The sequence below is a fragment of the Bdellovibrionales bacterium genome (assembly GCA_041662785.1).
Taxonomy (GTDB): Bacteria; Pseudomonadota; Alphaproteobacteria; order UBA9219; family UBA9219; genus UBA8914.
In genome coordinates this window covers 345,145-402,698 of sequence record JBAZRW010000001.1, presented here as the reverse complement: position 1 = coordinate 402,698, position 57,554 = coordinate 345,145, and the positions used below count along the sequence as shown (strand labels likewise).

Here is a 57,554-nt window from a genome sequence, read left to right as displayed (position 1 = left end):
CCTTGGTATGGGCCAGCGTGCGTTGATCGTCGCCCCGCCCCGCACGGGCAAAACCGTGATGCTGCAAAACATTGCTCACGCGATTACTAAAAATAATCCAAATGTTTATCTGATTGTCTTGCTTATCGACGAACGCCCCGAAGAAGTCACGGATATGGCGCGCTCGGTTCAGGGCGAAGTCATCAGCTCGACCTTTGACGAACCGGCCTCGCGCCACGTTCAGGTGGCCGAAATGGTCATCGAAAAGGCCAAACGCCTTGTCGAGCACAAGCGCGATGTCGTGATTTTGTTGGACAGCATCACGCGCCTTGCGCGGGCGTACAACACCGTTGTGCCCTCATCCGGTAAGGTTCTGACGGGCGGCGTTGATGCTAATGCCTTGCAGCGCCCTAAACGCTTCTTTGGTGCGGCGCGTAACATTGAAGGCGGTGGCTCGCTCACCATTATCGCGACGGCGCTTATAGACACGGGCAGTCGCATGGACGAAGTCATTTTTGAAGAATTCAAGGGCACGGGCAATTCGGAAATTATTCTGGATCGCAAGCTGTCGGATCGTCGCTCGTTCCCCGCCATCGACATCACCAAGTCGGGCACGCGCAAGGAAGAGCTGCTGGTCGACAAGGCCACGATGTCCAAGATGTGGGTGCTTCGCCGCGTGCTGATGCCCATGGGCACGACCGACGCGATGGAGTTCCTTTTGGACAAGCTGAAGTACAGCAAGACCAACGCGGACTTCTTTGAATCGATGAACCAAAACACGAACGATATCGCCAAGCCCCGGCGCGGTTCTTCGGAATAAGGGTTTTATAAACCCCGCGCCTTAAGCTTACCGCCTAGCTGGATTGCGGTGATGTTTGTGGCAAGGCCTGTCGTGTCGTCGGTTTCAATAAAGCAACCGCACAGGGTCGCTTCGCCTTCGGCGGCGGTCAAGCGCTCGCCCGGCGTCTTGCGCATAAAGCGCCACAGCGCCGCTTCTTTTTTCATCCCGATCACACTGTCAAAGTCGCCGCACATACCCGCATCGGTTTGATAGGCGGTTCCTTGGGGCAGGATTTGCTCATCCGCCGTGGGGATGTGCGTGTGCGTGCCAATAACGGCTGAGGCGCGGCCATCCAGAAAATGCGCCAGCGCCATTTTTTCCGATGACGCCTCGGCATGAAAATCCACAAAAAGGGCCTGCACCTGATGGCCAAGGCGATAGTGACTGGCAAGTTTTTCAGCCGCAAGAAAGGGATCGTCTAGCGTTGGCGTCATATGCAAATGGCCCATGATATTGGCAATGGCGATTTTGCGCCCATCGGGGAGCGCGTGAACATAAACGCCCTTTCCCACCGTGCCTTCGGGATAATTGAGGGGGCGCAAAAGCCGAGGCTCTTGCGCCAGGGAAAGGAAAACTTCTTTTTGGTTGAACGCGTGATTGCCTGTCGTCAGGCACGTTGCGCCAAGGGCGAAAAAGTCCTGCGCGATTTTAAGGGTGACCCCATGACCCGCCGCCGCGTTCTCGGCATTGATGATGATCACATCGGGCTTGAGCTTTGTTTTGAGCGAAGCCCAATGCGCGGCAACCCCATCGCGGCCCGACCGACCCATCACATCGCCTAAAAAAAGAATACGCATGGCTTGCTAGCTTTCTGATTTAGTTTATACGAACCGCCCTATGAAAGGATTCATAAGAAAAAAAGGAAACCGGATCCCCGCTTTCGCGGGGATGACGGCGGGTTTTGTTACAAAAGACCGGAGGAAAGAAAAAGAAAGCGCACCCTATTATCCAATCCTAACCATTTCTCTTCCTCGTCATCCCCGCGAAAGCGGGGATCCCGTTTGTGCTTCCTCTTTGCCACGAGTCCCCTCATTGGCCGTTTGGCATTAGCCTTTCTTTTATTCCTTTTTCCAAAGAAAATCACGCAAAAGGGACTTGCCTAAAACAAAAAAGTCTCCCACTCTTGTTAACGTGTGACCCCCCTTCCCTTTTCTAGGAGACTTTCATGCTTAAAATGACATGCGTTAAGACGGCCTCGATGAAAAACAGCGCGGTGGCGGTGTTGGTGGGACAAGGCGGAAAATTGGGCGCTCAGGGCTTGCTTGTGGATCAAAAAATGGGTGGCGCGGTCAAACGCGCCCTTAAAACCTTTTCGTCTTTTAAAGGAGAGGCAGGGCAAACCCTGACCCTTCTTGCGCCACCTAAGGGCGGGCCTGCGCTTGTGGTTTTGGTCGGCGTGGGGGAGGCCAGCAAGGCCGACGCGCTGGCTTATGAAAACGCGGGCGGTGAGGCCTATGCTGCCTTGGCCAAGGAAAAAACAGGAGAAGGCGCGGCAGGGGGCCTTTTGCTGATCGATGTTTTTAAGGGCGCTCTTTTGGGTGAGGAAGAGGTCGCCACGTCTATGGCGCTTGGGGCGCAGCTTCGCGCTTATCATTTCGATAAATACCATACAAAAAAGAAGGACCGCACGGCTAAGCTTAAAGCGCTGACGCTGGTTGTGAAAAACGAGGTGGCGGCGAAAAAGCTATTGGCCGAAAAAATGAAGATTGTGACAGGCGTGACCTTGGCGCGTGACCTTGTCTCTGAGCCTGCAAACACCCTAGATCCCGCCGCCATGGCGCAGGCTGCCGTGGCGCTGAAAGAGCTGGGCGTTGAGGTCGAGATTCTGGATAAAGCCCAGATGGAAAAGCTGGGCATGGGGGCCTTGCTGGGCGTTGCGCAGGGCAGCGAAAAGCCACCCTTTCTTGTCGCGATGAGCTGGAAGGGCGACGCCGCCGCCAAAGACAAACGCCCCCTCGCCTTTGTGGGCAAGGGTGTGACGTTTGATACGGGCGGGATTTCGCTTAAGCCCGGTGCGGGCATGGGCGCGATGAAGTATGACATGGCGGGCGCGGCAGCAGTGATCGGCGCGATGAAGGCTTTGGCCCTGCGCAAGGCAAAAGCCAACGTGGTTGGCGTTGTGGGGCTTGTTGAAAATATGCCTTCGGGAAAAGCCATGCGCCCCGGTGATGTGGTGAAAAGCGCGTCGGGGCAAACCATCGAAGTTTTGAACACCGATGCAGAAGGCCGCCTTGTTCTGGCCGACGCGCTTTGGTATGCGCAGGATCACTACAAGCCGCGCGCGATCATCGATTTGGCAACGCTAACGGGCGCGATCAAGACCGCGTTGGGTGAGCGCTATGCGGGCCTGTTCGCCAATGATGACGCGATGGCGGCGCAGCTTTTGGCGGCGGGCGAGGCGACGGGGGAATGGCTTTGGCGGATGCCGATGCACGACAGCTTTGATAAGCTCCTGAAATCACCCATTGCCGATATAAAAAACATTGCGGAATCGCCCTTGGCGGGAAGCGTTACCGCCGCGCAGTTTCTGGGACGCTTTGTGAACAAGGGAACGCCGTGGGCGCATCTGGATATCGCCGGTAAGGCGTGGCAGAGCGAGGGGGAGTCCCTTTGTCCCAAGGGAGCCAGTGGCTTTGGCGTGCGCCTTTTGGATCGCTTTGTGACCGAAACGTGCGAGAAATGACTGACGTTCGCTTTTATCATCTCACGCGCCAGTCGGCCCAGCAGGCGCTCCCCGACCTTTTGGAAAAAACGCTGGCGCGGGGCTGGCGGGCTGTTGTGAAGCTGCCCGACGAAGCGCAGGTTGCGGCTATGGATGCGCATTTGTGGCAGCATCGCGCCGATAGCTTTCTGCCCCATGGCTCGGTCAAGGATGGCCGCGCCGAAGAGCAGCCCCTATGGCTGACAACGCTAGACGAAAACCCGAACGAGGCGAGCGTCCTTTTTGTCATCGGGGCCGAGGCCGCGCCGAAGGCAGACGGCTTTGATCTGGTTTGCGATGTTTTTGACGGGCAAGAGGATGCCGCTGTAGCCGCTGCACGGGCGCGGTGGGCGGCGTATAAAGGGCAAGGCCACGCGCTGACCTATTGGCAGCAGGGCGAGCGCGGCTGGCAGAAAAAAGATAATGGATCCACGGAATGACAGGCGGAAAAGCCAAAGAGAAAAGCATCCTTGATGCCATAACCCACCAGCCGGTTGTCACGGGCGGGGTGTGGGCGCTTGGGAATTTCGATGGCGTTCACCTTGGACACAGGGCCGTTATCGCGGCGGCGGTTCAGGAAGGGAAAAGGCTTGCCCTGCCCGTTCATGCGCTGACGTTTGATCCGCATCCCCATGCCTTTTTTCAAAAAGACAAACGCCCCTTTTTATTGACCCCACCGGAAGCCAAGCGCCACTTGCTTTTAGAGGCGGGGGCGGACGACGTCGCCACCCTTCCCTTCACGCCCGCCTTTGCGGCGCTGACGCCGGAGGCGTTTATTCAGGACGTGCTTATCGGCGCGTGTCAGGCGGCGCATGTTGTTGTCGGTTTTGATTTTGTCTTTGGGCGCGGGCGTGGCGGCGATGGCCGCGCCCTTCGGCAAAAGCTGGAGCCTTTGGGTGTGGGCGTGACCAGCGCGCCACCCAAGCGCGACGAGGGCGGCGAGATTATTTCGTCCTCGCGCATTCGTGCCGCCGTGCGTAAGGGCGACGTGGCCTCTGCCGCCAAGCTTTTGGGAAGGCCCTTTACCCTTAGCGGGGTTGTTCTGGCGGGAGAGGGGCGAGGCCGGACGCTGGGCTTTCCTACGGCGAATATCGCGCTTGGCGCGTTGGCTCAGCCCCTACAGGGCGTTTATGCCATTAAGGCGCGCTCGCAGGAGGGCGGGGGAGAGACGTTTTGTGGCGTCGCTAACTTTGGCGTTCGGCCTACCTTTGGGGAAGCGCCCGCCCTTCTCGAAGTTCATTTGTTTGACTTTAACGGGGATATTTACGGGCAGGTGTGGGAGGTCGAGCTTCATCGCTTTTTGCGCCCCGAAATGACGTTTGACGGCCTTGCCGCGCTTCAGGCGCAAATCCAAAAAGACGTTGAGGCGGCGCGGCAGACTTTTTAACACGACCCCCACGGCCCCTTTGATTTTTGAATCATTTTATCTGACGTAGGCTATAGTCAAACCGAATAATTTCCATAATATCCCGCGTCATTGCGAGCGACCAACGGGAGCGTGGCAACCTGTCGCGCCGAAGCTGCGAAGCAGCGTAGGGGGATCCATCTCCTGTCGTTTCCACCCCTGATTTGGTTGTTCATTAAGGAGATGGATCGCCACGGTCCCCCAGCCTTCGCTGGGGCCCCTCGCGATGACGGCGAGAGAAGTCCTGAAATTAAATGGATCCGCTATACAAACAGAAATTGGCGTGCCGGACAGGATGAAGCTGGGCAGTGGGAAGTCAATCCGCGACTTTCTCCAAAACTTGTGACGGCAGTAGAATATTCCTGAATCAGGCCGTGCTTTTAGTTGCTGGTGAGTCTTCGGTATATTTATCCCAAGGCTTTCGCCTCCAGCCTAAGAAGTCTTTGTTCCGCATCAGTTCTGCGTGATTGCAAAAGGGCCTTTAGGGAAGGGGTTTGCACTTCGTTAACAGCGGCCAGAGCAAGATCAATAACCTGCATGATAAATTTTTCCGATTTCCGTGTTTCTGCATCGTTTTTACCACAATCAGCGGGAAAAATGTGTTCGGCCACTCTTCGGGCAGAATGGTTGTGGCTTAACAAAAACCGTGAAGAAACTTCCAATTCGGAGACTATAGCTTTTGTGTAAAGCCTACTAAAAAAATCTGGCAGGAGGCCAACCTTCATTAGCTTTTCAATAGCTGTCCGTTTCGTGTCTGCAACCAGTTTTGCCCCTGCAAATTTAAAGAAGTTTTTCCTATCTTTAGCATCATGGTATACCACAGCTCCCATGTCTTTATATGATGACGTTTCGTTCATTAACCGGGTGTTAAACAAAGGATTCTGGTCAAGCTGGAAGCTAACGAAAAGCAATGCGATTTGTTCTTTTGTCATTGTATTTACTTGAATTGTAATCCCTCTTGTCATGATAATTCCCCCAATATAGCTGTTTGTTCTATATGTCTTTGTCGCGGTCCATAATAACATATTTTTATGAAAGCAATTCATCTTTTTCATGATAAGAATCAATAAGCACCCATGTTTCCGCCCGCCCGTCGTTGCAGTTTGAGCGCCACGTCCGACGCTTCCCCCTTTTCACGAAAACAATAGTGGACTCTCCGCAAGGGCTGGTATTCCGGCTTACGCCGGAATGACGGCGGGATCATCGGGGTTTCATAAAAAAGAAGAGGCTTATGCGTAGGACGGCGTAGACACGGCCCGCGCAAAAAGAACCTTTATTGTTTTCATGGGCTTGCATTAACCATAACGGCTTGCTTTACCTCTTCGTAACGAAAAGCCAAAGCTTTTTTAATTTATCTGGGGGTATAGTGAGCCCATGTATCTTGGTCTTGATCTCGGCACTTCCAACAGTGTGATTGCGGGCGCGTCCGAAGGAGCTGCGCAAATCTTTCGTCCTGCCGATGGTGGGGACGCGCTCCCTTCCGTTATTTACATCGATAAGCGCGGCCACCGTCTTTATGGCCGCCGCGCCTATGACCAAGCCATGCTCGCGCCCGAAAATGTCGCGGCGGGCTATAAGCGCCTGATGGGAACGGCAACGCCCATCACGGTGGCGGGACAAACACTGACGCCTGAAGAATGCACCGCCGAGATCATTCGCCAATTGATTGGGCAGGCCAGCACAGATTTGGGAGAGGACACGTTTGATGGCGTTGTCATCGCGGTTCCCGCCTCGTTCAATCAAATGCAGTCCGAAGCCACGCTTCGCGCCGCTAAAATGGCAGGTCTAGAGCAGGTGGATTTAATCCAAGAGCCGGTCGCGGCGGCTATGGCCTCCATGGTGGAGGCCAAGCGTTCTGGCAAGTTTTTGGTCTATGATTTGGGCGGCGGCACGTTTGATGTCGCGCTGGTTGAGGCGACACAGGGACAGGTTAAAATCCTAGCGCAGCAGGGCGTGAACATGCTGGGCGGTCGCGACTTTGATCGCATGATCGTGCATGAAATCGTGCGTCCTTGGCTTTTGGCCAACTTTGATTTGCCCGATAATTTTTTGCGCGATCCGGCTTATCGTCGCTTGGCTCAAATCGCCCAGCTTGCGGCAGAGCGCGCCAAAATCGACCTGTCGTTGCTAGAGGAAGCGTCCATTTTTGCCTCGGATGACGAAGTGCGCCTGCTGGATCAAAGCGAGTGCGAAATCTTTTTGGACGCGCCCATCACGCGCGCGCAATTTGAAGAAATTCTCCACAAGCCCGTTCAGCACACCCTTGATTTAATCGTAACGCTTCTTGCGGAAAACGAGGTTGAGGCCAACCAAATTGATCGCATCGTTTTTGTTGGCGGGCCCAGTCGCATTCCCTATATTCGTCGGCAGGTCACCGAGACGCTGGGCATCGTGGCGGATCTGAAAACGGATCCCATGACAGCGGTTGCCGAGGGCGCGGCCTATTATTGCGAAAGCCGCTCCTTTCCGGCGGCACAGGATGCCCTTTCATGGGAAAACAGCACACCAAAAGAAACGGAAGCGCATGCCGTTATGGAAGAGGCTCCTGACCTCTCCTTTGATTATGAGGCGCGCACGCCGGACGATAAAGCGGCTATCACCGTTCATTCTGCCCAAGACAAAGGCGCTCGCCGGATCCGCTTGATGACGGAAGGCTGGGATTCTGGCATGATTCCCCTTTCGGCAGGGCTAACCATCGAAGCGCCCTTGCAGAAGGTGGGCGAAAATGTTTTTGACGTGCACGTCATGGATGAAAGCGGCGCGCAGTTCGAAGATCATGCCGAGCGGCTAAAAATTACACGTCTTGTGGCCTCCCCCGCCGCTGTGCCCGCCGCGCACAGTATTGCTGTGAAAGTGCGTCAATCAGCCGAGGCCGAGGAAAACAACTTCCTTATGCTTGTGAACAAGGGCGACCCCCTGCCCGCTTCTGGACAGCTTTCTCTTAAAAGCGGCGCGATGCTTAGGGCCAGGGGCGCTGGCGTCCTTGGCTTTGAGGTGTTTCAGGTCGAATATCCCGAACGGGTTGAGCTTAACCTGTGCGTCGGGGCCTTGCGTATTGAGGGGGCGGATCTTCCCTCGGGGACGGTGATCCGTCTTGGCGATCCGATCCTTTTCGATTGGCAAATGAACAGTGGGGGCGTGCTTCGCGCTTCGGTGTCGCTTCCTGCTAGCGAGCTGGTTTTACCGGCCAAACAATTTTATGCGCCGCAGGCGGCCGAGATTTCCTATGATAGCGAAGAGGGTTATGCCTTTACCAAGGCTCTTTTGACGCGTGCGTTAGAGGATTGGGGTGATTTAGCGGCCGCTGTTGGCCCTGTGACGGGGCCAGAGCTCGCTCTCCTTAAGACGCGCCTTGATGAGCAAGCCGAAATTTTAGAAGAGTCCAAAGAGGACGGCGAAACCGTCCGTCGCATTTCCGAAGAGGCGCGGTTTATCCGGCAGGAATCGGCGCGGCTTGAGATAAAGTATCAAGGCCCCGTGTTTCAACGGCGGTTGGGCAAACTTGTTGCAGCCTATAACCGCATAAGCCGTGCGCGGGCGCAAGAGGCCGAGAACAAGGCGTTCGACGCCCTCGCGCAGCGCGCGCAACAAGAGCTTGATGAACGGCAGGAAGGCCCCTATGGCGCGACGCAAACGGCGCTCTCGCAAATGAAGAGGCTTTTCTTCGCCATTGCGTGGCGCAATCCGGCCTATGTCAAGGCGTGGTTTAATCGGCTTAAGGGCGAGGCGTGGCTTTATGCTGACAAAGAAGCCTTTGCGGGCATGGTCAAAGAAGGCCTGTCGTTGATTGAAAAAGGTGAGGACGAAGCCCTGCGGGCCGTGGTCGAAAAAATGCTTGAAGAGCGCCTCTCCTTGGGGACAGGCGACATGGCGGGCGATCTTGCGACCATTATGCAGGGATAGAGCCGCCCCCTCCCTCTCTCCCTATTTCATTTCCTTTTGAGCCAGCCGCATTTGCCGTGCGCGGGTCAGAATGGTTTCTTCAAGAGAGCTGGCGGTCGAAGGCACAACGGCGGCATCGGCCCACTGGCCATCAACGCCCTTCGTTTGGCGGAAAACGGACACCTTCACGCCATCGGCGCGCAGGTCACGATCAAGAATGAAAACATTGATCTTGGCGCGTTCGTTGGGCGCGTCTGGCGCGGCATACCAGTCCGTGGTGATCACACCACCAAACGGATCGGCCGAGGCAATCGGCATAAAAGAAAGGGTGTCCAGCGTGGCCCTCCATAGAAAACCGTTGACGCCTAGACCCGTTTGATCCTTTTTCTTGTCGGCGCTTCCCAAAATATCAATGCCGCCTTTATCGCTTGCCAAGGAGCCATAGCGGTACATCTCTTCCTGTGTTTTATCTTTATAGGTGGCGTCGGTTTGAAGGCCTGTCTCTGAGCATCCAACAAGAAAAACCAAGAAAAGCCCTAGAAAAGCGGCCTTTTTGAACAAGCTGGGGCTACAAAAAGAAAAAGGGCGATAAGACATGGGGGTCGCTCCCGATCAAAAGTTAAGGAATTGCGAAGGCTATTTTCTATCGTTATGCGCGAAAAAACAAGGCGTTGCAAGGGAATCGATGGTTAACGCGTTTGTTGCCTTTGTGCCACAGGTTTGTGGTGAGTCGGCAAAAAAGGTATTTCCTGCTTGTCTGTGCAAGGGCGTTGGTTCAAATTCACTTCTGACGGGGCGATCCGCCCTCACAGTCAGTTTTCTTAACACTAAGTCCATCCATGAGGGGGATACCACATGCGTAAAATTCTTCTGGCCTCTACGGCTCTCGTCGCTTTCGCTGGCGCTGCTCAAGCCGCGGAATCACCAATCCAAGTTACACTTGGCGGTAGCGTTGATTTCCGCGCCGCTCTGTTCCATGAATCTGACAAGGTTATGGCCACGGGTGAAACAGTTCGTCGCAACGGCGACTTCCAGTCCGAATATGACCTTACGATCGCAGCGACAGGCAAAGCCGCCGGTGGCATCGACTACGGCGCTTTGATTAACCTTGACAACGGCCAAGCCCGCGTTGGTACAGACCAATATGGCGTTGCCGCTCAATATGCTTATGTCTGGATGTCAGGAGCTTTTGGTAAGGTCTTGATGGGTGACGAACGTGGCGCAAGCGATCTGTTCGTGATGGCTCCGACGGTTGGTGAAGGCCAAATCGCTGGTAACTACACGAACTTCACGGACGCGAACACTTTGGCCGAGTTCAAGCCTACTTTCTTCAGCAACACGGAATCCTACACCAAGGTGACCTATTACACACCTAAGGTTGGCAATGCCAATCACAAGGTTCAGTTGGGCGTAAGCTACGCTGCAGAAAACGAACAAGGTACGGTTTCCTCTTCGTATGAGCCTACAACAGCGGGCGGGTATGAAAATCTCGTTGAAACCGTCGTCCAATACACGGGTGACTTTAAGCCTGTTAGCGTAACTGTATCGCCGATGTTGATCGTGGGCGAAGGTCAGGGCGACAAAGCTTCATTGACTGTCCGTGATTTTACGGCTTGGGGCGTTGGTGCTGACGCCAAATATGCCGCCTTCACTCTTGGCGGTTCTTATGTTGACGCGGGTCACATGACCACGACCATGGGTCAAGAAGAAAACCAAGACGTTTGGACGATTGGCCTGAAGTACACTGGCTTTGATAAGGTTGAACTGGCCGCAAACTACATGGACGGCGAAGGCTACTTCAATGTTCTTGATGGTGCTGATAGCGTTTATGTTGACTCGTTCTCAGCCGTCGGCTTGGGCGCGACCTACACATGGTTCCCTGGTTTGACCACGGCAGCCGATGCGGTCTTCTTTGACCAATCGCGTAAAGATGCGACATCTGACAATGTTGGCCAAGTGCTGATGCTCACGCAAAAGATGTCGTTCTAATAAACGACACTCTATAGCGAACAGCTAAAAGTAAAGAGAAGGGCGGGGAGAAATCCCCGCCCTTTTTCTTTGCGTTAATCGAACGCTCACACGCCAGCAAGGGCAAAGGCCTGTGTTGGTGTTGTGCAACAGGCTTCCGCTAAAAATAAGCAAAAAGAAGATTGGGCTTGAGCTTAAAGACGAGACGGCGCAAATAAAACATATCATTTTTTATTAAGGAGAGACCCCATGCGTAAGATCCTTTTGGCCACAACCGCGCTCATCGCTTTTGCTGGCGTTGCCGAAGCGGCAGAATCCCCCATTCAGGTTACCCTTGGGGGTAGCGTTGATTTCCGTGCAGCGTTGTTTCATGAAGGAAACAAGATTGCGACCGAAGAGGGTTCCCGTCGTCATGGCGACTTTCAAACCGAATACGCCTTGACCATCGCGGCCGAAGGCAAAGCGGCCGGTGGCATCGAATATGGCGCACTGCTCGATCTTAATAACGACCAGAAGCTGGTTGATGGCAATCAATACGGCATTGCGATGAATCAGGCCTATGTTTGGGTTTCTAGCGCGTTTGGTAAGCTTATTATGGGTGACGAACTTGGCGCGAGCAGCCTCTTTGTGATGGCGCCCACGGTTGGGGAAGGCCAAATGGATGGTTCTTATACCAATTTTACGGACGAGGCAACCTTGGCCGAGTTCAAACCAACCTATTTTGACGATACGGAAAACGACACCAAGGTTACCTACTTCACGCCCAAGGTTGGAACGGCGAGCCACAAGGTTCAGCTTGGCGTTAGCTACACGGCAGAAGACAGGCAAGGTACAGTCGCATCCCTGTATGAGCGCACCGACGGCTATAAAAATCAAGTTGAAGCCACAGCCCAATACACCGGAACGATTGCCCCTGTCAGCGTTGTCGTGACGCCCATGATTGCCACAGGCGAGGGCGAAGGCGATAAAACAGCCAGCACCAACCGTGATTACACGATGTGGGGTGTGGGCGCTCAGGCGCTATATGCAGGGCTCACGTTTGGTGGTTCCTATGTTGATGCGGGTCACAAGGGTTCGGCCCCAGGGCAAGATCTTGACCAAGACGTTTGGACAGTTGGCCTAGGCTATGAAATTGACAAGGTTGCTTTGGCCACCAACTTTATGAGCGGCGAAGGCTATTATAACGGCCTGTTGGGCTCAAATGACTATGTCGAAGGCTTCAATGCGGTTGGTTTTGGCGCGACGTACAAATGGGTTCCGGGCTTGACCACGGCGGCCGATGCGGTCTTCTTTAACCAAGATCGCGGTGGCACGACAAAGGGCAACGAAGGCCACGTCTTGATGCTCACGCAAAAGATGGCGTTCTAAGGCTTTTTGTAAGCACGATGAAAAAGAAAAGGGCGGGGCGCAATCCCCGTCCTTTTTTCTTGTTTTAAGGCGAGACAGGCCTTGCAAAGGCGGGGTATTAGGGGTATTAAAGCCGCCTCGCTTTGATTTTTTTGTGAAAGAAAAAGCGAGAACGTAAGAAAAATGTGGGCGATTAGCTCAGTTGGTAGAGCAGCTGACTCTTAATCAGCGGGTCGTGGGTTCGAGCCCCCCATCGCCCACCATTTTTCTTCTTTTCCTGCCGCCCGTATCATCATTATTGTTGTTGTGTCAGAGAGAGCCCCCCGTCGTAGCCTTGGCGAGGCTGTGCCTTTGTTACGGGCGAAAAGCCGGACGCCCCCTTTTTTTGTTTTTTAAGGCATCAGAGCACAGGCCGCTTGATATTATCCCTCACGAGCAAACCACCCCAGCTCCTCTGCTGCTGCATGATAGTACTTATGAAACACGGCAAGAGCCGGCATGGCTGCCGTTTTTTCGGAAAATTCTTTTAGGACGGGGGTTTGTTTTTTTGCAAACGCAATCAGGTCGTATTTCTTATTCAGGCGAAGAAAGGAATAAAAGCTCACGACAAACTGACCGGCCGCTTGCCTTGTTGCTGTGTCGATCAACATTTTCATGACAACATGATTTTGCATAAGCAATCGGGCGGCGTAGGCGCTTAAGATGGGGGCGTCTTTAAGCAGAGCCTTTCGCTCAAGATCAAAAGAGGTGATGTCGATAATCTTTCTGTCTCTGTAGATAGGTGGAGCCAACGGGGATGTATCGCATAGCCAACCTTTGCGTGGAACAAGGATATCGCTTTGATCTCTCTCCTCCCGATATGGATAGAAAGGCATGGTCCTACACCTAAGCGGCTTGCTTTCATGTATCGAACAAAGATTCTCTGGCGATAAAGAAGGGCAAGAGAGCGACGGGGGAATATAGGCCACGGGCGCAATTAAGGTTGCCACCTTCTGGCCGGGAAGTTGAATGATGGCGCCCAGTTTGGCATACATTTCGTAAGATCGGCTGGCCTGTCGCACAGGCATCCACGCCATAGCCAAAGGAAACCGGCAGGCATTTGCGAACGCATCTTCAAGGGTCAGCGGCAGCAAACCGTAACAACACTTGCCGCAAGCTGTACAGTTGAATCGTTGTTCAGGCACAGGCGACGGCTCCGTTGTTGTGAGTCAGCTTCCGCAGCATTTCTTATATTTTTTTTCCGACCCACAAGGACAGGGATCGTTTCGTCCGATTTTCTCAGCGTGAACCGTTTTCCCTTTAGGGTTTACCTCGCTGTCAGTATAATACCAGCGCCCATCGATCCGTTCGAACGTCGCGATTTCGCGCTGTGTGTAGGGCTTGCCTTTATGCTTAAGATGGAAGGCAAAATCGACGAAACCACGTTCATCTTCAGCGCCCCCTTCTGTGACGCGCAGAATGTCCAGCCCTTGCCAATCCATCTCATCAATGTATCTTTCAACTTCTGGGCAATTGAACTCCTCGCGCGCGTTTCTGGCGCAGGTTTGCTCGATATAATCAATGTTCCCTGTAACATATGCCGTGTAACGTGAGCGCATAAGCGCCACCACTGTCGGAGCCGGAGTCCCCGCGAGGATGGACGCGCAACACTCTTCGAACGCATAGCCGGAACAGCAGGGACAAAGAGCCATAAACCAAATCCTTTCAGGTTAGCGTTGTGCTTGCTCGTTCTTATTGAGCGCTTCGATAAACCCTTGCTGGTTCTTATAGTCTAGTGTGCCGCAAAGGAGCAACCTCGAACCGCTATGAGGTCGAGGAAGGGCTTAACGCGTTGGCCGATTGGGGCACAATCCGGCATAATCTTCAGCAAAATAAGCCGTCGATGAATGCGGTAAGTTTTTAGCGCGGGGCGAGGTCATGGTCCACTCGCGGATTCAAATCGTTAGGATTTTAAGGATTGTTTGTATGGAGGCAAGGCAGCGCGACGTCCAAAAATGGTTACAAAGATAACGGTGTTTGATAAAAGCTGAAAAAGGGGAAACAGAAATGTAACGATAACTAGGTTTTCCAGTGCCATCAAAGATAGAGCCGAACGCACCGTCAGCAGCACATACATGCTTCCGTTTTCTTCGTCTGGCTTATGCCACGATTTTCGTAGCGTCGGGAAACAGGCCAGTTGATTGATAAGTGTCGCCAGAACAACTGAATAAAGAGGCTCTTTTGTCGCTATCCAAAGAGGTATTGTTGCAAGAGAAAGAATAAAAGAAATCCAGTCGCTTCGCGTGATGTTTTTCTCGCCAAGAAAAAATGACACCAACATGATGACAAAAGAAAAGAAGGCTGACGTTCCCGTTGCCCATGTTCCAGCCCCACCATGCTCAACAATTTGCCCGACGAACGCAACAGCAGTTGTAATAAACCACGGTATCCACGAAAAAACGTGCGGCTTTGTTTTTCTTTGATAGATTGACCAACAATAAGGAATAAAACCAATCACGCCAAGAATGGCGGCCAATGCGCCCAGAATGTCTTTGGTTTCCATAACTGCTCGTTTGAACCCGTATCTGAAAAAGGAACGGTTCGAAAACTACTTGCTGGCCTAATAAGATGGTGCCCCAGGAGGGACTTGAACCCCCACACCCTTGCAAGTAACAGATTTTGAGTCTGCCGCGTCTACCAATTCCGCCACTGGGGCCTGTCATGCGTGTTTGTTTCCAAACATGAAAGCGAGGGGGATCATAGCGTCCTTCTGGCGCGGGTCAACCATGAAATAGCGCCCAGCCAATATAAACCGGACAGAAAAAACGGGGGAGGAAAAACCGTTTTTGAATCCTTTTGAGCCTCTGCCGGATAAGCCCTTGACGGGAAAAGAAAAGAAAAATCACGTTAACTGTGTTTTTTCATTGACTCGTGGGGACGATTCTGCTATTGACATTACTACGCGGAGCTGTGTCCGAAGTCACCTCCCTACGCTAAAGCTTCGGGAGGCAGGGGGCATTCAGGATTCGGCATTCGGCATTCGGCATTCAGGGAAGAAGGGGCATCGTGGCGGCGCGAGGCCTTTTTTGTTGGGAGCAGGGAGGCTGCTTAGGCCGAGGGTTCCTTCAGCTTTTCCGTTAGCGATGAAGCCTCTTCGCCAAGGGCGGTTGAGGCGCGGCGGATTTCTTCCGTTGTAACGAGCATATGGGAAATGCCATTTGTGACGGCGGTGGTGGCCGTGGTTGTTTGCAACGCGCCGCGCGCAATTTCTTGCGTGGCGGCGGACTCTTCATGAAGGGCGGATTTAATCGCGCCCGTAATCGCGTTCATTTGATCGACGGCGCTCTCAATCGCGTTCATCTGCGCCTTCATCGCGTGTGAGGATTCGCGAACGGTGTTGATTTGTGCCTCAATCTGCGTGGTGGCGTTCGCCGTTTGTTGGGCTAAACTTTTGACCTCGCTGGCCACGACGGCAAAGCCCTTGCCGTGTTCGCCCGCGCGGGCGGCCTCGATCGTGGCATTAAGCGCGAGCAGGTTGGTGCGCCCCGCAATCTCGCGGATCAACTCGACAATAGAAAGGATTTGGTCGCTTTGGTCGGAAAGGGCGCTGGCAGCGCCATCGGCGGCCTTGGCCTTTTCCGCCGTGCCCCGCGCGATAGAGGAGGCCTCGTCAGCTTGCCTCCCAATCTCGACAATGGCGGAGTTCATTTCCTCAATCGCGCTGGCAATGCCGGTGGCGCTTTCCGTGGCCAGTGCCGCCGATGAGGTTGAGTTTGTTGCGCGCTGTTGATGGTCGTCGGTCAGTTTGACAAGGGATTTGGCGCTTTCAACCAAGCCGCTTTGCGCAAGGGCGACTTTAGCCAAAAGGGAGGCTGTTTTTTCTTGCCCTGCGGCGGTGCATAGGGTCGTGGCCTCTTTGGCCATGGTGGTTTCGCAGCGCCTTGCGCCCAGCCAGCTTATCCCTGCCAAGGCAAGAACAAGAAGGGGCGCGGTTTTAAGGAAGGCGTCTTCGGGCGCAAAATAGAGGGTCGTGCACAGGGGCAAAAAAGCGCCGCCCCAAAAAATCGCAAGGAAGAAGAGTTTGGATTGAGCAGGCATGACAAAAACCGCTTTTCGAGTGCGACAAGACCCTTCGTTTGTACAAGAAAAAGCCTTAAAGATACTCTAACGACAGCATACAAATCGGCGGTTACGCTTGTGTTCAGGCACAAGATGGCGCAGAAAAGAAGGGGCGAGACAAGGGCTTGCAAAGCGCCGCTTTACCATAAGGGGGAAGGGCGGTAATCTTGTCTTTCATCAAGCGTAAAAGGATTTATAAGGGACCCATGTCAAACGTAGAAAACAAAGATTATCGCGATAGCGTCTTTCTCCCCAAAACGGACTTCCCGATGCGCGGCAGCTTGCCCGTGAAGGAACCAGAGCTTTTGGCGCGGTGGCAGAAACTGGGCCTTTATGACCGGTTGAGGGAGCAAGCCAAGGGGCGCAAGAAGTTTGTCCTGCATGATGGCCCTCCCTTCGCCAACGGGCATATTCATTTGGGGCACGCCCTTAACAAAACATTGAAAGACGTTGTCAATCGCACGCATCAGATGTTGGGCTTTGATGCGCCGTATGTGCCTGGCTGGGATTGTCACGGCCTGCCGATTGAATGGAAGATTGAAGAGCAGTATCGCGCCAAGGGGCAGGACAAGGACTCAATCCCCGTTCCCCAATTCCGCGCTGAATGTCGCGCCTTTGCGGCGCATTGGACGGGCGTGCAGTCTACCGACTTCCAGCGTCTTGGCGTTGTTGGCGATTGGGTGCACCCCTACACGACGATGAGCTTTCGTGCCGAAGCGCAAATTGTGCGCGAGATTCACAAGTTTTTGAAGGAGGGGCTCCTTTATAAAGGGGAGCGCCCCGTCATGTGGTCGGTGGTGGAAAAGACGGCCTTAGCCGAAGCGGAAATCGAATATCACGATCATAAATCGACGACGCTGTGGATTCGTTTCCCTGTTATAGCCGCAAAAAATAAGGCCCTAGAGGGAGCGGGCATCGTCATTTGGACAACAACGCCGTGGACAATTCCGGCTAATCGCGCCATCGCGTTTGGCGCTTTTGCCTATGCGCTGATCCAAGTGGACGGCGCGGACGAAGGAGCGGCGGCGCAAGTAGGCGACCGCTTGGTCGTTGCAGCGGACTTGGTCAATGCCTTTTGCGCGGAGGCAAAAATCACGGCCAAGACCGTTTTGGCGGAAGAGCTTCGTGGCGAAGATTTGGAAGGCGTCGTGTGCGCCCATCCGTTCCGTGGCCGTTTGGGCAGCGAAAACGCTTTTGATTATGACGTGTGCCTCTATCACGGCGATTTTGTCACGACGGACGCGGGCACGGGCTTTGTTCATATCGCACCCGGCCATGGCGAGGACGATTATAATCTTGGGCGCAAGTATAAAGTGAAGTTTGAGCCGACCGTCGATGCGGATGGCCGCTATCTGCCCAACGTCAAGGGCTTTGAGGGGCTTTACGTCTATACGCCCGACGGCAAGGCGGGGGAGGCGAACGTTGCCGTCATTCGTGCGCTCGCCCATGCGGGCGCGCTGCTCGCCAAGAAAAACATTACGCACAGTTATCCCCATTCGTGGCGGTCAAAAGCGCCGCTGATCTTTCGCACAACGCCGCAATGGTTTGTGGCGCTGGATGAAGTCAAGGTTGGCAAGACGGGAAAATCCTTGCGAGAGCTAGCGCTAACGGCGATTGGTGAGACGCAGTGGTATCCTGCCGTTGGCGAAAACCGTATTCGCGGCATGATTGAATCGCGCATGGACTGGTGCATCAGCCGCCAACGCGTATGGGGCGTGCCCATCGCCTTGTTTGTGGACAAAAAGACAAAGGCTCCGCTTAAGGATCCGGCGGTGTTGGACCGCATTGCGATGGCTTTTGAGGCTGATGGCGCGGACGCATGGTACACGCATCCGGCGCAAGAGTTTTTGGGCAGCGCCTATAAAGCCGACGACTTCGATCAAGTTTTTGATATTGTGGATGTGTGGTTTGAATCCGGCTCCACGCACAGTTTTGTCCTTGATCAAACCTTGCCGAATCCTGAATGGCCAAACCTGACATGGCCTGCGGACTTGTATTTAGAAGGATCAGATCAGCATCGTGGCTGGTTCCACTCCTCGCTTTTGGAAGGCTGTGGCTCGCGCGGGAAAGCCCCGTTTAAGGCGGTGTTGACGCATGGCTTTGTGTTGGACGAAAAGGGATTTAAACAATCCAAATCCATCGGCAACGTGATTGATCCGCTGAAGGTTATGGATGATATGGGGGCGGATATTCTTCGCCTTTGGGTTTTGTCTTCCGACTATTCACAAGATCTGGGTCTTGGCCCCAACATTCTGAAGCAAACGGGCGATCTGTATCGCCGCTTCCGCAACACGCTGCGCTATTTGCTGGGGGCTCTTGACGGCATGACCGAGCAAGAGCGGCTGCCCGCCAAAGATATGCCCGAGCTAGAGCGGTGGACTCTTCATCGTCTTGCCGAGATGGACGCGACAATCCGCGCCGATATTGCGGCCTATGACTACAATCACATGATGCAGACGCTCCACCATTTCTGCGCCGTTGATTTGTCGGCGTTTTACTTGGATGTGCGCAAGGACTCTCTTTATTGCGATGTGCCGTCTGATAAAAACCGTCGTGCGGTGCGCACGGTGATGGAGTCGATCTTTGATCATCTTGTGATCTGGCTCGCCCCCGTGTTGTGCTTTACGGCGGAGGAAGCCTATCTCGCCCGTCATCCGTCGCAGGACGGTAGCGTGCATCTGCTGACCTATCCGGACGTGCCCGCCGCATGGCGCGATGACGCGCTGGGCAAAAAATGGGCGGCGCTGCGCGACCTACGCCGCGTCGTCACGGGCGCGATGGAAATCGCCCGCGCCGAGAAAAAAATCGGATCCAGCCTTCAGGCGGCGGCGACGGTATTTATCGGCAAAGAACAGGCGGCGCTTTTGGGCGGCGTGGACATGGCCGAGCTTTGCATCGCCTCGAACGTCACGCTTTGCGAAAAGGGGGCTCCTGCCGATGCGTTTGTCTTGTCGGACGTACCCGATGTTGGCGTGGTTGTGTCCTTGGCGGAAGGTGAAAAGTGTGAGCGGTGCTGGCAGGTGCGTGGTGATGTGAACAAAGCTTGCCTTTGCCCTCGTTGCGCCAAGGTTGTGGCATAAAAGGACATGGGAAAGCGTATGGGCAAGGCCTATTTTAACATTGGCGTCTATTTAGCGGCCTTGATCGTTCTGGCCGACCAGTTTAGCAAAAGCATGTTCTTGGCCTCTGCTTTTGATGCTACGCCCTTTTATCGTGTGACCCCTTTTTTAAACCTACGCTTAAGTTGGAACAAAGGGGTTACGTTCGGTCTTTTGAATGACGTTGGCGCATGGATGCCTTATGTTCTTATTGTGGCAGCGCTTTTGATCACCCTTCTTTTGTTGCGCTGGCTTTCTCAAGCCTCAACGCTTCACGCGGCCATTGGGTTGGGGGCCGTCATCGGGGGGGCCATCGGCAATGTCATTGACCGCGTGCGCTTTGATGCGGTGGTCGATTTTATCGATCTGCACTATGCGGGCTATCACTGGTACACGTTTAATCTGGCCGATAGCGCCATTTGTATCGGCGTTGGCCTGCTTCTTCTTGAAAACTTCACGGCAAAGCGCCATAAACGATAAATCGGATCAAGGGAGAGACTCTATGCAATGCATTCGGACACTGGCGCTTCTTGGCGCAGCCCTTTGTTTATCGGCTTGCAGCGGCGCTTCGGAATCGTTGGGGTTTGGCCGCAACCCGCCGGACGAGTTCGCGGTGGTGGAACGTCCCCCCCTGTCTTTGCCGCCCGATTTTAGCTTGCGCCCGCCGCAGCCGGGTGCGCCGCGTCCGCAGGAAATCTCGATGCCCGCACGGGCGAATGAAACGCTGTTTGGTGGCACTGCGCAGAAACCCGCTTCTGCGTCCGATGGCGGCACAGAAAAATCGGATGCCGAAAACGCCTTGCTTACATCAGCGGGCGCGGCAAAGGCCGAGCCAGGCATTCGCGAGATTGTCGATCGTGAAACGACCCAAAAAATTGTAGGCTCGAAAAAGCTAATCGATGACCTGTTGTGGTGGCGTGAGCCTTCCTCGGCATCAGCGACCGTGAATGCCGGTGAGGAAGCCCAACGCCTGAAGGAAGCGAAAGAAAAGGGAGCATCGATTAATGCGGGTGCGACGCCAGTTATCGAAAAAGGCTCAAGCGGATGGCTGGGTCAGTGATGTCCCTAAAAGGGGCGCAGGGCATTGGTCTTTTCTTTTTTGTCTTAATGGGCCTTGTCTCAAGCGCTCAGGCAGCGGTTTTTTCTCCGCAAACGGCGACGCTGGCGAACGGAATGCGGGTTGTCGTTATTCAAAACAAGCTGTCGCCTGCTGTTGCACAAGTTGTGATGTATAAGATTGGTGCGGCGGATGATCCGGCGGGACGATCTGGCCTTGCTCACTATCTTGAACACATGATGTTTAAGGGAACACAGGCCGTTCCCGATGGCGCGTTCAGCAAAGCCGTTGCCGCGCAAGGCGGCGATGACAATGCGTATACGACCTATGATTACACCGCCTATTACGAAGTGGTCGCCGCGGCACAGCTCCCCCTTGTGATGCAGATGGAAGCGGATCGGATGCGCGGCCTTGTGCTTGATCCCGACAAGGCGGCCTCAGAGCTTTCGGTCGTGAAAAGCGAACGGCAGCAACGCACCGATAATCACCCGCAGGGTCTTTTTGCCGAAAAGATGCGGGCGGCGTTGTTTCCCTCGCAGCCTTATGGCCGCCCCGTCATTGGGAGGCGGGACGAGGTCGCCCGCCTGACGCCTGATGATGCGCGTGCCTTTTATGATCGTTCTTATGCGCCTCAAAACGCGATCCTTCTTGTGAGCGGCAACGTCACAATGGCCGAGATGTTGGCGGATGCCGCGGCGACGTTTGGACGTGTTAAAGGGGGTGCGCCTTTAAAAAGAGCGGCGCTTCCCTTCGTTCCTAAAAGCAAGAACGAACGTGTTGAAATGCAGGATGCGCGGGTGACGCAGCCTTCTGTGATGGCGCTTGTACCCGCTCCCTCGCGACGGATGGACGCGCCGCGTTCCTATGCGCTTGAGGTTCTGGCTGAGATCCTTGGTGGTGGCGAAGTGGGCCTTCTCTATCGACACTTTGTGCTTGAGAAAAAAAGCGCTAGCGGCGTTAGCTTTTCTTATGATCCGATGGCGCGGGGGCCTGCGACCTTTTCGTGGTCGGCCGTTCCCGCCGCGACAACAAAGGTCAGGGCCTTAGAAAAACAGATTGAAGCGTGGCTGGCGCAAAAAGCTAGGGCAGGCTTTGCCGTTGCCGAGGTCGCGCGCGCCAAACAGCGGATGGAAGACGGTGCCGTTTTTGCGCGGGATCGCCTGTTGGCGCCTGCCCAGATTTTGGGTGAGGCCATGGCTGTAGGCGTTTCCGTGGAGGAGGTTGAGGCGTGGCCGCAGCGCATCGGCGCCGTCACGCCTGCGCAGGTCAATGCCGCGCTGCGTGATGTAATGAAGCAAAAGGGATGGGTCACCGGTATCCTTGAGCCGCCTTCGGCAAAAAAAGGAGAGGCGGAATGAACCGTTTTTTTAGCCCGCTTCTTTTCCTCGCGCTTTTTTGGGGCACACCTGTTCAAGCCGCCAATCCTGATGTGGTCGAAGTCACCAGTGCCAGGGGCATCAAAGCGTGGCTGGTTCAAGACAGCAAGCTGCCGCTTATTAACATGCGCTTTTCTTTTCGCGGTGGCGTGGAAACCGATCCTGAAGACAAACAGGGGTTGGCTGTTTTAACGAGCGGCCTTTTGACGCAGGGCGCGGGCGCGTATGATGATGGGGCGTTTCAAGAAAAACTAGCAGCGCAGTCTATTTCAATGGATATCGGCGCGACGCGCGATGCGATTGCGGGCGAGGTCAAGACGCTTTCTCGGCACGAGGGGAAGGCGTTTCGCCTGCTCGCCTTGGCGCTGACGCAGCCGCGCTTTGACGACGGTGTTTTTGCGCGCGCGCGGGGGCAACAAGAAACGGCGGTGACGATGCAGCTGGCGAAACCGTCATGGCAGGCGCGTTATGCGCTGTATGGGCAATTGTTTGGCGATCATCCTTATGTCTATCGTTCCTTGGGAACCAAGGCGAGTTTGGAGCGCCTTACGCGTGAGGACGCGCTTGCTTTCGTGAAAAAACATCTGGCACAAGACAATCTGCTGATTGCCGTTGTGGGAGACATCACGCTAGAGGCCTTACGGCAAAGGCTGGATCAAACCTTTGGCGCGTTGCCCGCCAAGGCGGATGTTCCCGCCATCGCGCCTGTCGCCTTTTCGCAAAAGCCTGCGACGATCCTGACGCGGCGTGAGGGAACGCAGACAACGATTGCTTTTGCTGCACCGATGATGCCCCGCGACGATCCCGACTGGTATGCCGCGCAGGTCGCCAACTATATTCTGGGCGGTGGCGGGTTTAGCGCACGGCTGATGAAGGCGGTACGTGCCAAGGAAGGGTTGACCTATGGAATCTCAACCGGCCTTGCGGCCATGGATAAAGCCTCACTTCTCGCGGGCGGCTTTGATGTCGATAACGCTAAGGCGGCGGAGGCGCTGGCGCTCATGCAAACGGTCTGGCAAGATTTTTATGAGCTCGGCGTGAGCGCGGGCGAGGTCGCGGAGGCCAAGGCGTATCTGAAAGGTTCCGCGCCGCTGTCGCTCACGTCGACAGACGCGATTGCCGAGGCTCTTTTGGCGATGCAGCAAGAGAATCTGGGGATTGATTATCTGGATCGTTATGCGTCGTTGGTGGACGCGGTTACGCGGGATGATGTGGTGCGCGTCATCAAGCGGTGGTTTGATCCGGCGCAGCTTCGTTTCTCTTTTGTTGGCGCGCCGGAAGGCGTCACGCCCGACACAACACAAGACCCTATAAAGGAATAACGCTATGACAAAACCGACACAGCAGGCCTCTTGGAAAAACCTGCAAAAGCTTTATGGAGAAAACAAGGGCGTGACCCTTGCCTCTTTGTTCGCGCACGATCCCGCTCGGGCAGGACGCATGACCCTAAAAGTTGAAGGCCTAGAGGCCGACTTTTCACGCAGTTCCATCACGCCGGAAATCATGGACACGTTGTTGACTCTGGCCAAAGAGCAAGGCGTTGAGGCGATGCGCGAGAAAATGTTCACGGGCGAAAAGATCAACGCAACGGAAGGCCGCGCTGTTCTTCATACCGCTTTGCGCGTGCAAAGTGATGCGCCGGTTGTTGTGGACGGCGAGAACGTGATTCCCGCGATCCGCGCTCTTCACGCGAAGATGGAAAGGTTCACAAGCGATGTGCGCGATGGAAAATGGCTCGGCGCAACGGGCAAGGCTATCACGGACGTTGTGAACATCGGCATTGGGGGATCGGATTTAGGGCCGCGCTTTGTCGTCAGTGCTTTGCGTGCGCAGGCGTCCACCCCCCGCGTTCATTTTGTGGCGAACGTCGATCCCTTTGATTTTCTCAGCGTGGTGGAAAACCTTAATCCCGAAACAACCCTTTTTGTTGTTGTGTCCAAGACCTTCACGACGCAGGAAACGCTGCTCAACGCGTCCTCGGCGCGGGCGTGGCTGGTTAGCGCGCTTGGTGAGGCGGCGGTGGCGCGGCATTTTGTGGCCGTGTCGACGAACAAGCAAGCGGTCGAATTTTTTGGCATTAAGGCGGACAATATGTTCGCGATGTGGGATTGGGTGGGGGGGCGCTACAGCCTGTGGTCTGCCGTGGGGCTTAGCATCGCGTTGGCCGTGGGTTGGCCCGCGTTTCGGGAGTTGCTGGCGGGTGCGGCGGCGATGGACGCGCATTTCCGCACCGCGCCGTTAGAGGCGAACATGCCCGTCCTCTTTGGCCTTGTGGGGATATGGAATCGCAATTTCTGCGGCGCAGAGGCTGAGGCTGTCTTGCCGTATAGCGAGCGCTTGCGCGAGCTGCCGCGTTTTCTGCAACAGCTGAACATGGAAAGCAACGGCAAGAGCGTGACGCGCGGCGGCGAAGCCGTTGATTATCAAACCGGCCCCGTGATCTTTGGGGAGTGCGGCAGCGTGGGCCAGCACAGCTTCCACCAATGGCTGCACCAAGGGACGGGCCGTGTAGCCGCCGAGTTTATCGGCGTGCGCCATGACGACATGAGCCGCCCCGACCACGCAGCCGTTTTGCAGGCGCATATGATGGCGCAGATTGAGGCGTTGAAAAGCGGGCGCGTGGATGCCGACCCCGCCCGCACCAACGCGGGCAACAAACCGTCCACCGTTTTATGGATGAGCCGGTTGGATCCGTATCATCTGGGCCTGCTTTTGGCGCTTTATGAACACAAGGTGTTCGTGCAGGGCGTCCTGTGGGACATTAACTCGTTCGACCAGTTCGGGGTGGAGCTGGGCAAGAAACTAGCGGGTGAGCTTTTAGCCAAGGCATGAAACCATTTGCGACACCCCTTGTTTTTTGCTAGAATAGCCCCAACAGAGGATATTTAGGCATGAACAACGTTTCTTATCATCAACTCCGACGATTCTGTCAGCGGTAAGTCTGACAGAAGGTTTATGGTCGCCTAATCTCCGTCTTATTTTCTCTCAGACTTTTTAAAAGAGCAGCCGTTAAGGGCCTTCGCGCCTTTAACTGATTTAATTTTTTATTGAAAGTTGATCCTCATGACAAAAATGGTTTCGCTTGAGGCGGCGGCAGATGCCGCGCCGACAATAATTGTACACCTCACCTCGCAAGAGTGGCTCGCGCCTGTCCTTGCCCTTCACGCGCAGGCGCGTAGCGAGTTGCCCGACGACAAAAAGCATATGCTTTTGCCGCGGCCTGCCGCCTATTTCGAAGAGCTGCTGACAAAAGAAACGGGCGCTGTTTTCGGCGCGGTTCAAGGCGAGCAGCTTGTCGGCATGGTGGCCGTCGTTCGCTCGACAAATTGGCTTATGGCGCATCAAGCCAAGCATGTGACGTGTCCCGATAAGGGCGGAAGCGTCCGGCGGGCGAGTGGCTTTTCGGCGGTGGCGGTGGTGCAATCGCTTTGTGTTTTGAAGCGGGGTAACGGCATCGCGATTGACCTGATCGCCGCGACCAAGGGCTGGGCTGCGCAAAAAGGCTGCTCCTTTTTGTTTGCGCAAGTCGCACAGGACAATGCGTGTGGCCAAAAGAAGTTTAAGCAAAACAACTTTTGCTCTGCGGCGGAGTGGACGGAAGTAAGCGGCGGCGGCGAACACGCGAAGATCCTTATGCGCTACCGGCTGTCCGCGGCGGATTTTTAATCGCTTTCTTTTTCTGGTAGGGAGGCTGCAAAGCGGCGGCCTCCCCATTTTGGGGTGTTAACCATACTGCGCAAAAACCAAGCAAAAACGTGCAAAAAAACAAAAAACACATTTGCGTTTAGGCGAGAAATGCGGATAGTTGAATCCATCGAACACCGCATTTTTCCGCAATAGATAAAAAGGATACTGGCAAAATGGAAAAGAATTTCCCGTGGACTCCTCTTTGTAAAACCGTCCTTATGGCGGCTTATGAAAAGCCGGATTGGCTTAATGCCCACTTTTTAGCCTGCGCGAAAGAGGGCGATGTTTGGGGGCTTCGTCGCGCCTATAGCGCGGGGGCCAACTTAGGGGCCAGAGACCAGTTTGGTAACACGGCAGCAATCTTGGCGGGCGCAAACGGACGCGCTAAAGCGATAATGGCTTTGCATCATTGGGGAGCCGATTTGGCCGCCAGAAATGACTTCACCCTCTCAGCGGCGGATTTGGCCTATGCACGTGGACAAGGTGGCGGACCCCTCGTTTTAAAAGTGTGTGGTGGACACCGCCCGACGTTATGACAAAACCAATATAAGGTGGATTATAAACAGGAAAACAAACGGGATTCCCGCTTTCGCGGGAATGACGCATATAGGATTAAATTAAAGGCATAAAACCCCGTCATGCCCGTGAAAACGGGCATCCCGTTTATTTGAATCGTCTTATTGTGGATCACTATATAATCCAGTCACTTTGCCCTAGGCGTCGATATTCGACGCATTCAGCGCGTTTTCAACGATGAAGTCGCGGCGCGGCTCCACCACATCGCCCATCAAGGTTGAGAACACTTGCTCGGCCTCGTCCACTTGGTTGACGCGAACTTGTAGGAGTGTCCGCGCTTCGGGGTTGAGCGTCGTTTCCCACAACTGATCGGGGTTCATTTCGCCCAGACCTTTATAGCGTTGGATCGTCAAGTTGTGGCGACCCTCCAGCGTGATGGCCTCAATAAGCTCGGCGGGGCCTGCCATGGCCACGGGGGGGCGATCTTTGATCGAGAGCATAGCGGGCGCTTCAAACCAATCCTGTAACAGGGCGGTCATCCCGTCCAGCCGCCGCGCTTCGCTAGAGCGCAGGGTGTCGGGATCAATCGTAAAGCGCGTGGTAACGCCAAGGCGCGTGCGCGTAAACAAAAGCCCGCCGTTTAGCGCGACAGAGCCGTTCCAACCCCGCTCAGACTCGATGCCGACGGCGTTCAGACGTTTGGCGACATAGGCGGCGGCTTCCTCGGCCTTGGCCTTGTCGGCGATCACGTCAACATTAAGAACACCTGCGATGGCGGCTTGCTCAACAATGGTTTTGTGGCCGACTTTTTGATTGATAATCGTTAGCGCGTTTTTCATCACGCGGGCTTGCTCAATCATCTCGCGCAAGGGAGCGTCCGCAAAACTCTTGCCGTTGTGAAGGGTCAGCGCCGCGCTTTCGCTGCCGATGGACAGCAAATAGTTTTCCAAAGCGCGGTCGTCTTTCAGGTATTGCTCTTTCGTGTTGCCCTTCTTGATGCGATAGAGAGGCGGCTGCGCGATATAAAGATAGCCGCGCTCGATCAGCTCTGGCATTTGGCGATAGAAGAAGGTGAGGAGCAGGGTGCGAATGTGGCTGCCGTCCACATCGGCATCGGTCATGATAATAATCTTGTGATACCGCGCCTTGTCGGCGTTGAATTCTTCGCGCCCGATGCCCGCGCCGATGGCGGTAATCAGCGTGCCGATTTCAGCCGAGTGTAGCATCTTGTCAAAGCGCGCGCGCTCAACGTTCAGGATCTTGCCGCGCAACGGCAAGATAGCTTGCGTCTTGCGTGAGCGACCCTGTTTGGCCGAGCCGCCAGCCGAATCGCCCTCAACGATGAAAAGTTCAGATAGCGCCGGATCTTTTTCCTGACAATCCGCCAGCTTGCCCGGCAGAGAGGTCGGATCAAGGGCGCTTTTGCGGCGCGCGAGCTCCCGCGCTTTGCGGGACGCATCGCGGGCGCGGGCGGCTTCGACAACCTTGCCGATAACCTTTTTGGCCTCGCTGGGATGTTCTTCGAACCATGTGTTCATCATCTCCGCGATGACGGATTCGACGACGGGTTTGACCTCCGAGGAAACGAGTTTTTCTTTGGTTTGCGACGAAAATTTGGGATCAGGAACTTTAACGGATAAAACGCAGGTCAAGCCTTCGCGGGCATCCTCGCCCGAAAGAGCTACCTTTTCCTTCTTGGTCAGACCGGATTCTTCCGCATAGTGATTGACGGTGCGGGTCAGAGCCGCGCGGAAACCGGCTAGATGCGTGCCGCCGTCTTTTTGTGGAATGTTGTTGGTAAAGCACAGCATGGTTTCGTGATAGGAATCGTTCCATTGCAGCGAGCATTCGACCGTGATGCCTTCGACTTCTTTGCTTACCGCAACCTGTGTTTCATGCAGCGTGATTTTTGATTTATCCAAGTAAGAGACGAATTCTTTCAGCCCACCTTCGTAATTCAGGTGGCTGTGGCGAGGCTCCACGCCCCGTGCATCGGTCAGATAGACGTTGATGCCAGAGTTAAGAAAGGCCAACTCGCGCAGGCGATGTTCGATGGTCGCAAAGACGAACTCGGTGTGCGTAAACGTTTCCTTGGACGGCAGAAAGGTGATCTCGGTTCCGTTCTTGTCCGAAGGCTCGCCCTGTTTTAGCGGATCCACTGCGACGCCATGGGCAAAACGCATCGACCACGTAAAGCCCTGCCGCCAAACGGTCAGGTCAAGAAACTCAGACAGCGCGTTGACGACGGAAACGCCCACGCCGTGCAGCCCGCCGGAAACCTTGTACGAGTTTTGGTTGAACTTGCCGCCCGCGTGAAGCTCGGTCATCACGACCTCGGCAGCCGAAATGCCCTCTTCCGCGTGAATATCGACAGGGATGCCGCGCCCGTTATCGCGTACGGTGCATGAGCCGTCGGCATTCAAAACCACATCGATGCGCGTGCAGTACCCAGCCAGCGATTCATCGACCGCGTTATCAACGACTTCGTACACCATATGATGAAGGCCAGAGCCGTCATCCGTATCGCCGATATACATGCCCGGACGCTTGCGAACGGCATCAAGGCCGCGCAAAACGGTGATGGAATCGGCTCCATATTCAGCGATGGTTTCGTCGATGATTTCTGCGGTGTTTTTTGTCATAAAATCCAAAGCGTTAAGGGTATTTCACAAGGCCTAATTTCTAGCATGATTTAGGGCCGTGTGCAATGACTTAACGCGCAAGACTAGGGCAAAACCCATAAATCGTTAACGATAAATTAAGCGCGGGATGATTCACCGATTCTCTCAACAGCAGGGAGGATCGACAAATGACTGAGAAGAAAAACGCTGCGCGGCACGGGTGAAGCTGCTGGCTCTGACCTTTGTGCGAACGGGCGCATGTTTGCACTAGCAAACGTTCTGAGCGGCCTAGGCGGAAATCCCCAGCGCCGAGCGCCCGTGAATCACTTCATGGGGCGGTTTTTATAAGGAGACGGGGCGCACAAAGGGATTCTGTTAGCTTGAACGAATATTGGCAAGGAAGTCTTCGACTTCTTTGCGCAAGGTTTCGGCGTTGTGGGCGAGTTCGCCAGCTGTTGAAAGAACCTGCTCAGCCGCCGCGCCGGTTTGGCTTGCTGCTTGGGTGACAGAAACAATGTTTTCAGAAACATCGTGCGTTCCCTGTGCTGCCTGTTGGACATTTCGTGCTATTTCTCTTGTCGCTGCGCCTTGTTCTTCCACAGCCGCTGAGATGTTAGCCGAGATGTCCCTCACCTGATCGATGATTCCCGAAATTGTGCGAATGGCCGTGACGGCATTTGTCGTTTCCGCTTGCACGGCCAAGATTTGTCCGCTGATTTCTTCTGTTGCCTTTGCGGTTTGATTGGCAAGTCCTTTGACCTCGCTGGCCACAACGGCAAACCCCTTGCCCGCTTCACCTGCTCGTGCGGCTTCAATAGTGGCGTTCAAGGCAAGCAAATTTGTTTGTGAAGCAATTTGATTGATAAGCTCAACAACCATTCCGATTTTTGTAGAGGCCGCTGCAAGTTTTTCAACTGTTTCCACAGTGCGCTTGCTTTCTTCGGCTGCCTTTTGCGCAATCCGCGAAGAATCGGCCACGCGGCTGCTGATCTCGTTCACAGAAGCAGAAAGCTCTTCGGTTGCGGTCGCCACGGTTCCCACGTTTGCGCTGGCCTGCGTCGATGCCGCCGCGACAGACGTTGCCTGTTCGCTTGTTTGTTGCGCGATTTGCGACATGCTTTTGGCTGTGGATTGCATTTCTGTTGATGACGACGCCACGCCTTTGACAACCCCCATCACGCTTGATTCAAAGTCAGCGGCCATTTTAAGCATGTTTTGTCTGTTTTCTTCTACCGCGCGAACCTCGGACTCTTTCTGCTCACGCTGCAAGGATTCGACCTTCAAAGCGTTTTCCTTAAAGACAGTGAGTGACTCTATAAGTTTGCCAACTTCATCGCGTCGGCTTGTGGCTTCAATATTGATTTTAAGATTTCCTTCTGCCACTTGCCGAAGGTTGCCAATAACGCTTTTTAACGGTCTGACCACTTGCGACACGATGATCCAAGCAAGAAGGATATAGGCCAAAGAACTCCCAAGGCCCGCCGTTATCATGCCCTCACGGGATGTTTTCCTCCCAGTTGAGACAATCTCGTCGCGCCGTTCATTTATGGACTTTTTGTAGGAGGCGACAACGATTTCAAAATCATCAAGAATGTTTTTGCGTATTTTGACGGCTTCCTTTGAAAGGTCGCCGATGACTTCGGCGCTTGCCCCCTCGTAACGAGCGGCAAAGTACTTGCCATAGATGTCAAGGTATTTTTGCATATCCTCCTCAATGTTCGCGACGATTTTGTGCCGCTCTGGATCGTTTATTTTCTCAAGGAGGTTTTTCACATCTTTTTGAGCGATCTGAACATGCTCTTTTAACGAATTTTCAAAGGGCTTAAGGGCGTCCTTATCCACCGTTCCCGCAGCGCTTCGTCCAGCAAGCGCCGCTTGGGCGACTTCGTCCTTCGCGCCCAACACAATCAGGGTGCGCGCAACATCGTTGTCAATCGCGCGTGTGGTAAGATCCGTGATCGCACTAAAACCATTATCCGCTCTTGTCACGATGATGCCGCAAACGAGAACCACAAGAATTTGTGGTATAAAAAGCTTCCCCATAAGATTTATATTATTCCAAATTCGCATTGGGTGTTCCCTTCGGTTGTTTTTTTATGCGTCTCTATGAGGCGTGGGCGTTGTTCACCACATAATAGCTATAATCGAAGGAAGTGAATAAATAATTGGTTAACCATAAATACGCCGTTATGCAGGGCCCTGAATTTTTTTCTGCTCCCTCCTTGTTATCAGCCCTATGTCTAGAAAGGGATACCCTCCAATTTTCCGCTATGGCAAGGCGCTGGTGGGGGGCAAGTCGCCCTCTTTGCGCCCTCTTTGTGATTGTGTGTTTTATTTGATGTCACTATTGTTCCCCCACGGCCACGAACTTGGGTTAACAACCGTCCTTAAATCACCCTCCCCCTTCGGCGTTCAGGATCACATCGATGCGCGTGCAGTAGCCCGCCAGTGATTCATCGACCGCGCTATCGACGACTTCGTACACCATATGGTGAAGACCAGAGCCGTCATCCGTATCGCCGATATACATGCCCGGACGCTTGCGAACGGCATCAAGGCCGCGCAAAACGGTGATGGAATCGGCGCCATACTCAGTGATGGTTTCGCCGATGATTTCTGCGGTGTTTTTTGTCATAAAATTCAAAGCGTTAAGGGTATTTCACAAGGTCTAATTTCTAGCATGATTTAGGGGTCTGTGCAATGCCTTAACGCTCTGGAAAAAGAGGGCAAAAAGGGACGGTTATCGCGCCAGCATGGCGATCTGCGAGGTTCTTACTTTTTCCTTAGGGGCGGCCTTGGGGCATGGCTTTGCGGGAGCCTTCGTTGGCATCTTTTCTTTGGGGGCGACAGTTGGTTTAGCGGGCTGTTTTGCCGGTTTCGCCTCTGGGCCGACCATAAGGGAAAGAAGGGTGTCCATGTTCTTTTTAAGGGCGGCCTCATATAAAGGGGCTTCGATAGGCCGCTGATAGGCAATGCGCTCAAAGTCGGTCGTCATGATCCACGCGGCCGCTTCGGCACTGTTCGCCAAAGCGGACAGCCAGTCGACGGAGTTGATTTTGGGAGATACCGTCCATCCTGCGTCCTTAAGGGAGTCTCGGACTTGATCCATAAGTATCCCTGTAAGATGGGCGGGGGGCTTCCCGTTCCTAATCTCGAAGGTCAAAGGCAGCCCGTCCTGCAGGGTGGGGAGATCAAAACGCGTTGTGATGTTTAGGGTTGACGCGTTTAATTGGCGATGCCTGCTTAAATTAATGATTTTGCTAACCTGTGTTACATGGCCCTTCCCCATGTAGCCGTCTAAACGCAAATCATATTGCCGTTGGTCTGGCTTAATGGGGACTGAGACCGTTTTCATGGGGCCTTCGCGGGGAGAAAGGGTCTTTTTGTTGGCCAAGCTCTTTGTTTTCTCAATAAGGGCATTGATTTGGGCAATATCAGGTGGGTTGTCACGTAGTTGTTTGATGGACCGATCCAAGGTGGGGTTGCCCGTCACAGCGCGCTGGACGTAGCCATCGAACCCAACGTCAACGCAATAGCTATAGTTTTTCCCGTCAAACGCCAGCGTTGTAAAAACGCGATACATCTTGCGTTGGCCATCTGTGATAACGACATCGGTTTTCTTCTTAACTTTATCTTCCAAAACATCAACACGTGGCTGATCTGGCTTTAGCGCGGCATAGGACGTCACCTCGGTAGAACCTTCATCAACGACATTGCTGTAAGGGCGCAGGGTTTGTTCGGCGATAGGGGTGGCGGGCTTCTGTGGGGCAAGACCCCCTTCCGCTGGGGCAGAGACGGTCGCGCAACCAGAGATAAAATGGGAGGTTACAAGAAGCGTCACGCCAAGGGCGGCGCTGCGAAAGATGTCGAGAATCGTTGCTTCTTTATCGTTCTTGCTCATTTTTTGATCCTTTTTAAAGTCTTTAACGATGGGCGTATTTTAGCATAAAGAATGGGTAAAAGGGGGTTAAAAAAATACTTTCATGTGGCAGGAGCAGAGTTGGTGTCCTCCACCCACTCGCCGCAATTGACAATCAGGGGGTCATAAGACAGGGCCTTGATAAACCGCAGCAAATCGCTTGACGACAGGGTGGTTGAGGCGTCGTTGCGCAAGGGGTGAAAATTAACCAGTGGGGCGGCCATCATATCGTTATCCAACACCACGGTCACGCGGCGCTGCGTATCATTCATCAAAGCAAAGGGCGTGACTGAGCCGGGCGTGATCCCCAAAGTCTCCAGCAACAGGTCGGGCTTACCGAAAGACAGGCGGGCCGAGCCGATGGCTCGCCCCAGTCCCGCAATATGGGCGCGTTTATCGCCGGGCATGACGATGAGCCAGAGTTTGTCTTTTTTGTCTTTCATAAACAGGTTTTTGCAATGAAGGCCTGGGATTTTGTCGCGCCAGTTGCGGCCCTCCTCCACGGTAAAAAGGGGAGGGTGCTCGACCGTGTTGTGTATGATCCCTAATTTGTCAAAAAAGGCGAAAAGGTCGGCTTGCGTGGCGGGCATGATCGTTTCTTTCCTATAACGCTTGCTTTTATCATCAAGGCAGCGAACAATAAAAGACCTTATACCAACGGTCATTTTTTATGCCCGTTGGTATTGTTTTATCTTTACTGAAAGGCCTTCCCTTATGCGTCCTTCGTCCCGCGCTTTTGACCAACTCCGCGCCGTTGAAATCATTCCTCACGCCGCCAAATACGCCGAAGGCTCATGCCTGATCAAGATGGGCGATACGCATGTGTTCTGCACCGCCTCGGTTAGTGAAAAGGTTCCCGCTTTTATCAAAGGCTCGGGGCAGGGCTGGGTCACGGCGGAATACGGAATGCTTCCGCGCTCAACGCATGAGCGGATGGATCGTGAAGCCGCCAAGGGCAAGCAGTCCGGCAGGACTCAGGAAATCCAGCGTTTGATTGGCCGCGCCCTTCGCGCCATCGTGGATCGCAAAGCGCTTGGCGAGATTCAGATTAAGGTCGATTGCGACGTGATCCAAGCCGATGGCGGCACGCGCACCGCGTCGATCACGGGCGGCTATGTAGCGCTGGCGCTGGCCTGTAAGTACCTGATGAAAACCGGAAAACTCTCGTCCTTTCCGTTGACGGACACCGTGGGGGCTATCTCGTGCGGCCTGTACGAGGGCGCTGCCGTTTTGGATTTGGACTATGTGGAAGATTCGAACGCGCAGGCCGATGCCAACTTCGTCCTGACGGGAGCGGGCGCGATTGTCGAAGTGCAAGGAACGGCAGAGCAAAAGCCGTTTTCGGAAGTGCAGTTTCTTGAGTTGATGGCGCTGGCGCGGGGCGGCATTGCCACCCTTAAAGAAGCGCAGAAAAAAGCGATAGGCTAAGGGGCATAAAGGGTGCAAATTTCGGTCAAAAAACTGCTGATTGCGACGCAGAATAAGGGCAAATTGCGCGAGTTTCAGACACTTTTGGCCCCCTTGGGGCTAGAGGTTGTTGGCGCTGGCGATCTGAACTTGCCAGAGCCAGAGGAAACGGGCGTAACCTTTGCCGATAACGCTCTTCTTAAGGCTCGCGCTGCGATGGAGGCGACGGGCTTGCCGACGTTGGCGGATGATAGCGGGCTTTGCGTGGACGCTCTTGGCGGAGAGCCGGGCCTTCATACGGCGAGGTGGTGCGGCCCACAAAAAGACCCCATGGTGGGGATGACCCGCGTGCAGCAAGAGCTTGGCAACGCGGCGAATCGCAGCGCCTATTTCACTTGCGTGTTGGCGTTGGTTTTGCCGGATGGTGGGCATGAGATTGTCGAGGGACGCTGTGCGGGGCAAATCATTTGGCCGCCACGCGGGACGCTGGGGCATGGCTATGACCCGTTCTTTGTCCCCGATGGCCATGCCCGCACCTTTGGCGAAATGAGCGAGACGGAGAAGCAAGTGATCAGCCACCGTGGCAAAGCTATGGAAAAGTTGCTGGCCTTGTTGGCTTAGTCCCCATTGATCACAACCTTTTGTTTCTCAACGGATTTTATAAATGGCTCGATGAAAGTATTTAACCCTGCCCCTTTTTGTGCTACTCTTCACACGAACGGTGGGGCTAATAAAAAAGGATGAAAAAATGGTTGCATTAAAAAAGACCTTAAATGAAGCCTTAAATGAATTTAAATTAATTGCGGCGGGTCTTACTGATGTTGCCCTATGTCCGATTGACGTGGTTCGCTCCTGCTATTCTGCTTCTAGAAAAGAAGGCTATGGGAGAGTAAAATCAATGGGGAATGCTTGTGGATTTTTTTCCTTAATGGGGCTATCCGGTTCGATGGGCGGCGTCCTTTTGGGCGGAGTGTCTCACTCGCTCTCCGTTGGAATCATCACAACAGGCATTATGGCCACTGCTTTCACAAATATAATTGTGGTAGATCCTGAAAATATAAAGAATCATCCATTAGTCTGGCATCGTAGCAGAAACCTTTTACGCAACCAGCACAAAGGGCCGGCGCTTGGTTAGAGCGTTTCCGGAGAAGGGCTTTCTTCCTCGCCTTGTTGGGCAATTATAAGGGAGAGTTTTTGTTTTCTGATATTGTTGTGACGGTTTTAGGGCTATAAGAACGGTTTTATGACCCCCTTGTCCCTTTATATCCATTGGCCGTTTTGCGTGTCTAAATGCCCGTATTGCGATTTCAATTCGCGGGTGCTGCCCTCGGCCTTAGAGGAAAAGCGTTGGGAAGACGCCTATCTTACCGAACTTTCGCACTATGCGGTGCGGCTACCGGACCTAGAAATCGCGACGATTTATTTTGGCGGCGGCACGCCGTCCTTGATGCAGCCGCAGACGATTGCTGCAATTCTTAACAAAATTGCTGCGTTATGGCGGGTGCAGCAAAATTGCGAAATCACGCTAGAGGCGAACCCCTCGTCGTCCGAAATCGGCAAGTTCCAAGCCTTTAAAGCGGCGGGCGTGAACCGTCTTTCGCTGGGTGTGCAGGCGTTGGACGATGCGTCTTTGCGTTTTTTGGGAAGGGCGCATGACGCGCATGCTGCGCGGGAAGCCCTTGAAAGCGCTGCAAAAACTTTTGACCGTTTTTCCTTTGATCTAATTTATGGCCGCGCTGGCCAGACCCCCGTGGCATGGGAGGCCGAGCTTGGCGAGGCCCTCACGTTTGGGGCTAAGCACATGTCTCTTTATCAACTGACGATTGAGGAAGGGACGGTCTTTCACAAACGCGCCGCCAGAGAAACGCTCACCGCGCCCGACGATGCTGCCGCGCAAATGTATGAGGCAACGCAAGAGATCATGGCAGCGGCGGGACTCCCCGCCTATGAGATTTCGAACCATGCGGCGGTGGGTCAGGAAAGCCGCCACAACCTGACGTACTGGCATTATGACGATTATGTCGGTATCGGAGCGGCGGCGCATGGGCGCTTTGTTGAAGAAGGCAAACGCTATACCACCGAAAATCATCGCAACCCAGAGCGTTGGTTGCAGCAGGTCGGAACAGCGGGTCATGGCCGCGCCGAGGAAACAATCCTAGGTACGGAAACGGCAAAGCGTGAGGCGCTGATGATGGGGCTGCGCCTTGTCGCGGGGATCGATAAGGCGGCGTGGGCGGCGAAATTTATTGCACCCCTAGAAAATTATATTGCGCAGCATAAGTGCAGCATTTTAGCGGGCGAAGGTCTTTTGGTGGACGACAAAACAGCGCTTCGCGCCACGCCCAAAGGGCTGGAAAGGCTCAATGCGGTGCTGGCCTTTTTAATGGGGTGATTAGCGCAAAAAGCCCCCTTGACGCGCCGCGCAAGACAGAATATCCATAGCGTACCAAAAACATCCGATTTAGGGGAAGCCCATGCTTCGTATGAGTAAATTGGCGGATTACGCCTTTATTTTGCTGTCTCAAATGGCCTTGCAGGAAAAGTCGATGTGGTCGGCGGCGACCCTTTCCTTGGAAACACAGCTTCCTTTGCCAACAGTCGCCAAGCTGATGAAGCTGTTGGCTAAAGGCGCGATTGTGCGGGCGCAGCGTGGCGCGGCTGGTGGTTACACCCTTGCCCGTCCAGCTCAAACCATTTCCATCGCTCAGATTATCGAGGCTGTGGATGGTCCCATCGGCCTGACCGAATGCGCAGGTTCGGTGCGGGGAAAAGAAATTTGCGAATGCCTTATGCCGCTTTGTCCGGTTAAAGATGGCTGGGGCCGCGTGAACACGGCCCTTCGCGGTGCGCTTGAATCTGTCGCGTTATCCGATCTTGTTTCGTCGTCCTCGATCCCCGATTTTGCGTGAAGGCATAAAAAAGATGTGCCCTCAGCCCTCTTCCGATGCGCCCTATGCACCAGAGCCGTACAAATACGGCTTTGTGACGGACATCGACACTGAAACCGCGCCGAAGGGGTTGAGCGAGGAAACGGTGCGCTTTATCTCGGCCAAAAAGGGAGAGCCACAGTGGCTTTTGGAGCAGCGGCTTAAGGCTTTTGCTCTGTGGCAAAAGATGACGCCGCCCGCATGGGGCAAAGTTGCCTTTCCTCCAATTGATTATCAGGATGCGCACTATTATGCCGCGCCCAAGAAAAAAGCCGCGCCCATGTCGATGGATGAGGTCGATCCCGAAATTCTTAAAACGTACGAGAAGCTGGGCATCCCCTTAAAAGAGCAAGCGATGCTGGCGGGTGTTGAGGGAACTGTCGCGGTCGATGCGGTGTTCGATAGCGTGTCCGTTGCGACGACCTACAAAAAATCTTTGGAAGCCAAAGGTATTATCTTTTGCTCGCTGACCGAAGCGATTCACAATCATCCCGACTTAGTCAAAAAGTATCTGGGCTCGGTCGTGCCGCCTTCCGATAATTTTTACGCGGCGCTGAACGCCGCCGTGTTTACCGAAGGCTCGTTTGTTTACATTCCCAAGGGCGTGCGCTGTCCGATGGAACTATCCACCTATTTTCGCATCAACGCCGCGAACACGGGACAGTTTGAGCGCACGCTGATCATTGCGGATGATGATTCTTATGTGAGTTATCTGGAAGGCTGCACAGCGCCCAAGCGCGATGAAAACCAGCTTCATGCGGCGGTGGTCGAACTGGTGGCGCTAGAGCGTGCCGAGATCAAATACGCCACGGTGCAAAACTGGTATCCGGGCGATGAAGATGGCGTGGGAGGCATCTATAACTTTGTGACTAAGCGCGGCCTATGCCGCGGGGCGCATTCGAAAATCTCATGGACGCAGGTGGAAACAGGCTCGGCCATTACATGGAAGTACCCTAGCTGTGTGTTGCAGGGCGATTATTCCACGGGCGCGTTTTATTCGGTGGCGATCACGAACCATCATCAACAGGCCGACACGGGCACAAAGATGATCCATATCGGGCGCGGCACGCGCTCCACTATTATCTCTAAGGGGATTAGCGCGGGGCAGGCGCAAAACACTTATCGCGGGCTTGTGCGTATGGCCCGCACGGCGCATGGGGCGCGGAATAAAACGCAATGCGACAGCTTGCTGATTGGCGACCAGTGCGGGGCGCATACATTTCCCGTGATCGTGTCACGTGATCCGACCGCGCGAGTGGAGCATGAGGCCACGACCTCGCGGGTCAGCGAGGATCGCCTGTTTTATTGCCAGCAGCGCGGTATGAGTCTTGAAGAGGCGATGGCGCTGATCGTGAACGGCTTCTGCCGCGAGGTGATGAAAGAATTGCCGATGGAGTTCGCCGTTGAGGCGCAAAAGCTAATCGGCATTAGTTTAGAGGGAAGCGTAGGGTAAGATGCTTGACATAAAAAATCTATCTGCCGAAATTGATGGCAAAGAAATCCTAAAGGGTCTGTCGCTCTCGCTGCCCAAGGGACAGGTGCATGCGATCATGGGGCCGAACGGCGCGGGCAAAAGCACGCTGTCCTATATTCTGGCGGGTCGTGCGGGGTATACCGTTACGGGCGGTTCGGTCACGCTGGACGGGCAAGACCTGCTGGCGATGGCCCCGCACGAACGTGCGGCGGCGGGCGTGTTTCTGGCGTTTCAATATCCGGTCGAGATCCCGGGCGTGACAACGATGAACTTTTTGAAAACCGCGCTAAACGCGGTGCGAACGGCAAGGGGCGAGAAAGCCTTGGACGTTATGCAGATGCTCAAGCTTTTGCGCGGCAAGGCCAAGGCCATCGGCATGGACGAAGACATGCTCAAGCGCCCCGTGAATGTCGGCTTTTCGGGCGGCGAGAAAAAGCGGTGCGAAGTGCTGCAGATGGCGGTGCTAGAGCCCCGTTTGTGCATTCTGGATGAAACGGACAGCGGCCTTGATATCGACGCGCTGCGTATTGTGGCGGATGGCGTGAACGCGTTGCGCGATTCTAATCGTTCGATGCTGGTTATCACGCACTATCAGCGGCTTTTGGATTACATCAAGCCCGACCGCGTGCATGTTTTGGCGGCGGGCCGGATTGAGCGCAGCGGTGGGCCGGAATTGGCACTAGAGCTGGAAGAAAAAGGCTATGGCCACGCGAGCGAGGGAGCGCAGGTATGAGCCCCGATCAACAAGCGGTTATCTTTGATTGGAATGGGACGCTTCTGGCGGATACTTGGCTTGGTTTGGAGTCTATGAACAAGTCGCTTGCCCTTGCCGGCGCGCCACCGGCGACGCTCAGTCGTTATCGCAACGAATACTTTATGCCGTTGCGTCCCATGTATATGCGACTTGGTTGCGATGCCAAGAAGCTAGAAGAAAATCTGCAGCAAATCTTCGACGCCTTTGGCGAACATTACGAAAAGCATGTTCACAAAACAAACCTTCGGCGCGGCGCTAAGGGTCTTTTAAAAACATTGAAGGAAGAGGGTCGCCGCGCCGCTATTCTGAGCAACCACACGGTTGAGATTATCTCTTCACAAACGCAGCGGCTTGACATCCATCATTATTTTGATGCCGTTCTCGCCAATGGCGCGGACGAAATAAAAGACATCATGCACAAAGCGGATAAGGGAAAACGTTTGAAGCGTTATGTGGATCATCACGATATTCGCAAAGCCTTGGTTGTAGGCGACTCGGCGGAGGAGGTCGAAATCGCGCACGCCTATGGCTTTTTAGGGGTTGGTCTTGCGGGCGGTTTTTCTTGTGAGGAAAAGATTCTTGCCGCTAAGCCCGACTTTATGATCCGCTCGCTCACCGAGCTGCCACCTATTGTCGCCTCCGTTTTTGGACAGAGGGCATAATATGAAACAGACAGCCCCCACGATTTTTTTTGATTGGAATGGCACGTTGTTTGATGACACGCTCGCTGTTCTTGAAGGTTTTAATGTTGCTTTTGGCCGGTTTGGCCATGCTTGTTCTTTGCCCCAGTTCCGCAAGTCTTATGATTTTCCGCTTGAGTCCTTTTTTCAAGACGTTGGTTTTTCGCAAAAGGAATCCGCAGATTATAAATATGATTTGTTGGAAGCGTTTCACGCGGCGTACGCGCAACTTGAAAACAAGGTTCATTTGAGGGACGGGGCAAAGGAGACCCTTGCTCAATTGCACGGGGCGGGCGTCCACTGTGTGCTTTGGAGCAATCACATAATAAAGCCCATCGAACAACAATGCGCACGTCTTGGGCTTTTGCCGTATCTTGATGATCTTTTGGCCAACAAGGATATTGCAGAGCAGGCGGTCTCATTGCCTAAACGGGCGCGCTTGATGAGCCACATGGATGAGCGGGAGCTGGAAAAGAAAAAGACGATGATCGTCGGGGATACGCCTGAAGAGATCAGGGTCGCCCATGAGGTTGGGTCAACGGGTGTCGCCATCACAAACGGGTATGCTTCGGATGAGCGGCTTGCCGCCGTTCGCCCGCATCACACCATCAAACTGTTTGCCGAGTTGCCCGACATTGTCACCACGGTGCTGGGGAGGGGAAAAACGCTTTGATGACGCAAGCCCTTCCTCTTCCACCGCCCCTCACGCGCCACCGTCTTGTGTTCGTGGATGGCGCGTTTCGTGACGATTTGTCGGCGCGGCAAGAGTTGCCGGACGCGTTTTTCGTTCGCTGCGCCGAAAAAGACGATGGCTATGCGCTCACGCTGCAGGGTCAAACCTGTTTGGCGATTGACCCTATTGAGCTATTGTTTGTGACGACGGCGCACGGCGTGGCGGGTGCAGCCCCCACCAAAATCAACGTGTCCTTGGGACAAAGCAGCCGCCTGACGTTGATCGAGAGGCATGTGGAGGGAGATTCCCTCCCTCTCGCGGGGAGGGCTAGGGAGGGGGGCGTGCGACTCGGCGTAAACGCGCAAGTTGTTTCCTCTGTCGTCCCCCCCCCTCCCCTGCGCCCTTCGCAAGAGCTTCGGTCGCCCCCCTCCCCGCAAGGGGGAGGGGTCTTGGACGTTAAGGCCCGCTCCCTTCATCTGGTCCTCTCTCTTGAGGCGCAGGCCAAGCTGGTGCATGGCAAAATCGTGACCTGCGGTGACCATTTTGCGCAGGCGCAGGTCAGCGTCGCGGCGGGCGCGTTTTATGATTACTTCGGGCTTGTGGTGGGCGGGCAGGACATTCACTGTGAAAAAACGGTTGAGCTTTTGGGAGAGCTGGCCGAGGCTCGTTTTTCTGGTGTGATGCTTTTGCGCGGCGCGGCGCATGGCGTCATGACAACGTTGGTGCGTCATCTTGCGCCGAACGGCATCAGCCGACAAGTGTGCAAGACGGTGCTAGAGGATAAAGCGCATGGTGCGTTTGAGGGCAAGGTCTTTGTGGATCGTCTCGCGCAGAAGACGGACGCGTATCAGTTGTGCCGTGCGTTGCTGCTTTCCGATAAGGCCGAGATGGAAGCCAAGCCAGAGCTGGAGATTTACGCCGATGATGTGAAATGCAGCCACGGCGCGACGATGGGCGCTTTGGATGAAAACGCGCTGTTTTATTTGCTCTCACGCGGGATCGACCCAGAGGCGGCGCGCTCGGTGTTGGTAAAAGCGTTTGTCGGCGAAATGGTGGACGCGATCCAATCGCCCGATCTTGCGGGTACGGTAAGGGAAGAGGTGCAAAAATGGTTGGCTTAGAGGCAAAAAAGGACTTTCCCGTTTTCTCGCATTTAATCCACGGCAAGCCACTTGTTTATTTGGACAGCGGCGCGAGCGCACAAAAACCGCGCTGTGTTTTGGACGCGATGACGCGCTTTTATGAAACGGATTATGCCAATATCCATCGCGGCGTGCATGAGCTGTCGCAAAGAGCCACCGCGCATTACGACGAAGGCCGCCGCGCCGTGCAGCGCTTTTTGAACGCGGCACATGAGGATGAGATTGTTTTCACCAGCGGCGCGACCGACGCGATCAATCTGGTGGCGGCCAGTTGGGGGCGCACGTTTTTGAAGGCGGGCGATGAAATTGTGCTGACCCAGTTGGAGCATCACGCCAATATCGTACCGTGGCAGCTCCTTCGTGAGCAGATTGATTTTACGATCCGCGTCGTGCCGATTCAGCCTAATGGCGATGTGCTGCTGGCCGATGTGAAGGCCATGGTCAACAAGAAGACGAAACTTGTTTCTGTGGCGCATGTCTCAAACGCGCTCGGCACAATTTTGCCTGTTGAAGAAATTATTGCGTACGCGCACGCGAAAAACATTCCCGTTTTGATCGATGGCTCACAAGCCGTCAGCCATATGCGTATTGATGTTCAAAAACTGGACGCTGATTTCTATGTGTTTTCGGGGCACAAAATCTATGGCCCTACGGGAATCGGCGTATTGTATGGCAAACGTGCGATTTTGAAAACCATGCCCCCCTATCAAGGTGGCGGCGATATGATCGAGACGGTGACGTTCGAGAAAACGACGTTTCAGGAACCGCCCATGCGTTTTGAGGCGGGCACGCCGCCGATTGCGGAGGTTGTGGGCTTGCATGCGGCTTTGGATTATGTGAGCGCGATCGGCATGGACGTGATTGCGGCGCATGAGGCGGATCTGCTTGCCTATAGCACCGAAAAACTTTCTGCGATGAAAGGCGTGCGCCTTGTTGGCACCGCGCCGCACAAGGCGGGTATTCTCTCGTTCGTGATTAAGGGCGTGCACCCGCACGATGTTGGCACTGTTTTTGACCGCCAAGGCATCGCGATCCGCGCGGGGCATCACTGCGCGCAACCCGCCATGGATGCGCTGGGTCTTGTCGCGACCGTGCGTGCCTCAATCGCGCTTTATAACACGCGGGACGATATCGATGCACTGGTGTCTGGCATCCAAAAAGTTCAGGAGATTTTCAAATGAGCGACGCCGATGATGATTTGCGTGAGCTGTATCAGGATTTGATCCTTGATCATGGCCGCCATCCGCGCAATTTTCATGCGAGTCCCCATGCGCAGTGCGAGGCGGTGGGGCACAACCCTTTATGTGGCGATAAACTGGTACTGTATTTAACTGTGGGTGAGGGCGGTCGCATCGCGGACGCGTCGTTTCAAGGCGAAGGCTGCGCGATTTCTGTTGCCTCGGCCTCGATGATGACCGAGATACTGAAAGGCAAAACGGCCGCTCAGGCCAAGGCGCTATGGGCGTATTTTGAAAATGTCTGCAAAGGCAATGCGGTGGATGAGGTTACAACGGCAACGCTGGATGAGGACGATGTGGCGCGGTTGCAAGCCTTGGCGGGTGTGCGGCACTATCCTGTGCGCGTGAAGTGCGCGATGTTGGCGTGGCGGACGCTGGAATCCGCACTGGATCCCGTCGCCGCAAAAAAGGTGGGAACGGAATAATGGATACCAAGTCCCAACTCGCCGCCATGACCGAGCGCGTGATTGAGGCGCTGCGCGTGGTGTATGATCCCGAAATCCCTGTGAACGTTTATGATCTGGGCTTGATCTACAAAATCGATCTAACGCCAGCGGCGGCGGACAAAATGGACGCGGCCATTGAGATGTCTTTGACCACCGCGAATTGCCCCATGGCGGATATGATCCCCGGCATGGTTTATGATGCTGTGCGCGATCGGATACCGGATCTTAACGAAATTAAGGTAAGCCTCGTCTGGGATCCGCCTTGGGATCCTTCGCGCATGTCGGATGATGCCCGCGCTATCATGGATTTTTATTAAGAGAAGGCCAAAGAAAAAGTGATGAAGACAGATTTCTTTTTGGGCCTTAATGCCAAGGGCTTTCATAAAATTGCCGTTCACCAGTGGACCCCCCAACAGGCGGGGGGCGTGCCGGTTGTGTGCGTTCACGGCCTAACGCGCCATGGGCGTGACTTTGATGTTTTGGCCAAAAGGTTGAGCAAGGGGTGCGCGGTCTATTGCCCCGATATGGCGGGACGCGGGCAAAGCGACGATTTGCCTGACTCAAAAAGCTATAATTTTGATCAATACAAAAACGACCTTACTGCGCTTCTAGCCCGCATAGGGGCGGCGCAGGTGGATTGGGTCGGAACGTCGATGGGCGGGCTTTTGGGCATGATGCTGGCCGCCCTGCCTAACACGCCTATCCGTCGCCTTGTTCTGAATGATGTTGGTCCCCTTATCCCGCAAAAATCGCTGGATCGTATTGGGACCTACATTGGCCAGCAGCCTGTTTTTGACACCGTAGAGGCCCTTGAGGCGCATATGCGCACGATTTATGCCTCTTTTGGTGTGCCCTCGGACAAAGATTGGGCGGCTCTCGCGGCGACCGGCCATCGCCAAAGGGCTGATGGCCGTTTTGTGCTTGCCTATGATACGAAGATAGCGGATGCCTACAAGGGACAAAACAAGGCTGTCAATTTATGGGAAACCTATGACAAAATTGCCTGTCCGGTGCTGGTGCTTCGTGGAGCGCAGTCGGATTTGTTGCCGCGTGAGGCTGCGCAGGAAATGACGCAACGAGGCCCCCATGCGCGGCTGATTGAAATAGAAGGTTGCGGGCACGCCCCCGCCTTGATGAGCGATGAACAAATAAAAATGATTGAAGATTTTTTGGAAGGAAAAACGAAATGAAAAAAGCCGCCCCAGCCACGCTGCACGAAACGCGCCTTGCCGATTACACGCCGCCCTCGTTTCTTGTTGAAACGATGGAGATGGATTTCGATATTCAGGCCAAAACCACGCGGGTTAGCACCTGTTTTATGGCGCGGCGCAATCCGGCGGCTAAGGATAAAAACGCTGCGCTTGTTTTGAATGGCGAGAATCAAAAGCTGTTAAGTGTGACGGTCAACGGCCTTGCGCTGACGAAGCAAAACTATGCGCTGACGGAAGAGACGTTGACGCTAGAGGGACTGCCCGATGAGGCGATGATTGAGATTGTTAGCACCAACGTGCCCGCCAAGAACACGGCGCTCAACGGCCTTTATGCCGCAGGGCCGATGCTCTGCACGCAATGTGAGGCACAGGGCTTTCGCCGCATCACCTATTATCCTGATCGTCCCGACGTGCTGGCGAAGTTCCGCGTCACAATCCATGCGGATAAAAAACAATACCCGATCCTTTTGTCGAACGGCAATCTGGTCAAGAAGGGTCGCGAGGGCGCGGATCGCCACTATGCGGTGTGGGAGGATCCCTTTGCCAAGCCTTGTTATCTGTTCGCGCTGGTCGCGGGCCAGATGGAGGTGGCGCGCAGTCACTTCATCACGAAATCCAAGCGCAAGGTGTTGATCGAGATTTATGTTGAGACGGGCAAGAAAAAAGAAACCGTCTTTGCGATGGACGCGATCAAGAAATCGATGGCGTGGGACGAAAAGACCTATGGCCTTGAATATGATCTGGATCGCTTCATGATCGTGGCCGTCAGCTTCTTTAACGTGGGCGCGATGGAAAATAAGGGCCTTAATATCTTTAACGATGCCTGCGTTCTTGGCCGCGCCGAAACGGCGACCGACAGCGACATCGCCTTTTTTGAGCGCGTCGTGGCACACGAGTATTTCCACAACTACACAGGCGATCGCGTAACGTGCCGCGATTGGTTCCAGCTCAGCCTTAAGGAAGGCCTCACTGTGTTTCGCGAGCAAGAGTTCTGCGGCGATATGAATGGCCGCGCGCTTGAGCGCCTTCACGCGGTGCGCGATTTGCGTGCCCGCCAGTTTCCCGAAGATGTGGGCGCGATGGCGCACCCGATCCGCCCTGCGGCTTATCAGGCCATCGATAATTTTTATACCTCGACCGTGTATCAAAAAGGCTCGGAAGTTGTGCGGATGATCCAAACGCTGATTGGGCGCAAGAATTTCCGTAAGGGCCTGAACCTTTATTTGAAGCGGCATGACGGACAGGCCGCGACGTGTGAGGATTTCGTGGCCGCGATGGCGGAAGCGGGCGGCGTCGATCTGGATCACTTCATGGTCTGGTACGCGCAGGCGGGAACGCCCACGTTGGACGTCACCTCGTCGTATGATAAAAAGAAAAAAGAATACACGTTGACGGTGACGCAAAGCTGTCCTCCAACGGCAGGACAAAAACAAAAAGACCCGATGAACATGCCTTTGAACATTGGTCTTTTGGACTCCAAGGGTCGCGATATGAAGGGCACGTTTGTGTTGGATGTTGCCTCGCCCAAGGAAGTGTTCGTGTTCTTGAATGTTGAGGAAGAGCCGACGCCGTCTCTCTTGCGCGATTTTTCTGCGCCCGTACGCATCAACTATGCCTACACGGATGAGCAGTTGTTCCTGATCATGGCACATGACACGGATGGCTTTAACCGCTGGGAAGCGGCGCAAAAGTTGTTCACGAAGTATGTCCTTGCGGGCGGCGCTCTGCCCGACGCTTTTGTCAAGGCGCTGCGCAAAGTCTTGAAGGACAAAAAGCTGGATGCGGCGACCAAGGCGATGACGCTGTCCTTGCCGACGGAAACCGAGCTTGGCCTTACGCTGCTGGCGGAAGGAAAAAAGATCGATCCCGTCAAGCTATACCATCAGCGGCAAAAAGCGGTTCACGCGATGGCGGAAGGGCTTTGCGATGATTTGTGGGCGACGTATGAGTCGATTGAAAATACGCTCTCCGAACGTGCCAGCGATGGCGTCGCGCGCGGGCAGCGCAGCCTTAAGAATCTGTGCCTTGCCACGCTGGCGAAGGTAGAAGCCGAAAGCGTTACGCCACTGGCCGCTGCCGCCGTGGCCTATGGCCACAACATGACGGATAAAATTGCAGGGCTTGATATTCTGGCCGAGGGCGATGATCCATTAAAGGCCAAGATGCTGGCGCTCTTTGCCGCGCAATTTGGCGATCAACCCGCGATCATGGATCATTGGTTGGCGGTGCAATCATCCGCGCGGCGTGACGATGTTTTGACTTCCGTTAAAAAGCTGATGAAGCACAAAGCCTTTACGCTAAAGAATCCGAACCGCGTGTCTTCGCTTTTGGGCGTGTTTGCGGGCAATCCCTTGGGCTTCCATGCGGCGGACGGCAGCGGCTATGCTTTTATCGCCGAGATGGCCGCCACGGTGGACAAGCTGAACCCGCAGGCGGCGGCGCGTCTGGCCAAACCGTTCCTGCGGTGGCGTGATTTTGATGCCAAGCGTCAAAAGCTGATGAAGGCAGCGCTGGCCAAGCTGGCTTCTGGCAAGCTTTCCGCCAACGTGCGTGAGATTGCGGATAAGGCGCTTAAGGGGAAATAAGGGCGTGCCGGTGTCGTTTAGGGCGCCTTCATATAAACGGGCCGCGTAACGCTGCTGCCGTTTTTCCAATGGTGTTCGAACTGTTGGCGAAACGCGTCGGTGACGGACTTGCTTTTGATCAAGACAACGCGCAGCGAGTCTTTAAAATTCACGATGGCTGTTTTGTTTTTATAAAGGTAAATAGGCGTCAGGCCGGAAAAAATCTTTTTGGGAATGGCGCGAAACTCTTCGTTGGGCCAGATGCGCACCAAATCGCCTTCCCGAACAAGACCGCGCAGACGAATGTTGTTGACCGGCCGGCGTAAAACCATCTCCTCCAGTTTGTGTTTGAAGTTTTTGTACATAAGCTGATGGTCAAGATTACTGAGCAGCACTTCTCCTCCGCCGTCTTCGGTCAGCGTTTTTTCATAATCCGCCCACACATCAAAAAGGCCCTGCTCCCCGTGGAGCGTCTTCACGCTAAACTTTTCCGGTCGCAGATCGACACCGTGATCCTCAATAAACTCAACACCAAACTTTTCAAAGGTTGCGTGGAGAACGTGCAGTGTGCCGGTGCGGGGTGTTCCCTTGCCCTGTTCAAAATTGGCGATGGTCGCCAGTGACATGCCCGAAAGGCGCGCCAAATCGCTTTGTTTCCAGTTTAGGAGAAGCCTTGCGGCCTTCATTTGAGAAATAGTAGCCATAACGCATTATACTAAGCACAAATAGTTATCAAAACCATAATCAAAAAGAAGGCATTATTAGTTTCAGCCCGTTGCTGTTAGAATAAGAAATAGATTTTTCGCAAACCCATTAGGAGGACAAGATGTTTCATCGTGATGAAAGCTTAAAAGAAACCAGTGCCGATTATGAATGGCACCCCAAGCATTTTGATGTTGTGGCCTGCCTTTACATTTGTGCTTTGATAACGACATGGGTGACGGTTCCCAAACTCTTTATGGTGGGGGACTTCGTTTTCCCCGCCTGTATTTTGGTTTACCCCCTAACCTGCATTTTTGGGGATACGTTGACCGAGGTTTACGGATTCGACCGCACGCGCCGTTTAATCTGGATGGGGTTTGTGTGTGGGCTTATGTTCCTGTTTTTTACACAACTCTCCATCATCTTGCCGCCCGCGACAGATTTTAAATTGCAGGAGGCGTTTGCCGCAATTAATGGACAAATGCCTCGTATTGTCCTTGCATCGTTCACGGCCTATTTGTGCTGTGAGTTCACCAACTCTTATATCATGTCAAAAATGAAGGTGTGGTCGCGGGCCGATAATTTCCCGCTTCGCGCTGTGGCCTCTACCCTTGTCGCCCAATTGGTGGATAGCGCCGTCTTTTTCGTGATGGCGTTTGCGGGAAGTATGCCCAGTGGCGTTCTGACCAAACTTGTCGTGACGGCATGGCTTGCCAAGACCCTTTACGAAACGCTCTTTCTTCCCCTTACGACGCTCGCCGTAAGGCGGCTTAAAACACTTGAGGGCGTCGAGCACTTTGATCGCCATGCCTTAGACGTTTTGAAGTTTTAAGGCGTTATAGTTGATCCCCTCGGCGGCACATTCTGCCGCTTGGGGGTTAGCGGGAGGGGGCGGGCCATCGGCATCCCCTTGATAAGGCGAGAAAATGATTCTGGCACACCCTTTGCTTATTACTAGCGAAGGGATTTTTATGATTAGTGCCGCAAACTCAATCCAGCAAACCAATAACGCCTATCTGGCGCAGCTAACGGCTGCCCGCGTTGCGGCGGCCGCGTCCCCTTCGGCCTCTTCTTCTGGGGGGAGTTTTGCCTCGACCTTGTCGACGGTACAATCTGCGCCCCTTCCTTTCACGCCGCTGCCCCCGCCGACGCCCCTGACCCCTTCACCCAAGGCGGCGGCGGTTACGTCTGTGCCGCTTTCTGCGCCTGCCCCCGCCCCCCTCTCTGCGCCCGCGCCTGTTGATCTGGCTGAAAGAAGCGGCGCGGCTGAGTCGCTCCCCCCTACCGATGCGGTAGCCTCGCCTCAAATGGCCGAGGTCAAGCGCCCCATTGAGGCGGGCAGCCCTGAAGACACGACGAACGTCCCCACAACGGATGAGAACCTAAGCCTTGACGATCTTGTGGATCTTCTTAATCCGCTTCAGCATATCCCCATCGTAGGGACGATTTATCGCGCGGTGACGGGCGATACGATCAAGCCCGATGTGCAGGTGGTGGGCAGTATCCTTTTTGGTTTGGCGACGGGCAGCGTGCTTGTTAGCGCGGCCTCAGGCATCGCCAGTGCGATCTTTGAACAAAACACGGGCGAAGAGCCGACGGTGCAGATGGCGCGCGCGATCTTTGGCGATGAAGACACGGTGCAGTTGGCTGCCGCCGAAACGCCTGTCCTTGAGGGCGCTGACGGGGCCGACGAAGCCGTGGTTGCCGAAGCAACGCCTGACGCGGTCGTGGCGGCGGCGGAGGTTGCCCCAGAGGCCTCCGCGATCAAGATGGCCGGGGCAATCACGCCGGACGTTTTGACGACTGCGGCACAGGCTTCTTCGCCGCTACAGGCGACCACGGTGGCCGCCTTGGCCTCTACCCCCAAACCTTCTTCCACAAAACCTTCCGCTGGAATGCTCGTCCAAACGGGCGGGATCCGTGTGGGCAATACTATCTATGCCAGCCCGCAGTTGCGCTCGGCGGCCAGAATTGCCGCCGCAACGCCCGCCAAAGTTGATGTTCCTTCCCCTGCCGTTGTTGAAGCGCCTAGCGAACCTGCCGCCGCCCTGACATTGGGCGATGCAATCCATCAGCAGGCCTTGGCGGGGCAATCCGGCCAGCCCTTGCCGCCAGAGTTTATCCAAGACATGATGCTTAAGGCGTTGGACAAATATACTGCCGCGCAAAATATGGCGACCATGCCCGATGCCGTGACGTCGATTCAGTAGGGGATTGACAGAGGCTCCTAACGGCTTACGCTGATCCTTCTTGTTTTTTAAAGGATTAGCCCCATGAATGACTCCGTTAATGAAATCGTTGCGCGCATCCGGCAGATGGAAGATAAGCTGGAGGCCGAGTTTGAAAAAAACCGCGCCCGCTATGAGGTCAGGCTGCGTGGCCGGATGGCGTGGTTTGCCGAAGAGGTTATTGCGCGGCAGCGCGCCTTTAAAATCAAATGGCCGCAGTTTCTTCGTGCGGCAAGGCTTCTGAATGTCCTTGTTGCGCCCGTGATTTATTCATTGATCGTCCCCCTTGCGTTGATTGACGTGTGGACGACCCTTTATCAGCATCTCTGCTTTCGCGTTTATGGCGTTCCCTTGGTCAAGCGCTCGTCCTATGTCTTTTGGGACCGAAATCATTTGGCCTATCTCAACGGAATTGAAAAAATGAATTGCGCTTACTGCGGCTATGGCACGGGCGTTCTTTCCTATGCCCGCGAAGTGGCGGGGCGCACCGAGCAATTCTGGTGTCCCATCAAGCACGCGTTGCGCGTGCGCGACCCACATCAGCACTATGCCAAGTTTCTGGACTTTGGCGATGCTGAAGGGTATCGCGCCAAGCTTGCTGCTATGCGCCAAGACGTGCGAGACTGCGAAAAGGAGTAACCCCGACCAAGGAGGCTTACCATGTCCATTTCTCTTCCCCCCCTGCCGTTTGATCCTGCCGCGTTAGAGCCGCACATGTCGGCGCAGACCTTCGCGTTTCACTATGGCAAGCATCATCAGGCCTATGTCACCAACTTGAATGCGTTGATCAAGGATACCCCGTTGGCCGAGGCTGCATTAGAGGACATCATCGCGGAGACCTCCAAGGACGCGACTAAGGTGGGAGTCTTCAATAACGCCGCGCAGGTGTGGAACCATACGTTTTTCTGGCAAAGCCTGTCGCCCCAAGGTGGCGGCGAACCGCCAGCCGCGCTGGCGGAAAAACTGACGGCGGCCTTTGGCGGCGTTGACGCGTTTAAAGAGCAATTTAAGCAAGCGGGCGTTACGCAATTCGGCAGCGGCTGGGTTTGGTTGGTGGCGGATGAGGCAGGGGCGCTTAAGATCGTCAAGACGGCCAACGCCATGACGCCGCTGGCCATGGGTCTTGTGCCGCTGGTGACCTGCGATGTGTGGGAGCACGCCTATTATCTGGACTTCCAAAACCGCCGCCCCGACTTTTTGCAAACCTTCCTTGATCATTTGATCAATTGGGAATTTGTGGCGGGGAATGTGGCGTAGCCCGCCTCTTTATCGTCATCCCTGACCCCCTTCCGTCATCCCAAGCCATTTTCTCTTCGCGCCACTTTGCGCGAAAGAAAATGGACGTGGGATTTAGTGTCACTTTCCTTCGGACGCCAAACAAACGAAAGGGCGGGCGGAAGGACCGTCTGGATCCCAGATCAACTTTCTTTCGTCTCACTAAAGCGAGCCGAAAAGAAAGTTTTCTGGGATGACAGAAGAGGCGGGGATAACGGTACGGTCTACTTCCGTGCGCCTCCAGCTTTTCAATGCGGGCGCGAAGGTCGTCGTTCTCGGCCTTCAGGTTTTTGACCAGCGCGTGAAGCTCTTTAACGCCCTCTAAGGCCAGAGGGCCAAACCGGTCATACATCACGCCCCACGCCTTGGGGTCGTCCATTTTAACGTCCTTGTTGGGATCATCATCTCCCTTGTTGACGAGTTCGGGGAACAGAGGATAGACCTCTTGCGCGATCACACCGACCTCATGGCCGCCCGTTTTTTTCCAATCGAACGACACGGCGCGAAAGCGGGAATCCAGTCGCGCCGTGTCTACGGCACACATGAGTCATACACCTCGCAGACGCTCGGTGCTAAATTCCCGCTTTCGCGGGAATGACGTGGAGAGTTTTGTTCTCCAAACCGAATTCAATTTGCACCCTTCACCACCAAAAAATTTCCACTCGACCCGCTTCGCGGGAACAGAAAATGATTAAAGGATTAAATAATTCATCTTCGAGCACAACGAACAAGATAGTCGTAGTTCTTGAGGTAGTAGTTCTGGTAACCGTCGCTGAACCTCTGGTTGTACGCGTTGGCATTATTGTACTCCGTCGACGACCAGTACGAGCCACTAGTTACAAAGCGTCCAATGACGGCTGCATTAGAATACATCACATTAAGCTCGTACCTTGCGGGCAAATACCAATCACTATTTCCGTCTTCAGTCAAATTCTCACACTGTTGCGCAGCAGAATGGGGCGAGGCTGCATCAGCCAAGGCGGCAAGCGTTGTCGTGTTAGCCCGTCCAGTATTGGTATTTGTAACACCCTCCAAAATATAATTTGCTGTCCCATTATTCCAAGAAAGCATAAAAGCTACGCCGCTGCACGCCGAGCCGTCCCACGTTTGTCCTGCATCACAACGTGTAACATAGAACGGCACGTTGCCGTCGGGCGTCAGCCCCGCATAAACAGACCCATCGGCGCAAACAGTGCCTACGGAAGGCGAACTACTACAGTCGCCAACCGTTGAAACTTGCCATACCGTTGCCGTGTTGCCCGCCGTCAGCGTAACGTTCGTGGTCACGCCGCCCGAGGTATCGCTTGTCACACGCGCCTGAACATAATTGCTGGATGAAATGGTCGACGCTGCGGTTGTCCAATCTTGAATAACCGTCGAACAAGCCTCGTCGCTGCAAAGGCGATAGGCGGGTGAACCGGAACCGGCTATCCCAACATTGATTGTGCAGGTAAACCCTGTAACCTGAACGATATCCGATGTCGTTAACGTCGAGACAGCGACATTCGCTTGGTCGGCAAAGGCAAAAGCCGTTGGCGTTGCGTCACTACAAATCGTTCCCCCAAGCGCCGACCAAGACGACCCATTACACCCCTGAAACGCGCCGCCTACATACTGGATCATCCCCGCTTTGCCTGCATCGCAGGTTGTGGCGGCATAGGGCGGCGCGGTCACCGCGCCGACAAACAGCGGGGATTTTTGCATTGTGCCCGTGCTGGTGGAGGTGCTGGTGCATTGCGCCAGCGTGTCGAAATCGGCAGAAGAGCCAGAGTTTGTGCAGGTCGTATCGCCGATTTGCTTTTCCCCAAAGGTAGGGGCCGTTTGTGCCATCGCGGGGGCGTGGAGGAGGTTTCCCTCGCTGAGGATCAAGAAAACAACGGCCAAGCGGGAGAGGGGGGCAAAGCGAGGGCTAGGCATGGGGAAAACCTGCGGCTGGGAAAAGAAGACGTTCGCGCCATGTTACCGGAAAGCTAGGGGGGGTCAAGGGGGAAGGGAGCTTGGATTGGGGAAGAGTCGGAAGGAAGAGCTCTTTGTCCGTTACGCCTGTCCGTCATCCCGCGCAGCGGATGGCGCGGAGCGGCAGACGCGTGATGCGGGACCCATCACCTGTCTTCTCCACCAAAGGCCCTATTTGCCACTTCAGGAGATGGATCGCCATGGTCGCTGCGCTCCCTCGCGATGGGGGTAACGGGGAAAGTGGGCCTCTTTCCGTTATAATGAGCCTCTGCACTTCTCTCCAAACAAAAACCCCGCCGTTCTTGCGAACGACGGGGTTTTTATTCTTTAAGCTTTAAAAAAGCTTATTTCTTGGCCGCAACAGGAGCCTTGGCTTTTTTATGAGCCTTGACCTTCTTGGCGACGGGCGCGGGGGCTGCCACAGGAGCGGCAGCGGCCTCAGAGCCAGCAACGAAGGGAAGTGTGTCAACTTCGACGTCAACGCGACGATCGGGTTGCAGGCACTTGATCAGCTTGGCCTTGGCCAGCTTCTTGGGGCAGTTCGTTGCAGGAGCGCTATCGCCGAACCAACGGGTTTCGACAACCTGTGCGTTCACAATGCCCTTAGAGACAAGGTACTTGCGAACGGCGTCAGCACGCTTCTTCGAAAGTTTTTCGTTCGCCGTGGCGCTGCCGATACGATCAGCATAACCAGCAACGCGAACCGCAACAACGCGGCTGCCTTTGGCTTTAATGTCGGTTGCCAAGGCATCAAGAGCCGTACGGCCATCCTTGGTGACGACAGATTTGCCAAAGCCGAAGTAAACCGACTTGGTTTCGGTTACGGGCTTGACTACGCCGCCACAGGCGTCGTTGTCATTCGTCCATTGCGTACGCAGACAATCGCCGCTCATCGTTTTGATGGGCGTGCCGTTTGAATCGCGAACGACGTCAAGGTTGCTGGCTTGTGCCGAAGCAGCCCCCATACCGAAAGCCAGCACAGCGCCAGCAAGCAAAAGTTTCACAGAATTCTTCATGAGTTTCTCCATAAGGTAAGACTAAAGCCCGACAGGCATGGCCGCTTTGGGCGGATTTGGCAGAAGCATTTATTGCGCAATCTCATTAAAAAACGATTACGTCTTGGCTTCAAGCCATAAAATAGCCCTCTTGTGTCGTTTTCGACTCGCACCGCGCCTTTTAAGCCACACTTTTTGGCTGGAAAGGGTTCTTTTAGGGGGTGAGGAGCTGTGATAAGATGGTGATTCGTTGTGATTACTTGACCTTTGGGGCCCCCTTTGAACCGCTTTGCCACCGCACAAACCGCTTTAGAGCCAGAAACGGAAGGCAGTGCTTTTGATCTAGAGGACCCGTTTATTGGCCTTTTGGGGCAAAAAGCGGGGCGCGACGATCTATGGCTGGGTAAGGCTGTGCCTCGCTATACCAGCTATCCCCCCGCGACGGCGTTTGAGGATGGCGTTACGGTTCAGGCCTATCGTGAGGCTTTAGAGGCGCTTGCGCCGGAAGAGCCGATTTCCCTTTACCTGCATATTCCCTATTGCCGCGCCCTTTGCCTTTACTGTGGCTGCCATACGCAAGCCACGCAAAACCATGAGCAAGTGTCGTCCTATCTTGGCTCAGTGCATCGTGAGCTTGAGGGGATCGCGCTTACCGCGCCGCGTTCCCGTCGCGTCAGTCACGTCCACTTTGGTGGCGGTTCACCCAACATGATGTCGGAAAAGGATTTGGGTTTGATGATGGGCTCGTTGGTGCGCCGCTTCGCCCTTGACGACGCGACCGAAATCGCGATGGAGCTTGACCCCCGCCTGATTACACGGGCGCAAGCGCAGGCGCTGGGGATGCTGGGCGTCACGCGCGTTTCCTTGGGCGTGCAGGATTTTGATCCTGATGTGCAAAAGGCCATTGGGCGCATCCAGCCTTTCGATCAGGTGGAGCGGGCCTGCTCTTTGTTGCGTGAGGCCGGAATCCGCAAGATCAACCTTGATTTGATGTATGGCCTGCCGCTTCAATCGCCGCCCTCGGTCGCGCAAACGGCGATGCAGGCCTTGGCGCTTCGGCCCGACAGGATCGCGCTTTTTTCCTATGCGCATGTGCCGCAAGCCAAAAAGCACCAACGGGTTTTAGAACAATATATTCTACCAGGCCCCTATGCCGCCTTAGCGATGGAGGGGGCGGCGAGAGCCGTTTTGCGTGAGGCGGGCATGGTTGAGATTGGCATGGATCATTTTGCGCGGCCTACGGATTCGCTTGTTAAGGCGCTGGAGGCGGGCACGCTGCACCGCAATTTTCAAGGCTATACGGACGATCAGGCCTCGACCATGCTGGGGGTGGGGGCCAGCAGCATCGGGCGCATGGGGCAAGGCTATTTCCAAAACGAACGCAACGTCGCGGCTTATCAAGAGCGTGTCCGTGCCGAAGGCTTTTCCGTCACGCGCGGCCTTCGCCTGAAGGGCGAGGACAAGCTGCGCGGCGCGATCATCGAATCCTTACTCTGCACGATGAAGGTAAATCTGGAGAGCCTTTGCCGCGCCCGTAACTATTCCCTTAGCATTCTGGTCGGCGCGTTGGATCGGCTTAAGCCGTTTGAAGAGGCGGGGTTGGTTAAAAGGGAAGGCTACACGATCACCCTCACTACGCCTCACCGCATGGCTGTGCGCGTCGTGGCCTCGCTGTTCGATACGACAACCCTTGCTAAGGACGCACCCGTTTCAAGGGCGATGTAGGCGCGGGACGGAAGAAAGCATTCAGCATTCAGCATTCAGGATTTAGCATTTAGGGGAGAGTGGCGCAGCCTTTTTCCTTTTCGTCATCCCGCACGAAGCGGAGCGTAGATGCGGGACCTAGTTGAAAGCTTTTTAAAAAGCAACATTGACCCCAGTCCCCTAGGTCCCGCATCATGCGTCTGCCGCTCCGCGCCATCCGCTGTGCGGGATGACGGAAGGGATGGCCTTTCCCCTTTTTACTTATTACTTTCAGAAACGGCATGTTATTCTGCACGACAAAAGCGAAGTTAACCATAAGCAATAACCGAGGAATTATTATGGCCGAATTTAAAACACCCCCCCTTATCGAACAGTTTAAGGCCGCAGGGCGGTTGGCGAATGAATGGCGCGATACGCTGACTTATGGCGCGTTGTTGACGGGTGCGGTGGTCAATGCCTATTACGGCAATCCTATATCGCCCTTGAATTTCGTAGCGCTCGCTATTGCTAGAGAGGTTGGGCGAGCCGCCAGTTGGTATTGCTTCCCAGACACTTGTTTGGCGGGTAATGGTGGTGAAAAAAGGCGTTCAACGATGCAGTGTGTGTTCGCCGCAGGGACCCTTTTTAGTGGCTTGTGTGTGGCACTGAATTTATCCCCCGCACTAAGGAGTCCGATAGACGGGTATTCTGTTGCGCTTAGCCTTGTTACGTGTTTAACGGATTGCTATATAGCTGGTGGCTCTAAAGAAGTTCTGGCCACTTACGAGTATATGTGGGACTGGCCACGCAAAAGGGGCGGTGGCGGACAGACCGAGCGCTTCAAAGAAGGCGTTCGCGGCCTTACCCTAAAACTGACGCCAGCCCGTCAAGCCCCAAGCCCCGTTTAGATACCCCTACCTTACGGCCTCGACAAGGGCTTTAAGGGTATCGTCAATGCGCGTTTGCCAGCCGCTGCCCTTGGCCTTGTAAAAAGCAAGGACCTCTGGCGACAGGCGGATGGAGACGGCCTTCTTGGTCGGCTCTCCCTTTTTTGCGCGTGAGCGGCTATAGGCGGCCAGTTCGGGAAACTCATCGCGCAAGGGGCGAGCTGTTGCCAATTCACGCTTGGTAAGGGGCGCATCGTCGGCGCGTGCGCGGAGCCTAGGTGTTTTGCTGGGCATAGGCTTTCTCCTCTGGTTTGTTGGATCGGCGCAGGCTTATGATTCGAAATTTATCCCCGCGCTTTGTAAAAATAATAGTGTGTAGTTTGCCGTGAAGGTCTCCGACGGCAGCGTAACGTTGTTCCCCATCGCTCTGTCTTGTGCGATTAAAAAGAACGGCCCTGTCCCACGCGAAATCATGCGCCTTTAAAAACGTGAGTCCGTGTTTTTCGTCGTTCAAGCGGCTTTTGTTTTCGTCCCATTCAAAGATCATGCGTTTAATGTATACACATAAACGATATTTGTCAAGGCGTATCACGCCGCGATCCCTTCGGAACCGCTATGGGCATAATCCTGTTTCCTTCGCGGCCAATATGGCTTATTCCTCTTGGGTGATTCTTTTTCCGTTTTACGGTGTGTTTTTTGACCCCTATGCCCAAGACATTGTTCACAAAAGCCCCTTTGATTGCCGTTTTGGCGGTGGTGCTTGTTTTCGCCATCGTTGCGGGCGCAGGGCTGGGGCTGGACTGGCCCCTTTTGCTGG

Annotated in this window: 54 protein-coding genes and 2 tRNA genes (2 of these 56 only partly in view); 38 read left to right on the top strand and 18 right to left on the bottom strand. The window is 54.6% G+C overall.

The genetic code is table 11. The features are described 5' to 3' along the window. Positions 1-799, top strand: the 3' portion of a protein-coding gene (gene rho / locus WC612_01855; protein MFA6279524.1) for a transcription termination factor Rho. 500 nt of this gene lie to the left of the window's left edge; 799 of the gene's 1,299 nt are visible here — the last part of the coding sequence; its start codon lies beyond the left edge, outside the window; it ends in the stop codon at positions 797-799. Between the two features lie 5 nt (positions 800-804). Here the strand turns inward: rho and WC612_01850 are convergent, their stop codons facing one another. After that, the gene (locus WC612_01850) at positions 805-1,617 is read right to left on the bottom strand and encodes a TIGR00282 family metallophosphoesterase (protein MFA6279523.1); all 813 of its coding nucleotides are present in this window, start codon (positions 1,615-1,617) and stop codon (positions 805-807) included. Between the two features lie 368 nt (positions 1,618-1,985). Here WC612_01850 and WC612_01845 point away from each other — a divergent pair, with 368 nt between their 5' ends. From WC612_01845 to WC612_01835, 3 genes are read left to right on the top strand one after another with little or no spacing between them, the layout of a single operon-like run. After that, positions 1,986-3,503, top strand: coding sequence for a leucyl aminopeptidase (locus WC612_01845; GenBank protein MFA6279522.1), 1,518 nt, complete (start codon positions 1,986-1,988; stop codon positions 3,501-3,503). Next, positions 3,500-3,961, top strand: coding sequence for a DNA polymerase III subunit chi (locus tag WC612_01840; GenBank protein MFA6279521.1), 462 nt, complete (start codon positions 3,500-3,502; stop codon positions 3,959-3,961). Before WC612_01845 ends, WC612_01840 begins: the two co-directional genes overlap by 4 nt. Next, positions 3,958-4,908: a bifunctional riboflavin kinase/FAD synthetase gene (locus WC612_01835; protein MFA6279520.1), complete on the top strand. Its 951-nt coding sequence runs from the start codon at positions 3,958-3,960 to the stop codon at positions 4,906-4,908. Before WC612_01840 ends, WC612_01835 begins: the two co-directional genes overlap by 4 nt. A gap of 425 nt (positions 4,909-5,333) precedes the next feature. Here the strand turns inward: WC612_01835 and WC612_01830 are convergent, their stop codons facing one another. Then, complete coding sequence (locus WC612_01830) at positions 5,334-5,981, bottom strand: hypothetical protein (protein MFA6279519.1); 648 nt, start codon at positions 5,979-5,981, stop codon at positions 5,334-5,336. 319 nt (positions 5,982-6,300) lie between these two features. Here WC612_01830 and WC612_01825 point away from each other — a divergent pair, with 319 nt between their 5' ends. Then, positions 6,301-8,829 carry an Hsp70 family protein gene (locus WC612_01825; GenBank protein ID MFA6279518.1) on the top strand — a complete coding sequence of 843 codons (2,529 nt, stop codon included), beginning with the start codon at positions 6,301-6,303 and terminating at the stop codon, positions 8,827-8,829. A 21-nt stretch (positions 8,830-8,850) separates the two neighbouring features. On the opposite strand, the gene WC612_01820 is transcribed toward WC612_01825, so the two are convergent. Beyond that, positions 8,851-9,405, bottom strand: coding sequence for a DUF3576 domain-containing protein (locus tag WC612_01820; GenBank protein ID MFA6279517.1), 555 nt, complete (start codon positions 9,403-9,405; stop codon positions 8,851-8,853). 258 nt (positions 9,406-9,663) lie between these two features. Here WC612_01820 and WC612_01815 point away from each other — a divergent pair, with 258 nt between their 5' ends. The 3 genes from WC612_01815 to WC612_01805 all read left to right on the top strand — a co-directional run bounded on the left by WC612_01815 (position 9,664) and on the right by WC612_01805 (position 12,386). After that, on the top strand, positions 9,664-10,797 hold the full coding sequence (locus WC612_01815) for a porin (GenBank protein MFA6279516.1): 1,134 nt from the start codon (positions 9,664-9,666) through the stop codon (positions 10,795-10,797). 228 nt (positions 10,798-11,025) lie between these two features. Continuing rightward, positions 11,026-12,144, top strand: a complete 1,119-nt coding sequence (locus WC612_01810; GenBank protein ID MFA6279515.1) for a porin — start codon at positions 11,026-11,028, stop codon at positions 12,142-12,144. A 166-nt stretch (positions 12,145-12,310) separates the two neighbouring features. Beyond that, positions 12,311-12,386 (top strand) — tRNA-Lys (locus WC612_01805). Between the two features lie 159 nt (positions 12,387-12,545). On the opposite strand, the gene WC612_01800 is transcribed toward WC612_01805, so the two are convergent. The 5 genes from WC612_01800 to WC612_01780 form a co-directional block, all read right to left on the bottom strand. After that, positions 12,546-13,307, bottom strand: a complete 762-nt coding sequence (locus WC612_01800) for a YkgJ family cysteine cluster protein (GenBank protein MFA6279514.1) — start codon at positions 13,305-13,307, stop codon at positions 12,546-12,548. Between the two features lie 24 nt (positions 13,308-13,331). Further along, positions 13,332-13,814, bottom strand: coding sequence for a YchJ family metal-binding protein (locus WC612_01795; protein ID MFA6279513.1), 483 nt, complete (start codon positions 13,812-13,814; stop codon positions 13,332-13,334). A gap of 251 nt (positions 13,815-14,065) precedes the next feature. Further along, on the bottom strand, positions 14,066-14,638 hold the full coding sequence (locus WC612_01790) for a hypothetical protein (protein MFA6279512.1): 573 nt from the start codon (positions 14,636-14,638) through the stop codon (positions 14,066-14,068). A gap of 93 nt (positions 14,639-14,731) precedes the next feature. Next, positions 14,732-14,818: transfer RNA gene (locus WC612_01785), tRNA-Leu, on the bottom strand. A gap of 392 nt (positions 14,819-15,210) precedes the next feature. Then, on the bottom strand, positions 15,211-16,200 hold the full coding sequence (locus WC612_01780; protein MFA6279511.1) for a methyl-accepting chemotaxis protein: 990 nt from the start codon (positions 16,198-16,200) through the stop codon (positions 15,211-15,213). Positions 16,201-16,427: 227 nt separating this feature from the next. Between WC612_01780 and ileS the strand changes: the two genes are divergently transcribed. From ileS to WC612_01740, 8 genes are all read left to right on the top strand, one after another. After that, entirely contained in the window at positions 16,428-19,301 is a 2,874-nt protein-coding gene (gene ileS / locus WC612_01775; protein MFA6279510.1) for an isoleucine--tRNA ligase, read from the top strand. Between the two features lie 6 nt (positions 19,302-19,307). After that, positions 19,308-19,799: a signal peptidase II gene (gene lspA, locus WC612_01770; GenBank protein MFA6279509.1), complete on the top strand. Its 492-nt coding sequence runs from the start codon at positions 19,308-19,310 to the stop codon at positions 19,797-19,799. Between the two features lie 22 nt (positions 19,800-19,821). Then, positions 19,822-20,379: a DUF3035 domain-containing protein gene (locus WC612_01765; GenBank protein MFA6279508.1), complete on the top strand. Its 558-nt coding sequence runs from the start codon at positions 19,822-19,824 to the stop codon at positions 20,377-20,379. Beyond that, positions 20,364-21,734, top strand: a complete 1,371-nt coding sequence (locus WC612_01760; protein ID MFA6279507.1) for a pitrilysin family protein — start codon at positions 20,364-20,366, stop codon at positions 21,732-21,734. Before WC612_01765 ends, WC612_01760 begins: the two co-directional genes overlap by 16 nt. Beyond that, the gene (locus WC612_01755) at positions 21,731-23,074 is read left to right on the top strand and encodes a pitrilysin family protein (GenBank protein MFA6279506.1); all 1,344 of its coding nucleotides are present in this window, start codon (positions 21,731-21,733) and stop codon (positions 23,072-23,074) included. Before WC612_01760 ends, WC612_01755 begins: the two co-directional genes overlap by 4 nt. Positions 23,075-23,078: 4 nt before the next feature. Further along, entirely contained in the window at positions 23,079-24,584 is a 1,506-nt protein-coding gene (pgi, locus tag WC612_01750) for a glucose-6-phosphate isomerase (protein MFA6279505.1), read from the top strand. 231 nt (positions 24,585-24,815) lie between these two features. Then, the gene (locus WC612_01745) at positions 24,816-25,418 is read left to right on the top strand and encodes a hypothetical protein (protein ID MFA6279504.1); all 603 of its coding nucleotides are present in this window, start codon (positions 24,816-24,818) and stop codon (positions 25,416-25,418) included. A 194-nt stretch (positions 25,419-25,612) separates the two neighbouring features. Further along, a complete protein-coding gene (locus tag WC612_01740) occupies positions 25,613-25,975 on the top strand; it encodes a hypothetical protein (protein MFA6279503.1) in 363 nt (120 codons plus the stop codon). Between the two features lie 177 nt (positions 25,976-26,152). On the opposite strand, the gene gyrB is transcribed toward WC612_01740, so the two are convergent. The 5 genes from gyrB to WC612_01715 form a co-directional block, all read right to left on the bottom strand. Beyond that, complete coding sequence (gene gyrB / locus WC612_01735; GenBank protein ID MFA6279502.1) at positions 26,153-28,597, bottom strand: DNA topoisomerase (ATP-hydrolyzing) subunit B; 2,445 nt, start codon at positions 28,595-28,597, stop codon at positions 26,153-26,155. 354 nt (positions 28,598-28,951) lie between these two features. After that, positions 28,952-30,619 carry a methyl-accepting chemotaxis protein gene (locus tag WC612_01730; protein ID MFA6279501.1) on the bottom strand — a complete coding sequence of 556 codons (1,668 nt, stop codon included), beginning with the start codon at positions 30,617-30,619 and terminating at the stop codon, positions 28,952-28,954. A gap of 349 nt (positions 30,620-30,968) precedes the next feature. Beyond that, complete coding sequence (locus WC612_01725; GenBank protein ID MFA6279500.1) at positions 30,969-31,211, bottom strand: hypothetical protein; 243 nt, start codon at positions 31,209-31,211, stop codon at positions 30,969-30,971. Between the two features lie 105 nt (positions 31,212-31,316). Next, the gene (locus WC612_01720) at positions 31,317-32,477 is read right to left on the bottom strand and encodes a hypothetical protein (GenBank protein MFA6279499.1); all 1,161 of its coding nucleotides are present in this window, start codon (positions 32,475-32,477) and stop codon (positions 31,317-31,319) included. Positions 32,478-32,557: 80 nt separating this feature from the next. Then, positions 32,558-33,160: a YbaK/EbsC family protein gene (locus WC612_01715; protein MFA6279498.1), complete on the bottom strand. Its 603-nt coding sequence runs from the start codon at positions 33,158-33,160 to the stop codon at positions 32,558-32,560. Between the two features lie 49 nt (positions 33,161-33,209). Here WC612_01715 and rph point away from each other — a divergent pair, with 49 nt between their 5' ends. The 15 genes from rph to pepN all read left to right on the top strand — a co-directional run bounded on the left by rph (position 33,210) and on the right by pepN (position 47,032). Next, the gene (rph, locus tag WC612_01710) at positions 33,210-33,923 is read left to right on the top strand and encodes a ribonuclease PH (GenBank protein ID MFA6279497.1); all 714 of its coding nucleotides are present in this window, start codon (positions 33,210-33,212) and stop codon (positions 33,921-33,923) included. Positions 33,924-33,935: 12 nt separating this feature from the next. Then, positions 33,936-34,523 carry an RdgB/HAM1 family non-canonical purine NTP pyrophosphatase gene (gene rdgB, locus WC612_01705; protein MFA6279496.1) on the top strand — a complete coding sequence of 196 codons (588 nt, stop codon included), beginning with the start codon at positions 33,936-33,938 and terminating at the stop codon, positions 34,521-34,523. A gap of 127 nt (positions 34,524-34,650) precedes the next feature. After that, on the top strand, positions 34,651-35,037 hold the full coding sequence (locus WC612_01700) for a hypothetical protein (protein ID MFA6279495.1): 387 nt from the start codon (positions 34,651-34,653) through the stop codon (positions 35,035-35,037). A gap of 108 nt (positions 35,038-35,145) precedes the next feature. Further along, positions 35,146-36,294: a radical SAM family heme chaperone HemW gene (gene hemW / locus WC612_01695; GenBank protein MFA6279494.1), complete on the top strand. Its 1,149-nt coding sequence runs from the start codon at positions 35,146-35,148 to the stop codon at positions 36,292-36,294. An 82-nt stretch (positions 36,295-36,376) separates the two neighbouring features. After that, positions 36,377-36,811: an SUF system Fe-S cluster assembly regulator gene (locus WC612_01690; protein MFA6279493.1), complete on the top strand. Its 435-nt coding sequence runs from the start codon at positions 36,377-36,379 to the stop codon at positions 36,809-36,811. 13 nt (positions 36,812-36,824) lie between these two features. Continuing rightward, positions 36,825-38,282 carry a Fe-S cluster assembly protein SufB gene (sufB, locus tag WC612_01685; protein MFA6279492.1) on the top strand — a complete coding sequence of 486 codons (1,458 nt, stop codon included), beginning with the start codon at positions 36,825-36,827 and terminating at the stop codon, positions 38,280-38,282. 1 nt (position 38,283) lies between these two features. After that, a complete protein-coding gene (sufC, locus tag WC612_01680; protein ID MFA6279491.1) occupies positions 38,284-39,036 on the top strand; it encodes a Fe-S cluster assembly ATPase SufC in 753 nt (250 codons plus the stop codon). Continuing rightward, complete coding sequence (locus WC612_01675; GenBank protein MFA6279490.1) at positions 39,033-39,719, top strand: HAD family hydrolase; 687 nt, start codon at positions 39,033-39,035, stop codon at positions 39,717-39,719. Before sufC ends, WC612_01675 begins: the two co-directional genes overlap by 4 nt. A 1-nt stretch (position 39,720) precedes the next feature. Then, positions 39,721-40,410: an HAD family hydrolase gene (locus WC612_01670; GenBank protein ID MFA6279489.1), complete on the top strand. Its 690-nt coding sequence runs from the start codon at positions 39,721-39,723 to the stop codon at positions 40,408-40,410. Next, a complete protein-coding gene (locus WC612_01665) occupies positions 40,410-41,531 on the top strand; it encodes a SufD family Fe-S cluster assembly protein (protein ID MFA6279488.1) in 1,122 nt (373 codons plus the stop codon). Before WC612_01670 ends, WC612_01665 begins: the two co-directional genes overlap by 1 nt. Next, positions 41,519-42,733, top strand: a complete 1,215-nt coding sequence (locus tag WC612_01660) for a cysteine desulfurase (protein ID MFA6279487.1) — start codon at positions 41,519-41,521, stop codon at positions 42,731-42,733. The genes WC612_01665 and WC612_01660 overlap by 13 nt, the downstream gene beginning before the upstream one ends. Further along, a complete protein-coding gene (locus tag WC612_01655; protein ID MFA6279486.1) occupies positions 42,730-43,215 on the top strand; it encodes an SUF system NifU family Fe-S cluster assembly protein in 486 nt (161 codons plus the stop codon). Before WC612_01660 ends, WC612_01655 begins: the two co-directional genes overlap by 4 nt. Then, positions 43,215-43,553 (top strand): iron-sulfur cluster assembly protein, encoded by a 339-nt coding sequence (locus WC612_01650; GenBank protein ID MFA6279485.1) that lies wholly within the window; start codon positions 43,215-43,217, stop codon positions 43,551-43,553. The genes WC612_01655 and WC612_01650 overlap by 1 nt, the downstream gene beginning before the upstream one ends. Positions 43,554-43,574: 21 nt before the next feature. Next, complete coding sequence (locus WC612_01645) at positions 43,575-44,426, top strand: alpha/beta hydrolase (protein MFA6279484.1); 852 nt, start codon at positions 43,575-43,577, stop codon at positions 44,424-44,426. Further along, on the top strand, positions 44,423-47,032 hold the full coding sequence (pepN, locus tag WC612_01640) for an aminopeptidase N (GenBank protein MFA6279483.1): 2,610 nt from the start codon (positions 44,423-44,425) through the stop codon (positions 47,030-47,032). Before WC612_01645 ends, pepN begins: the two co-directional genes overlap by 4 nt. 17 nt (positions 47,033-47,049) lie before the next feature. On the opposite strand, the gene WC612_01635 is transcribed toward pepN, so the two are convergent. Next, on the bottom strand, positions 47,050-47,715 hold the full coding sequence (locus tag WC612_01635) for a helix-turn-helix transcriptional regulator (GenBank protein MFA6279482.1): 666 nt from the start codon (positions 47,713-47,715) through the stop codon (positions 47,050-47,052). Between the two features lie 122 nt (positions 47,716-47,837). Here WC612_01635 and WC612_01630 point away from each other — a divergent pair, with 122 nt between their 5' ends. From WC612_01630 to WC612_01615, 4 genes are all read left to right on the top strand, one after another. Further along, entirely contained in the window at positions 47,838-48,545 is a 708-nt protein-coding gene (locus WC612_01630) for a queuosine precursor transporter (GenBank protein MFA6279481.1), read from the top strand. A gap of 139 nt (positions 48,546-48,684) precedes the next feature. Continuing rightward, positions 48,685-49,923, top strand: coding sequence for a hypothetical protein (locus WC612_01625; GenBank protein ID MFA6279480.1), 1,239 nt, complete (start codon positions 48,685-48,687; stop codon positions 49,921-49,923). 63 nt (positions 49,924-49,986) lie between these two features. Next, positions 49,987-50,580, top strand: coding sequence for a hypothetical protein (locus WC612_01620; GenBank protein MFA6279479.1), 594 nt, complete (start codon positions 49,987-49,989; stop codon positions 50,578-50,580). 21 nt (positions 50,581-50,601) lie between these two features. Next, on the top strand, positions 50,602-51,198 hold the full coding sequence (locus WC612_01615; protein MFA6279478.1) for a superoxide dismutase: 597 nt from the start codon (positions 50,602-50,604) through the stop codon (positions 51,196-51,198). Here WC612_01615 and WC612_01610 read toward each other — a convergent pair. From WC612_01610 to WC612_01600, 3 genes are all read right to left on the bottom strand, one after another. Continuing rightward, a complete protein-coding gene (locus WC612_01610) occupies positions 51,164-51,760 on the bottom strand; it encodes a tail fiber domain-containing protein (protein MFA6279477.1) in 597 nt (198 codons plus the stop codon). The genes WC612_01615 and WC612_01610 overlap by 35 nt on opposite strands. Before the next feature lie 164 nt (positions 51,761-51,924). Next, positions 51,925-53,133 carry a DUF1566 domain-containing protein gene (locus WC612_01605; GenBank protein ID MFA6279476.1) on the bottom strand — a complete coding sequence of 403 codons (1,209 nt, stop codon included), beginning with the start codon at positions 53,131-53,133 and terminating at the stop codon, positions 51,925-51,927. A 383-nt stretch (positions 53,134-53,516) separates the two neighbouring features. Then, complete coding sequence (locus WC612_01600) at positions 53,517-54,188, bottom strand: OmpA family protein (GenBank protein ID MFA6279475.1); 672 nt, start codon at positions 54,186-54,188, stop codon at positions 53,517-53,519. 258 nt (positions 54,189-54,446) lie between these two features. Between WC612_01600 and hemN the strand changes: the two genes are divergently transcribed. Both hemN and WC612_01590 read left to right on the top strand, forming a co-directional pair. Next, positions 54,447-55,892: an oxygen-independent coproporphyrinogen III oxidase gene (gene hemN / locus WC612_01595; GenBank protein ID MFA6279474.1), complete on the top strand. Its 1,446-nt coding sequence runs from the start codon at positions 54,447-54,449 to the stop codon at positions 55,890-55,892. A 317-nt stretch (positions 55,893-56,209) separates the two neighbouring features. Then, positions 56,210-56,758, top strand: a complete 549-nt coding sequence (locus WC612_01590) for a hypothetical protein (protein ID MFA6279473.1) — start codon at positions 56,210-56,212, stop codon at positions 56,756-56,758. A gap of 6 nt (positions 56,759-56,764) precedes the next feature. Here the strand turns inward: WC612_01590 and WC612_01585 are convergent, their stop codons facing one another. Further along, positions 56,765-57,031 carry a BrnA antitoxin family protein gene (locus WC612_01585; GenBank protein MFA6279472.1) on the bottom strand — a complete coding sequence of 89 codons (267 nt, stop codon included), beginning with the start codon at positions 57,029-57,031 and terminating at the stop codon, positions 56,765-56,767. A 411-nt stretch (positions 57,032-57,442) separates the two neighbouring features. Between WC612_01585 and WC612_01580 the strand changes: the two genes are divergently transcribed. Beyond that, positions 57,443-57,554 carry the 5' portion of an ATP-binding protein gene (locus WC612_01580; protein MFA6279471.1) on the top strand. 2,447 nt of this gene lie beyond the right edge of the window, so only the first 112 of its 2,559 coding nucleotides appear in the window; it begins with the start codon at positions 57,443-57,445; its stop codon lies off the right edge, out of view.

Coding starts and splice junctions, on each gene's coding strand:
- pepN (MFA6279483.1), top strand. CDS start 44,423: ATGAAAAAAGCCGCCCCAGCCACGCTGCACGAAACGCGCCTTGCCGAT.
- WC612_01850 (MFA6279523.1), bottom strand. CDS start 1,617: ATGCGTATTCTTTTTTTAGGCGATGTGATGGGTCGGTCGGGCCGCGAT.
- WC612_01730 (MFA6279501.1), bottom strand. CDS start 30,619: ATGGGGAAGCTTTTTATACCACAAATTCTTGTGGTTCTCGTTTGCGGC.
- pgi (MFA6279505.1), top strand. CDS start 23,079: ATGACAAAACCGACACAGCAGGCCTCTTGGAAAAACCTGCAAAAGCTT.
- WC612_01820 (MFA6279517.1), bottom strand. CDS start 9,405: ATGTCTTATCGCCCTTTTTCTTTTTGTAGCCCCAGCTTGTTCAAAAAG.
- WC612_01590 (MFA6279473.1), top strand. CDS start 56,210: ATGGCCGAATTTAAAACACCCCCCCTTATCGAACAGTTTAAGGCCGCA.
- WC612_01625 (MFA6279480.1), top strand. CDS start 48,685: ATGATTAGTGCCGCAAACTCAATCCAGCAAACCAATAACGCCTATCTG.
- WC612_01725 (MFA6279500.1), bottom strand. CDS start 31,211: ATGACAAAAAACACCGCAGAAATCATCGGCGAAACCATCACTGAGTAT.
- ileS (MFA6279510.1), top strand. CDS start 16,428: ATGTCAAACGTAGAAAACAAAGATTATCGCGATAGCGTCTTTCTCCCC.
- WC612_01825 (MFA6279518.1), top strand. CDS start 6,301: ATGTATCTTGGTCTTGATCTCGGCACTTCCAACAGTGTGATTGCGGGC.
- WC612_01675 (MFA6279490.1), top strand. CDS start 39,033: ATGAGCCCCGATCAACAAGCGGTTATCTTTGATTGGAATGGGACGCTT.
- WC612_01635 (MFA6279482.1), bottom strand. CDS start 47,715: ATGGCTACTATTTCTCAAATGAAGGCCGCAAGGCTTCTCCTAAACTGG.
- WC612_01745 (MFA6279504.1), top strand. CDS start 24,816: ATGACAAAAATGGTTTCGCTTGAGGCGGCGGCAGATGCCGCGCCGACA.
- WC612_01715 (MFA6279498.1), bottom strand. CDS start 33,160: ATGACCGTTGGTATAAGGTCTTTTATTGTTCGCTGCCTTGATGATAAA.
- WC612_01645 (MFA6279484.1), top strand. CDS start 43,575: ATGAAGACAGATTTCTTTTTGGGCCTTAATGCCAAGGGCTTTCATAAA.
- WC612_01670 (MFA6279489.1), top strand. CDS start 39,721: ATGAAACAGACAGCCCCCACGATTTTTTTTGATTGGAATGGCACGTTG.
- WC612_01700 (MFA6279495.1), top strand. CDS start 34,651: ATGGTTGCATTAAAAAAGACCTTAAATGAAGCCTTAAATGAATTTAAA.
- WC612_01660 (MFA6279487.1), top strand. CDS start 41,519: ATGGTTGGCTTAGAGGCAAAAAAGGACTTTCCCGTTTTCTCGCATTTA.
- lspA (MFA6279509.1), top strand. CDS start 19,308: ATGGGAAAGCGTATGGGCAAGGCCTATTTTAACATTGGCGTCTATTTA.
- WC612_01835 (MFA6279520.1), top strand. CDS start 3,958: ATGACAGGCGGAAAAGCCAAAGAGAAAAGCATCCTTGATGCCATAACC.
- sufB (MFA6279492.1), top strand. CDS start 36,825: ATGTGCCCTCAGCCCTCTTCCGATGCGCCCTATGCACCAGAGCCGTAC.
- WC612_01620 (MFA6279479.1), top strand. CDS start 49,987: ATGAATGACTCCGTTAATGAAATCGTTGCGCGCATCCGGCAGATGGAA.
- WC612_01740 (MFA6279503.1), top strand. CDS start 25,613: ATGGAAAAGAATTTCCCGTGGACTCCTCTTTGTAAAACCGTCCTTATG.
- WC612_01655 (MFA6279486.1), top strand. CDS start 42,730: ATGAGCGACGCCGATGATGATTTGCGTGAGCTGTATCAGGATTTGATC.
- WC612_01815 (MFA6279516.1), top strand. CDS start 9,664: ATGCGTAAAATTCTTCTGGCCTCTACGGCTCTCGTCGCTTTCGCTGGC.
- WC612_01840 (MFA6279521.1), top strand. CDS start 3,500: ATGACTGACGTTCGCTTTTATCATCTCACGCGCCAGTCGGCCCAGCAG.
- WC612_01690 (MFA6279493.1), top strand. CDS start 36,377: ATGCTTCGTATGAGTAAATTGGCGGATTACGCCTTTATTTTGCTGTCT.
- WC612_01755 (MFA6279506.1), top strand. CDS start 21,731: ATGAACCGTTTTTTTAGCCCGCTTCTTTTCCTCGCGCTTTTTTGGGGC.
- hemW (MFA6279494.1), top strand. CDS start 35,146: ATGACCCCCTTGTCCCTTTATATCCATTGGCCGTTTTGCGTGTCTAAA.
- WC612_01610 (MFA6279477.1), bottom strand. CDS start 51,760: ATGTGTGCCGTAGACACGGCGCGACTGGATTCCCGCTTTCGCGCCGTG.
- WC612_01605 (MFA6279476.1), bottom strand. CDS start 53,133: ATGCCTAGCCCTCGCTTTGCCCCCCTCTCCCGCTTGGCCGTTGTTTTC.
- WC612_01845 (MFA6279522.1), top strand. CDS start 1,986: ATGCTTAAAATGACATGCGTTAAGACGGCCTCGATGAAAAACAGCGCG.
- gyrB (MFA6279502.1), bottom strand. CDS start 28,597: ATGACAAAAAACACCGCAGAAATCATCGACGAAACCATCGCTGAATAT.
- WC612_01795 (MFA6279513.1), bottom strand. CDS start 13,814: ATGGCTCTTTGTCCCTGCTGTTCCGGCTATGCGTTCGAAGAGTGTTGC.
- WC612_01760 (MFA6279507.1), top strand. CDS start 20,364: ATGGCTGGGTCAGTGATGTCCCTAAAAGGGGCGCAGGGCATTGGTCTT.
- WC612_01780 (MFA6279511.1), bottom strand. CDS start 16,200: ATGCCTGCTCAATCCAAACTCTTCTTCCTTGCGATTTTTTGGGGCGGC.
- WC612_01765 (MFA6279508.1), top strand. CDS start 19,822: ATGCAATGCATTCGGACACTGGCGCTTCTTGGCGCAGCCCTTTGTTTA.
- WC612_01830 (MFA6279519.1), bottom strand. CDS start 5,981: ATGAAAAAGATGAATTGCTTTCATAAAAATATGTTATTATGGACCGCG.
- WC612_01585 (MFA6279472.1), bottom strand. CDS start 57,031: ATGCCCAGCAAAACACCTAGGCTCCGCGCACGCGCCGACGATGCGCCC.
- WC612_01665 (MFA6279488.1), top strand. CDS start 40,410: ATGACGCAAGCCCTTCCTCTTCCACCGCCCCTCACGCGCCACCGTCTT.
- WC612_01720 (MFA6279499.1), bottom strand. CDS start 32,477: ATGAGCAAGAACGATAAAGAAGCAACGATTCTCGACATCTTTCGCAGC.
- WC612_01615 (MFA6279478.1), top strand. CDS start 50,602: ATGTCCATTTCTCTTCCCCCCCTGCCGTTTGATCCTGCCGCGTTAGAG.
- sufC (MFA6279491.1), top strand. CDS start 38,284: ATGCTTGACATAAAAAATCTATCTGCCGAAATTGATGGCAAAGAAATC.
- WC612_01630 (MFA6279481.1), top strand. CDS start 47,838: ATGTTTCATCGTGATGAAAGCTTAAAAGAAACCAGTGCCGATTATGAA.
- WC612_01810 (MFA6279515.1), top strand. CDS start 11,026: ATGCGTAAGATCCTTTTGGCCACAACCGCGCTCATCGCTTTTGCTGGC.
- rph (MFA6279497.1), top strand. CDS start 33,210: ATGCGTCCTTCGTCCCGCGCTTTTGACCAACTCCGCGCCGTTGAAATC.
- WC612_01650 (MFA6279485.1), top strand. CDS start 43,215: ATGGATACCAAGTCCCAACTCGCCGCCATGACCGAGCGCGTGATTGAG.
- WC612_01600 (MFA6279475.1), bottom strand. CDS start 54,188: ATGAAGAATTCTGTGAAACTTTTGCTTGCTGGCGCTGTGCTGGCTTTC.